Here is a 54,899-nt window from a genome sequence, read left to right on the forward strand (position 1 = left end):
CATAAAAAGTCGCGAGTCTGGCACGGCGTCTATAACCCCACTCTTTACCGATCAGTGCCGGCGCGAGCGTCTCAGCTTCAGCCTGTCCCAGTCTAGCCATAAGACTGACTAAGGCATCTTGTTTATGGCTACGTTGCTTATCGATTACCAGATGTTGTAGGTCACAGCCACCACACTGGTCATAATGGGCACATTTGGGCGTGACTCGATCTGGGGACGGTGTGACTATCTGTTGCAATGTGGCACGAGCGTGGCGCTTCTTCTGCTCGGTCAATTGCCCTCTCACGCTCTCTCCCGGTAACGCCCCCGGCACGAAGATAATTTTGCCATCCTGATGAGCAATACCCGCACCCAAATGATCGAGGTGAGTCACCTCTAAGCTTATTTTAGCTGATACTTGCTTAGATCTATTTGGTTTTGCTTTAAAAAACTGTGCCATTGAGGCCTCTAAATCGATAATAATACTGGCCAAGACCGCCTATTCTCTGGCAGTCTAGTGACACGTTTGTCAATAAACTGGTAGATTAGCTAACTTAATGAATAACGCCGATAACATGACGAAATACAGTCTCCGCTCTTGGGTACTTGTACTCGCGTTAGCGCCGACGATTCTAGTTGGTGTTCTACTGGGCAGCTATTTTACCATAAATCGTTTCTATGAACTCGAACAAACTCTCATAGAGCAAGGCAGTAACATTATTGAGCCACTGGCGATTGCTGCGGCCATTGGACTTGAGAACAATGACTTTGAAAGTACCAAAAAACTGATCACTGCCATCCAGCTAAATAAAGCCTCCTTAGTGCAGTTCATTGCCATTTTCGATACCAATAATCGTGTCATAGTCACCTCGCATCATTATAAAAATCATGAAATGATGCGCTACGATCTGCCTTTTAGCAGCCTGCTCAACACTCAGCTCGAGCAAGTCGGCGACAGCATAATACTGCGCACGCCTATTTTTTCATCCCATAATGAACTTCACCTTAATACCGATGAAAACAGCGATACTGAACGCCTGGTCGCGATTAAGCTCGGCTACATAGCGATATTAGTCAATAAAGAGAATGCACTACTCGAGCAACATAGGGCCGCCGTTGCCGCATTTATTATCGTGTTAATCGGTGTTCAGCTGAATTTACTCTTCACCTTCAGACTGGTTAAAAACGTCACTCAGCCCATCACCGAGATGGTACGAGTCGTGGCTAAGATCCGTGAAGGCAAGCTCGATACCCGGGTGGACGGTAACTTGATCGGCGAGCTGGATCTGCTCAAACGAGGCATTAACGCCATGGCAGGTTCCTTGTCCGAATATCACGATGAGATGCAGCAGAATATCGATCAGGCGACATCGGATTTAAGGGAAACCTTGGAGCAGATCGAGATCCAGAATGTCGAGCTGGATCTCGCCAAGAAACGCGCGTTAGAGGCCAGTCGAATAAAATCAGAATTTCTGGCTAACATGTCGCATGAATTAAGGACTCCGCTCAACGGCGTCATAGGCTTTGCCAAACAGCTACTCAAAACGCCTCTGCATTCGAGTCAACAGGACTATGTCAACACCATAGAAAAAAGCGCGACTAACCTGTTGGGGAGCATCAACGACATCTTGGATTTCTCGAAACTCGAAGCCGGGAAGATGGTATTAGAGAACATGCCATTCGCACTGAGAGAGACCTTAGACGATACCATCACCTTGTTATCTAACAGTGCCCGTGACAAGGATATTGAATTAGTGGTCGATATCGACCCATCGATACCGGAAGACCTCTCCGGCGATGCGATGCGGTTTAGCCAGATCATCACTAACCTGGTGGGAAATGCCATCAAATTCACCGAGAGTGGTAGTGTGCATTTAAAACTGCAACTGATAGAAGCGACCGATGACAAGGTCAAGCTAAGATGCGAAGTGATCGATACCGGGATTGGTATCGATGAGGATCAACAAGAACTGCTTTTTCAGGCATTTGGCCAGGCAGACTCATCCATTTCCCGTCGCTTTGGCGGCACGGGTCTTGGGCTTATCATCACTAAGCGACTGGTCAACCGTATGGGCGGCCAGATAGGCTGTCATTCGAAGCCTAATACGGGTTCAACCTTCTGGTTCACCCTCCCTCTCGGCACTAGCATATATCCAATAGGTCAGATCCAGTCAGTGGATAAACTGCTCAATAAGACTATCTTGTTGCTTGAATCCAGAGAGCGGTCTAACAACACCTTAGAACGTCAGGTAAGGCATTGGGGAATGCGGCTCACCAATATTCGATCCAGTGAGCAGCTGGCTCATCATTTCAGTCAGCACGATACTTTTTATGATTACGCCCTGATCAGCAACAAGGGCCTGGACAAAGACGGTGATATGGCCTCACAGCTGGAAAAGATAAAATCCAGGTGTCGCTATCTCATCTTTATCGGCGGAGATCTGGAGCATGAACTCCACAGCATCTTGCCCTTTGTCGATAAGCGGGTATCGGCGCCAATAGGTGAGAAGGTACTGGCTCAGATCTTGATTGATCCTCAACCTAACCCAGAAATCCAGCAACGACTCAAACAATACACGCCTCCCGAGCCTATTTCGAGAGAAGCCATGAGTGTACTGGCTGTGGATGATAATCCGGCAAACCTAAAGCTCATCGATACCTTGCTAAAGGAAGTCGTCAGTCAAGTCACGGTTGTCAATGGCGGTCAAGGCGCCATCAAGCAGGCTCAGGAGCGTAGTTTCGACCTTATATTCATGGATATACAGATGCCTGGCACAGATGGCTTCAGCGCCACTAAACAGATACGTCAGCACTCACTCAATCGTAACACTCCTATCATAGCGATGACGGCACATACCATTGCCGAAGAGAGAGACCGAATCGAACACTGTGGTATGGACGGTTACTTACCTAAACCCATAGATGAAACATCTCTTAGAAGTATCATAAGCCGCTGGAAGACCCGCCCCAGGTTCACTCACTTCGATCCGTTCACCTTAAATTGGGATCTGTGTTTGACCCAAGCAAACAATAAGACGGACTTAGCTCTGGATATGCTGCAAATGTTGGTGGACTCACTCCCTGAGACCAGAGCACAGCTGCAAGACTGTTTAGATAACTTCGATGAAAAACAGATGCTCACCACTGTACATAAACTACATGGCGCAAGTTGTTACTGCGGCGTACCCACGACACAGAAACTTTGCCATGAGATAGAATCGAGGTTAAAGCAAGGAATTGGTATCGCCAAGGTGGAACCTGAAATACTAGAGTTACTTGATGAACTAACTAAGGTAGAATCGGCGGTAAATCAAGTGTTATCACAGTTATCAACGGATGTATTAGATGACAAACAAGCTCGGCTTCTTTAAACGCATAAAAGCATTAGACTTGCAACAGAAGAAAGTATTCGCCATCGCATTGTGCCAACGTATGCTGCCTAACTATCAACTTTTTTCAGAGGTGTGTGAGTTTGGTGATCCACAAGTACTCGATACTGCACTTAGCTTATTATGGCAATCTATCTACGATAAAAAGTTAAAACTCAATATTGATATCTACCTGGAAAGATTAGAGTTAAACACTCCAAATCCTGCCGACTTCGATGCCTATGGGGTCTACCCCGCCATGGACGCGACCACGGCAATCATCGCCCTCTTGAGTGCCATACAGAGTAAAGTCGAAGAAGATATCGTCAACATCAGTAAACTCTCTTCGAGCACAGTCGCCAACTACATAGAAGCGATTTCCGATGTCGATCTTGACGAAGATGCGTTTGATGACTACATATTTAATCATGAGGTCATGGTTGAAGAGAAGGAGCTGCAAAGCACACTACTGCAACTGATCGAAGACAATCCTAAGTTGCATGCTGACTTTGTAAAATCGTTGCGAAAAGAGATCATTGCAGCGGGCGTATCAAACATAGGTATCGTACAGCCTGAGAGCTAACGCTATCACTCTCAATGAGAAAATTGATTTATGAAGGCTATATCCTGACTAAGAGGGCCTAACAGAGACTCCACCATGTAAAAGCCAAACAGCCTCTAAGACCTTAGCTTAATAGCATCCCAATGAAAAACTGTGTTACTTTGATTAAAAAGTCAAATTAGGGATGCTATTGATGTCACCTATCTTAACTCCATTGTTTGCCGTACTTGGGATCATGTTGCTAGGCTCGCTTATCCAGAAAAGCAGGATCCTGTCACCTGATACCGATCAAGTATTAAACCAGTATGTCTATTACATCGCTTTTCCGGCGATCATGCTGATTGCCTTGGCAGAAACGCCTATCGAAGGGATCTTACAGTGGGGATTTATTGCAGGTTATAGCTTAGCTATGATACTGACCTATACATTGGTGATGTTGGTATCCTATATCACCAACAAAGGCCGCACAGATATCGCATCACTCAGGGCGCTAAACACCACATTCGGTAATTGTGCTTTTATCGGCATGCCTCTACTCACCATACTGTTTCCGGATAATACTAATGCATTGACGGCTGCCGCCATCGCGACACTGCTATCGGTGATTATGTTTGCCCTGGTCTTGGTCACCATCGAGTTATATCAAGGGCAAAAGCAAGCATCCCCCCTCGTCGTTATCTTTCAGTCTCTGGTGCAGAACCCAATTGTGATTGGTAGCAGCATAGGCATGGTAATTTCGGCTCTCAGCATTCAAGTCAATGAATCGGTATCAATCATATTACACCAGATAGGCATGACTTCCAGCCCCTGTGCCCTTTTTGCTATAGGCATGGTGCTCGCCAAGGCGAGCGGAGGGCAAGGACTCTCTCTTGCCTCAACTCGGCCCGATGAGGCTCTTCAAGTGACCGCTAAACAAGGAAGACTGCAACATATCGCCGAATTAAGCTGGATTAATGTGTGCAAATTATTGATACAACCAGGCTTGGCCTATGTACTCTTAATGGCCTTTGGCGTCGAAGGAGACTGGCTGATCATGGGGGTCCTGCTAGCGTCGTTACCCACGGCAGCAAGTGTGTTTTTGTTGGCACAAAGGTATCGAGTGAAAGCCAGTATCAGTGCTCAGGCTATCATGTTAGGGACAGTGCTGAGTATCCTAACCCTGCCGACCATAGATTATCTACTTCGCAGTTAACCCGCTCAGTATCGAGTGGCTAAGTGCGACTCAATCTTACAAATCAGAATAATATTGAGCAGTATTCACTCAAGGCTTTACTGTATATAAAATCAGTATATACTGTTTAAAAACACAGTACATTAAAGGGATGTCATTATGCTTTGCCAACTCAGCATCAATAATTTCGCCATCGTTCGCTTTCTGGAGCTAGACTTCAAGCCTGGAATGACCAGTATTACCGGTGAAACCGGTGCGGGTAAATCGATTGCAATTGACGCCCTGGGACTGTGCCTGGGGAACCGAGCCGATGCCAGCACGGTAAGGCCTGGTGCGACTAAAGCCGAGGTGAGCGCCAGATTTTCCTTGAATGACATCCCAGTTGCCAAACGTTGGCTCGAAGATAACGATCTCGACCATGATAATGACTGCATACTCAGGCGAACTGTTGGCAGCGATGGACGTTCCAGGGCATACATCAATGGCAATCCGGTGCCCTTATCACAGGCTAAAAATCTCGGGCAACTGCTTATTGGTATTCATGGTCAACATGCACACCATGCCATGCTTAAGAGTGAACATCAGCTTACGCTATTAGACAGTTATGCCAATCATAAAATGCTACTCGACTCAGTCGCCGCAGGTTACCAGCGCTGTAAACTGATAGAAAAAGAGCTTAAGGCCTTAACTCAGTCACAACATGAACGTATTTCTCGCAAGCAGTTACTCCAGTATCAGGTCGAGGAGCTCGACGAATTTAGCCTTTCTCCCGGTGAATTTGAACAGATAGAGGCTGAGCACAAGAAGCTCGCCAATGGCACAGCCTTGGTTGAAGCCTGTAAAAATGAGCTGTTTATCTTACAGGAAAATGATCAGGGCAGCGTCGAGTCCTTGATCAACGCGGGTATCACTCAAGCCCAGGAGCTCGAGTCCTATGACCCTCTGCTGACAAATGTCGTTAATATGCTAAACGAAGCCCTTATTCAAGTTCAGGAGAGCTGCAGCGAGCTGGAGACTTACTTAGCAGGCTTAGAGCTGGACCCGCAACATTTTGCCTACTTAGAACAGAGATTATCCCAAGCCATACAGCTGGCGCGTAAGCATCACGTCAACCCGAACGAACTGGCCGCTCATCATCTGACACTTAAATCTGAGTTGAGCGGCCTAGATTCTGACGAGGAAGCCTTGGACGATCTAAAGCAACAAGTTGCCGCCAGTCGAGACAGCTATCTGCTACATGCCAAAAAACTCAGCCGGAGTCGTTGTCGTTCTGCCAAAGAGTTGGACAAGCAAGTCACTCAATCTATCCATGAATTGAACATGCCTAAAGGGAAGTTTTCTATCTCGGTCACATTCAATAAAGAGCTCAGTTCACCGAATGGCTGTGACAACATAGAATTTCTCGTCACCACCAATCCCGGACAGCCGCTGCTGCCACTGTCTAAGGTCGCATCCGGTGGTGAACTCTCCAGAATAGGACTAGGCATCCAAGTCATTACTGCCAAGAAAGTATCGACACCTACGCTCATTTTTGATGAAGTCGATGTGGGGATTTCGGGAGCGACTGCGGCAGTGGTTGGACGTATGCTGAGAAAATTAGGTGACTCTACTCAGGTATTATGTGTGACCCACCTCCCCCAAGTTGCCGGCAACGGACACCAACACATGTTTGTCGACAAGAAGAGCAAAGCGGGTAAAACAGAAACATCCATGACACCACTGAACAGAAATCAACGCATCGAGGAGCTGGCCCGTTTGCTGGGTGGCGATGAGATCACTAACAATACATTAGCGAACGCCAAGGAGTTGTTGCAAGCTTAGATTATCTAAGCGGGGAAATTGGATATAGCGCTTCCCTTGGTCTATATTTCCCTTAGAGTCATCAGGCAGATGGCAGTTTCCATAGGCATGCAAGCGTCACCACAGATCATAGAGCCTATGAAATCTCTTTACTCAGACAGATCAGGTCGTACAAGTACTCGCCGGATACGATGTTGTAATAGATTTTACCTAGGCACCTTCATATCGACATTCAATTTCATCGGTGAGCTGATAGGTCCGGTAACCGCTTGTATCACCTACTATGGTACAGACAATGCGGAACAAGATCTGTTTGGTCATATCGCCGACCCCAGCTTTTTCGCCAAAGCCACCTGGATATTCTAAGCGAAATAGTAAGCCAACACCTGCAGACAAATCAGCGAGAAAATGCCTGCCAGTACATCGTCAATCATGATACCGAAACCACCGTGTACCTTGGCATCCAGCCAACGAATGGGCCAAGGTTTAAGGATATCGAAAAAGCGAAATAAAGCGAAGCCTATGACTAACCAGAGCCAACCCGCTGGCGCGGCTATCATGGTGATGAGTAATCCGGCAATTTCATCCCACACAATAGCCCCATGATCGTGAACCCCCATGTCTTTAGCGGCCTTATCACAGATATAAAATCCAGCAAGCACACTCAACAAGGTGAGCGCCAGATACCAAGGCAAGCTAAGAGGGGCCATCAAGAGGAATAACGGAATAGCGGCCAAGGTACCGAAGGTCCCCGGCGCTTTTGCCGCGAGTCCCGAACCAAACCCAAGCGCTAAAAAGTGAATGGGATTCTTCAGGGAAAGATGAGTTAACGCTTTGTCTTTAGATAATATGTTCATTAGGAGAAATGTTCGAAACCTATGTTGGTCAGATTAAATGGCTCTCCGTTGCGTATCAATCTCAGTTGCTTGTCTGACGTCACCTGTCCCACCTGGGTAAATTCGACACAGGCATGAGCTAACGCCGTATCTAAGGCACCTTTCTGCGCCTCTGGAACGGTAAAGAGCAGCTCATAATCCTCACCTCCGGATAACGCATAGTTTAAGGCCTCTAGCTCAGATACTGAGTCTTTGACGGCCTGGGATAGCGGCAATAGATCCACATCAATAACCGCACCGACCTCAGAACGCTTCAGCACATGCAATATATCCGCTGCCAAACCATCGGATAGATCGATGGCACTCGAGGCTAGGTTTCGCAGTGCTTGCCCCGCCAACACTCTCGGTGTCGGGTAATAATGACGATTAATCAGATACTCGTTATATTCAACATCGACTCGCCTGTTACCGCGTATCACATCCAGGCCCAATGCCGAGTCACCTAAGGTGCCGGTGACATAGATCCAGTCACCATTTTTGGCACCGCTTCTTGTCAGCGCGGTTCCTGTTGGCACTAATCCGTTGATGGTGATGCTGATCGAACGCGGGCCACGAGTCGTATCTCCGCCTATGAGCGACACCCCGTAATACTCGGCGGCATCGAACAAACCGCTACTAAACTGCTCTAACCAGGTCTCATCCACATCTGGCAAGGTTAATGCCAGTGTCATCCATGCAGGCTCGGCGCCCATGGAAGCGAGATCGGATAGGTTAACGGCTAAGGATTTATAGCCCAAGGCTTGAGGCGGAATATCGGCATAAAAATGGACATTCTCGACTAAGGTGTCACAGGAGATGGCGATGGATTTATTTGCCGCGACCTGTACCAGAGCACAATCGTCACCTATGCCTAACTCGACATCGCGACGCGTTTGACCACGACGATTAAAGAAATGCTCGATTAATTGAAATTCTTTCAAGGATTGGTTTTCCCGTATCTGAGTAAGCTAAGTACATCTGATTTTAGGATAAATACTGGATTCGCGAGGCAAAAAAAATGGCATCCTGAGATGCCGTTTTTCGTATTACTTACGACCCACTATCTTGTCGAGAATACCGTTAACAAACTTATGGCCATCTTCTGCACCAAATGTTTTTGCCAGCTCGATAGCTTCGTTGATGGCAACCTTATAGGGCACATCCTTGCGGAATGTAAGCTCATAGGTCGCCATTCTCAGTATCGCTTTCTCGATAGGCGAAACTTCGGCAAATGGACGCTCAACATGAGGAATAATTAGTTCATCTATTTGAGCGGATTTCGTTGTCGTTCCGGTGAATAACTCACGGAAATAGGCGACATCGATACCATCGATTTTTTGCTCTGTAAGAAACTCATGCTCCACATCGGCAATATTATTTCCGCTTAACTGCCAAGAGTAAATGGCTTGTACGGCTAAACGGCGGGCCTTGCGGCGCTCAGAAGGTTTCATCTTTATTCCTAATCTTGCAAATGCTGTTCTAGTTCTTGCAGGACGTTAACCATCTCCAGCAGACCAAGTGCGGCTTCGCCACCCTTGTTACCCGCCTTAGTACCTGAGCGCTCAATTGCTTGCTCTATGGTATCGGTAGTCAACACACCGAATGAGACAGGAATGTCGAACTCAAGCGCAACTTGAGCCAGTCCCTTGTTACATTCGCCTGCAACAAATTCAAAATGTGGCGTTCCACCGCGGATCACTGCACCGAGCGCAATAATTCCATCAAACTTACCACTAGCAGCAACGCGACGTGCAGCTAAAGGCAGTTCTACGGCTCCGGGGACTCGTACGACTGTGATGTTATCATCAGCAACTTGACCGAAACGCTTTAGTGTATCAACCGCGCCCTTGAGTAAACTCTCAACAAGAAAACTGTTGAAGCGTGATACTACGATAGCAACCTTGGCGTTTTTCGACTCGATATTACCTTGAACTATGTTCATTTATCTTACCTAAATTAGCTGATTTAACCGGCTCGGACACGGAAGAGGCAGCATGATATCACAGCCCCTCACGTTGTTCTCCATGCAAACCACAAGAATTGATTTAATTTGAACAGATTTTATCTATTCACTTATGTACTCGGTCACTTCTAAGCCAAAACCTGAAAGTGAATGATAACGTTTAGGTGAGCTCAGTAAACGCATCTTAGTCACACCAATATTGGCTAATATCTGCGAGCCGACACCTACTTGACGTGAAGTCCCTTGCCACTTGGCTGGAGTGGGTGCTAGGCCATTGTCTTCGAGCTCGAATGCCTTTACTTTGGCAAGAATATCACTGCTGTGCTCCTGATTACCCAGCAGCACCAATACTCCGCCTTCATCGGCAATACGTTGCATCGCCTTCTCAAGGGGCCAGCTACGCTTCTGATCACGTTCCGAGTGCAACAGGTCATTGAAGGTATTTTGCAGATGCACACGCACCAGCACTTCTTCTTTAACTTCACCCTTAATCAATACATAGTGGAGCTGATTATCGATAGTGTCTCTGAAGGTCAGCATATCGAACTCGCCGAAGCGTGTGGGTAATTTACACTTAGCCTCACGTACCACGTTGCTCTCTTTGGTATTGCGATATTCGATAAGATCGGCGATGGTGCCCATCTTAAGACCATGTTTCTCGGCGAACACCTCAAGATCCGGACGACGAGCCATGGTGCCATCTTCATTCAATATTTCGACAATCACAGATGACGCTTCAAAGCCTGCCAGCCTGGCTAAATCACAACCTGCCTCGGTATGACCCGCACGAATAAGCACGCCACCCTCTTTCGCCATCAAGGGGAAAATATGACCCGGCTGCACTATGTCACTGGCCTTAGCGTCTTTTGCGACCGCGGCTAACACAGTTACTGCTCTGTCTTGGGCCGAAATACCGGTAGTCACGCCTTCGGCAGCCTCGATAGACATGGTGAAATTAGTCGAAAACTGGGCATTATTATTGACCACCATCAAAGGCAAGTTCAGCTGCTGACAACGTGATTGAGTCAATGTCTGACAGATCAGTCCGCGGCCGAAGGTCGCCATAAAGTTAATTGCTTGTGCCGTGACCATGTCTGCTGCCATGATCAGATCGCCTTCATTCTCACGATCTTCATCGTCCATCAAGATAACCATTTTACCGAGCCGAATATCTTCGATGATCTTTTCTATACTGTGTAACGACATTGTAAGGCCTTAAATTTTATAGTTTCGAGTATCTGGTTTAGGCAAAAACCTATGAACCGATATTTATTATCAATTTAATCTTCTATTCACAGGTATTCTAGTGTCTAACGCAAAAAACCTGAGCGAGCTAACAGATCCATAGTCACATTTGACTCAGGCTGCGGCACTTCTTTATTGGTGTATGTCATTAAACGCTCTAAATGACGAGCAATCAGGTCGACTTCGATATTCACCTTGTCACCCGCCTTGAGACTCTCGAGGGTCGTCTCTGTGGCGGTATGAGGCACAATAGTCAGTCTGAAACGATTGTCTTGCACCTCATTCACCGTCAAACTGACCCCATCTAGGGTGATCGAGCCTTTGTGAGCGATATAACGGGCCAACTCTGCCGGTGCGCTCAGCCAAAATTCGATGGCCTTGCCTCGGTATTGCCGGTCATCCACGGTCGCCACGCCATCGACATGGCCGCTGACCATGTGTCCACCTAATCGAGTAGTTGGCGTCACGGCTTTTTCGAGGTTAACTCGGGTACCGACCTGGTATTTGGCAAAGCCTGTCAGGCTAACGGTTTCAGCCGAAATGTCGGCGACATAACCATCACTGAGGCACTCGACGACGGTCAAACAGACCCCATTGGTCGCTATGCTATCCCCTAGACGCACATCGGACAGGTCGAGTTTATTACTCGCCACGTTGAGGCGAATATCATCTCCTAGTCGCTCTATCTTTCTTAAGGTTCCTACTGACTCTATGATCCCGGTAAACATAAATTATGACCTTATTTTTAACGTCAAACGGGTGTCATCACCCAATTTACGTTCATCGATTAATTCGACGGATGGAATATCTGCCATATCGGTATAGTCAGGCAGAGAGATTAAATTACGTCCGTTCGCGCCTAAAAGCTTCATCGCCTGATAGAGGATTAATTCATCGGCATGATTGTGACTAATGACACTGCCGGCCAGTGTTGCTCCCGCCTCGATTAACACCGAATTACAGGTTTTACCTAAGTGAGAAAACAGCGCGGTTAACTCGACTCTGCCGTCATTGTCAGAAGCGAGTGTCAGCCCGGAGACATGCTCCGGCCAAGTGTCCTGTTCAGCCTGAGGATAATCGACACAAGAAACCAATAATATAGGGCTAGTGATAGCAAATAGTTTCGCTGATGACGTGAGTCTGGCGCGGCTGTCGAGTATGACTCTAAGTGGCTGGAGCAATGAGTCTGCATCGACTTGCTGCGCTAACAAGCCTAGTTCACTGTGACGCACATTGAGGGACGGATCATCTAACAACACGGTTTCGATGCCAGTTACCAAGGCGCAGCTCCGCGCCCTTAAGCGCTGCACATCGCGGCGAGACTCTGGGCCGGTGATCCATTTGGATGCGCCGTTACTCAAGGCTGTCTTGCCGTCTAAGCTAGCGGCAAGTTTTACCGTCACCCAAGGAAGCGCGCTTTGCATGCGTTTCATAAAGCCAGGATTAATTTGCGCGGCCTCATCACCAAGCAGGCCAACATCGACCTTAATCCCCGCATCCTTGAGCATGTTAATGCCTCGACCCGACACCCGAGGATTGGGATCTTCTACGGCCACCACGACACGGGATATGCCGTGTTTAATCAGCGCCTCTGCGCAGGGAGGAGTGCGACCATAATGGCTACAAGGCTCCAGGGTCACATAAGCTGTTGCGCCCTTTAGATCGGCTAGGCCATCGGCGCGCTGCGTGGCCATGGCTAAGGCATGCACCTCGGCATGGGGGCCGCCGGCGCGAATATGGAAACCTTCACCGAGGATCTGATCATCTAAGGTGATGACACAACCGACACAGGGATTAGGGCGAGTGGTATATAAACCACGACGTGCAAGTTTGATTGCACGGCTCATAAATTCAGTATCTTCTATTGACCACATAAGTTCACAGACCAAAAAAGTTTAAAAAATCACCCATCGATGGGATTGAAACTCTGTTTACTTCTGCAGTTTGGCGATAGCATCACCAAACTCGGAAACATCTTCGAACGCCCGGTAGACCGAGGCGAAACGAATATAGGCGACCTTATCCAGGCCCACCAGCTGATCCATCATCAAATTGCCGATAAGCTCAGACTTGACCTCACGCTCGCCGGTTGCCCTCAGGGTCGACTTGATCTTAGTCAGTGCTTGCTCTATCTGATCGATAGAGACGGGGCGCTTCTCCACCGCCCTGAGCATACCGCCCCTAAGTTTCTCTTCGTCGAAGGGCTGGCGACTGCCGTCTTGCTTTATCACTCGGGGCATCACGAGTTCGGCGCCTTCAAAAGTAGTATATCTCTCGTGACACTCGACGCACTCACGGCGTCGTCTAACCTGATGTCCGCCGGCCACCAGACGAGAATCGATCACCTTAGTATCGGTTGCGCTACAGAAAGGACAATGCATCGAGCCTCCAAAATAAGTGAGAAAAAACCTAATAATATTTTTGCTCTAACGAAAAAACCAACAAAAATGGCCGCTAAGTCGCGGCCATTGAAGTTTACCTGAATTAACCTTAAAGGTTAACCGTAAACAGGGAACCTAGCACACAGTTCCAGAACCTGCTTCTTAACACCTTCTATAGTGCCTTCATTAGTGATGTCATCGAGCACATCACACATCCAGTGAGTCAGCTCAACTGCTTGCTCTTCTTTGAAGCCACGGCGAGTGATAGCAGGAGAACCGATACGCAGACCAGAAGTCACAAATGGAGAACGTGGATCGTTTGGTACCGAGTTCTTATTGACTGTGATGTTAGCACGGCCCAGCGCCGCATCGGCATCTTTACCCGTCATATCTTTGCTGATCAAGTCCAGTAAGAATAGATGATTATCGGTACCGCCAGAAACCACATCATAGCCACGCTCGATGAAGGTCTTTGCCATAGCCTTGGCATTAACGACGACTTGCTGCTGATATACAGCAAACTCTGGCTCTAGAGCTTCTTTAAATGCCACCGCTTTAGCAGCGATAACGTGCATCAAGGGACCACCTTGTCCACCAGGGAATACCGCAGAGTTTAGCTTCTTGTAGATAGCTTCATCATCGATAGCCGAAAGAATCAAACCACCACGCGGACCGGCTAAGGTCTTATGGGTTGTGGTCGTGACAACGTGCGCATGTGGCAGAGGGTTCGGGTAGATACCCGCAGCAATCAGGCCGGCAACGTGTGCCATATCGACGAACAGGTAAGCACCGACTTTATCGGCAATTTCACGGAACTTGCTCCAGTCGATGATACCTGAATAAGCACTGAAACCTGCGATGATCATCTTAGGCTTATGCTCGATAGCCAGGCGCTCAACTTCGGCGTAATCTATCTTACCCGTAATCTCATCGATACCGTATTGCACCGCATTATACAGTTTACCGGAGAAACTAACGTGTGAACCGTGAGTCAGATGACCACCATGAGCCAGACTCATGCCCAGTACAGTGTCGCCGCCTTGAAGTAGCGCCATAAATACTGCGGCATTTGCCTGTGAACCAGAGTGTGGCTGCACGTTGGCATAAGTTGCACCGAAAAGCTCTTTAGCGCGCGAGATAGCCAACTCTTCTGCGATATCTACATACTCACAACCGCCATAGTAACGCTTACCTGGGTAACCTTCGGCGTACTTGTTAGTGAGCTGAGAACCTTGTGCTTCAAGAACACGAGGACTCGCGTAGTTTTCTGAAGCGATAAGTTCGATATGCTCTTCCTGGCGGCGAGTCTCACCTTCAATCGCTTTAAACAGTTGTGGATCATAGTCCGCGATATTCATATCTTTTTTCAGCATTAGTCACTCCAGCTGTCATTTCTTATTAGGTAGGGTTGCGCGGTAGTCTACTCTGCTATCGATCACAATCCCAGTATTTACCGCATGAAATAACTTGCTTTTTACCATGAGAATAATTCATGTTTTTTGGCTCAAATTAACAGTGAAATTAGGAGTAGAGGCTATGAGTGTTTCTTTTTTAATGCCAAAACTTGATTGAGCTCATTAAAAAAAGTCGAATCAAACCCAATAAAAAAGTTATTTGTTCGCTATCTCACCACCAATCGATAGAATTCCAACGGTGAGATTTAATCGATGCACCAAACAAGATATCGACATAACGCGCTTCCATTGTCAACTTAACTGTGTGGCCCATTGCATAGCCATAGCCCCCCTCTCAAAGCACAGATTTACTGCCCCAATAGCTATGATATTGGTTGATATAATCTCGACTGGCGAAGGTTTATAACGGCATAAAAGTTTTCATCGGCTTCCTGCCCCATGCTGACATATTCGGCTCCCATGGACGGACCGATATAGAGGATTTCCCCCAGTGCGAGTACCAGAGTAATTTCTGTCATGGCCCTCAAGCAATCTTTCTCGGTATGAGACTCAAGCGATTCAGCAAAGAGAACACTATTTTTGTCTAACGAGATATCGCTCGCTTGAGGAACGGCAGAAATGGCACAAGAGAAGAGCATCAGGGTACTAGCCAGCCACTGAGATATTATTGTTCCGTTCAATATTCATCCTTTAATACAAAGTTAAATAACAAAATTTAATTTCCGTTCAAATGCCGTCTCAAGAAGCAGAACACTGAATCTAAATGTGCCATTTAAGTTCAGTACAGTTTCGCGTAGAATTGCGTCATTATTTAGTCACCCAGTGAATTCATCATGGCTCAGTTCGTATATAGCATGCTTAGAGTCGGCAAGATTGTGCCGCCGAAAAAGCAAATTCTTAAAGATATTTCTCTTAGCTTCTTTCCCGGCGCAAAAATCGGTGTTTTAGGCCTTAACGGCTCGGGTAAGTCCACCCTATTGCGCATCATGGCCGGTATCGACACCGACATCGAGGGTGAAGCGCGCCCGATGCCGGGTCTTAAAATTGGTTACCTGCCCCAGGAGCCTAAGCTCGATGAAAATCAAACCGTGCGCGAAGCCATCGAAGAAGCGGTTTCTGAGGCTAAGAATGCCCTGACTCGGTTAGATGAAGTTTATGCCCTGTACGCCGAGCCCGATGCCGATTTCGATGCATTGGCCAAAGAGCAAGGTCAGCTGGAAGCCATCATACAAGCTCAAGATGCCCACAATCTGGATAACATCTTAGAGCGCGCCGCTAACGCCCTACGTCTTCCCGACTGGGATCAAAAGATAGCAGTGCTATCCGGTGGTGAGCGCCGCCGCATCGCCATCTGTCGCCTGCTGCTGGAAAAACCAGACATGTTACTGCTCGATGAGCCAACCAACCACCTAGACGCCGAATCGGTCGCCTGGCTGGAACGTTTCCTCAAAGACTACACAGGCACTGTTGTGGCCATCACCCACGATAGATACTTCCTCGATAACGCCGCAGGTTGGATCTTAGAGCTGGATCGTGGTGAAGGTATTCCATGGGAAGGTAACTACTCCTCTTGGCTTGAACAGAAAGATGCCCGTCTCAAGCTGGAATCCGCCACTCAAAGCGCGCGCCAGAAGACCATCGCCAAGGAACTCGAGTGGATACGCCAAGGCGCCAAGGGCCGTCAGTCGAAAGGCAAGGCGCGTATGGCACGCTTCGAAGAACTTAATTCCAGCGATTACCAGAAACGTAACGAGACCAACGAGCTGTTCATTCCACCCGGACCACGTCTGGGCGACAAGGTCATCGAAGTGAAGAACCTGACTAAGTCCTATGGCGATAGGGTACTCATAGATAACTTGAGTTTCTCGGTACCCAAGGGCGCCATCGTCGGCATTATCGGTGCCAACGGCGCGGGTAAATCGACCCTGTTTAAGATGATCACCGGCGCAGAGCAGCCAGACAGTGGCACAATCGAAATTGGCGAGAGTGTAAAACTTGCCTCAGTAGACCAGTTCCGTGACTCCATGGATGATAAGAAAACCGTATGGCAGGAGATCTCCGGCGGCCAAGATATCATGCGCATCAACAACACTGAAATTCCAAGCCGCGCCTATGTGGGCCGCTTCAACTTCCGTGGCGGCGATCAGCAGAAGATCATCGGCAGCCTATCTGGCGGTGAACGTAACCGAGTACATTTGGCGAAACTTATCCAGTCAGGCGGCAACGTCTTGTTACTCGATGAGCCCACCAATGATCTCGACGTCGAGACCCTACGCGCACTGGAAGAGGCAATACTCGAGTTCCCGGGTTGCGCCATGATCATCTCTCACGATCGCTGGTTCCTCGATCGCGTCGCCACCCATATCTTAGATTACCGCGACGAAGGTCAGGTAAATTTCTACGAAGGAAACTACACCGAGTACACCACTTGGTTGAAAGATACCTTAGGCACAGATGCAATCGAACCTCATCGCCTCAAGTACAAGCGCATGAGTAAATAGACCAGTAAAATCGATAGAGTATTGGCTTATTTTGATGTGAAACATGTCGTCGTCGGCCACACCTCACAGACTGGAGTGTTAGGCTTATTTAACAATAAGGTTCTGGCGGTCGATTCGAGCATCAAGAATTGCCAATCCGGCGAGCTGCTGTTAATCGCGCCAAATGAAGGGCAAGACACATTAATCTGTGGCCTATACGATGGCAGTCGCGTGACGCTATAAGTGACCTAGATACTATGAGCCAATGAGCCAATGAGCTTGCAAGTTGCAGGCTCATGCTCTCCTAGCCAGAGTTAAAGATGAAGTAAAATAGAAGCCTGATCTTTCTTGGTCATCTTATACCATTCCGAGTAAGTATCTGATCATTCAGCGGGAGTTCAAAGCGCTGTAGGCAAGGTCTATATTTACTCCTCGGTAACTGCTCCTGCGTTACTCTACCTCCTATATCCCTATAGTCGTGCAATATAGACATTCACCACATCCATGTGGCTTGCGGATGTTTGAAGCTAATAGTTATTCTCGGCAACAAGCTCCTGCGTTGCTCTCGATAATTGCTCCTGCATTATTCTACCTTCACCCGTCCATGGGCTCGTACCTCCTGCATCTGACCTCCATGGTCTTAAGCGTTCCATACGCTTTCAAGACATTTCCCATATCCCTATGGGTCAGGGAAATGTCTTATTTTGTATGGAACAAAATAGACCATGCAGTCGTATATCGAGAACATTCAACGTAACATAAAGGGCTTTGCCCTTTGCTTTAAACATCAGCCGCACTGCGTGAGGCTCTCAGCGTTTCCACTTCGGTGTTGCATTGACTTAAAAGGGAATAACCATTTCCTCATCAATGCGCCTTGAATTGAAAAAACTGAGAGTCTCTGAACTGACCAGATACTTATATGGAATGGTATTACTCACCACCAGCTTAATGAATTATCTATCATGCGCTCAATCTCCACACGGGGAATTGAGCCATCTAAGATAAGTTTCAGGTTTATTTAGCAGGTATGTTTTTGCAGCATCAACATCCATGAGGCTCATTCTATCGAACTATAATCACTTTCAGCTTACGTTCATCTTCGCCTCTTTATAATTGATACACAATCAAAAATAGCTGTTTGGAGACGATATGAATATGCACACTCGACAAAATCGAACTCGGGGGATCATAGCCCTGTGTATGATTCTCACCCTTACGCTGTTTGCTACTCTGTCAAAAGCACAAGCCGAGTCTAACGAACCAGAGGCCAGCTTCAGTGAAGCCGAGCTGGCGCAGATGCTCGCGCCTATCGCCCTGTATCCGGATAGCCTACTGACTCATATTCTTATCGCATCGACCTACCCACTGGAAATCGTGCAGGCTAAACGCTTACAGAGCAAAAACAAACTACTGCCTACAGCACAGTTAATGGAGAAGGCCGAAGATGAGGACTGGGATCCCAGTGTCACCGCCCTACTGGCTTTTCCTACTGTGCTCGACAAACTCAGTGAAGATTTAGAGTGGACACAAGATTTAGGCGATGCTTTCTTGCAAGATGAAGAGAGGATGCTGGCTAGCATTCAGACATTAAGACATCAGGCCGATGAAGCAAACAGCTTAGCCGAGATGGAGAACATGTCGGTAAGCCGCGTCGATAATCAGATCATCATAGAGCCTATCCAAAAAGAGATAGTCTACGTGCCCTATTACGACCCAAGAGTCGTCTATGGTCATTGGGCCTGGTATAACTACCCACCGGTATATTGGGCACCCTATCCTTATTATGTACGTCCACCCTATGGTCATTTTTACTGGCACAGTGGCGTTCATATCTCTTTTAATTACTATTTTAGCGCCTTTCATTGGCACCAGCGACATGTAGTGGTCGTTCACCATAAAAATGCCCATCACTATCGTCACCATGGCCGTATCGTGACCAGTCATGGCGCACAGAGATGGCAGCATAAACCTGCACATCGCCGCGGCGTCGCTTATCGCACTCCAGCAGTGAAACATAGATACCAGAGCCATCGTCCGAGCACGCTATATAGCAAGCAGGTACGTCAGGCCGATCGTCACGCAATCAAACATTCGAGCACGAGTAATAAGCTTCACTCAAAATCTATCCATACTACACGCGCAACAAGGGTGAATAACCTAAGCCATTACAACAAACAGATAGCGAAACAGAGGGAGCAGAAGTTTGCCAACCAGATGCACCACAAGAGAAACATGCAGGTCAGCGACCGTGGGGTGAATAAGCACAAGGGAGGCAATAATCACGCTCAAACACAGCAAAGATTGCAACAGGTATCAAGCAAGCCATCACGTTACAACCGGGTTCAAACGAAGTCGAGTCATAAGCCAGCTCACAAGGCGCACAATAACTTAAACTCACAACAGAACAAGGCATCACATTACAACCGGGTCCAAACGAAGTCGAGTCAGAAGCCAACTCAGATGAGAAGCTCAGCTCCGTCTCACCCTAAGGTGCATAATCAAAAAAATGCTAATCACAAAAGTAATAGCCAAAGAAGTAATAGTCAAAAGAGTAATGGTCGTTCTCACACTAAACAGAGAGACTAGCTGATACTTGACTCATAGCAGTTAAACCCACTGACTTCATCTTCTGTCAGATATCGCCACTCACCAAGCTCTATATCTAAGCTCAGCTTCCCTACCTGCTGTCGATGTAAGCCGACCACACGGTTCCCCACGGTAAAGAACATACGTTTGACTTGGTGATAGCGTCCCTCGCTGAGGGTTAACAACACCTGATGGGGAGCAATAACCTCAAGTTTAGCGGCTAGCGTCAGGGATTTTTCGCCCTGCAGCTGCAGTCCCTGTTCGAATCTGGATACCAGCTCATCGATATCCTCCTCTTCGATAGGATCTCGCAGAGTCACCCGATAGGTTTTCTCACAGTGATACTTAGGGTTAATGATGTTAAACGACCAACGTCCATCATCGGTGAGCAGCAAGAGGCCTGTTGTATCGGCATCGAGTCTACCTGTGATATGCAGGTCCTCGGCTCTGTCCATGTGGATATAGTTCATCACCGATGGATAGTCGCCATCGACGTTGGAACAAAGTGTATTAATTGGCTTATGCAACATGATATAGCGCGAAGGCCTGGCAACCAGGCGCTGACCAGATAACATGATGCTGTTGTTTTCATGTACTTGCGTCTGGGGCGTGATAATAACAATCCCGTTAACCCGTACCTTCCCGGCCTCAATCAAGTCAATTGATTCGACACGGGTGAAATCTGTACTCTTGCAGAGGAATTTATCGAGACGCATTTATCGGTAATATATTGGAGGTAAAACGAGGTGCATCATTATCGCTATTCACCGGCAAGGGTCAAGCTTGTTCATTAATCGACCTGGGCATGAACATTTATCAAGCACATAGCAGATTAATAAGCATATTTATACTTTTAGGGGGTAGTAATCAAGCTAACGGAACAGTATTGGTACATCATATGGCAATTAAGTATGAGCTAATATCCTATCTGCGGTATGCTCTGCAATCACTGAACTACATATTACTGCTCGATGACAGAAACATGTCCAGCATGTTTGCGGCTCATCGCTTCGACGTCATGGTTGTACTCGACAAAGACTCCATCGAATCAGCCTTCAAACAGATAAACTTTACCGATTTTGCTTATGCCGACTATAGGCATAAGCAAAATATTGGTATTTTTTACGGCCTATCTAAGCTATCTGCCAATACTAAAGTTAATGCCGAACTCAGCCGGGTACTGCTTGATATGTCTCAATCGGGCAGGATTACTCAGATCTACCAGGACGATAAGCTAGAGGCTCCCCTCAGGCTATTTTAGGCTGGCAGCTCAACTTATTCATAATCAGCTCTATTTAAACAATAAAAGTTATTCCTAAGCACATAAGTAACCGGCTTACTTTCCCGGGGAAAATTAACTGAGTGTGATCTGATGCTTAATGCCCATTTAGTCGGCCATCACTAATTTAGAAGCCACTGACTAATCATCCCGTCTGAGACAATAATCGAGAGTTGCAACGCTTGTGACACATTTCACAATTCGAACAATAACAGTTATACAAGTTCCATCTTTACACTGCAACTCTTGATAGTGAGATTGATTAGCATTAACATCCGCGATAATTGATCTTACATTCACATAAACATCTCATTACTGCGCGTAGAACATGATACGGCCATCACTTTTTATCTATGATGCCTAGGGAAAGGCAGCGCACACTTTGAGTCATTTAGGTTTACTCTATGAAGACCCAAGTTAAATTAATCTCTGCCGTCATCGCTGGTATTCTTCACTCAACAGCATTCGCCGCCCCACAAGTCAATGAAGCTCCAGATGAGACCCTAGTGGCCAGCAATGTCCAAGCCAGTCAGGATATCGAGGTGATCACAGTGGTTGGTCGCCAGCTGCATTACAAAACTGATCAGGCTCACGCCGCCATGCGCTCGGACGTGTCTCTACTTGATACTCCTCAGTCGGTGACCGTGATCCCAGCTGAGATCATGGATGACCAGATGATCCTCACCTTGGGCGATGCACTGAGAAATGACGCCAGTGTATCTATCGGCCGTGTCACCACCGACAGAGAGAGATTTAGCCTGCGAGGCTTTAGCTTAGATGAGAGCACTAACCTGCTTAAAGATGGCCATCAGCACTTCTCTAAATACCGTTTACCTATGGCTCTAGTGGATAGTATCGAAGTCCTCAAAGGCCCATCCAGTCTGCTCTATGGTCAATCTACTCCCGGCGGTCTGGTTAACCTGGTTACCAAGAAACCAACCTATGATTCATTTTTAGAAATCGGTGTGAAAGGTGATGACAATGGCTCGCTGCGAGGCATGCTCGATGCAGGTGGCAGCTTAAATGAAGCACAAACCATACGTTACCGCGCCATTGTCGAGAAGCAAGACAATAACAACTGGCGCGAATACCAAGATGGCAGCGCACAGGAGAGTGACTTCTTCGTCGGCAGCCTGATGACAGACTTCGACATTGGTGACAATCTCACCCTGTCACTACACTATGACACCTCAGATGAAGTGGCGGGCCAAGACAGCGGCTCTCTTGTCGATGACCAAGGCAATGTCATCGGCGGCAGTGAAACCATCTGGGATATGCCCTGGACCAAGATCGATGCTCAGAGCGAGAACTATGGCGCCGATATTAGCTACCAGTTAACCGACGACTGGAATATAGATGCGGGCTACAACAAGCAACATAACGAGCGTGAGCGTTGGGAGAGCAAGCCCCAGACTGGCAGCTACGATCCTGATAGCGGAAGCTACAAGAACAAGCCCTATAACAAGCTGGAAGATTGGCTGCAGCAGTCATTCTATTTTGACTTAGTCGGCACAGTCGAAGTTGGCGGCATGCAACACGACATGCTGGTCGGTGGTAACTATCTCAAGCACGAGTACAGCTCACTAAAAGTCAAAGGTAAGATGGATTCTGGCAATATCGATGCCGGCATCATCATCCCTCAGCCCGATCTGGACTACGCCAACGGCAAGTCAAAAACAGAGAATTACAAATACTATGGTGTATTCGCCCAAGACCTGATCACCTTCAACGATCAGTGGCAGCTACTCCTTGGGGTACGTTACGACAAGCAAGAAAAAACCGATGCGGACAGTCAGTCGCTACTGCCTAAATTGGGGATCATCTACCACCCTACAGATTATGCCTCTATCTACGCCAACTACAGCGAGAGCTTCGAGCCACAGGGTCGAGTAATGGATGATACAGATGCCAACGAAGGCATGGAGCTGGATCCAATCAAGGGCGAGATGTATGAGCTGGGCACCAAGTGGGAGTTGCTGTCTGGTAAGCTGCGCCTCAGTGCCGCGCTGTTCGATATCAAGCGGGAGAACATAGTGCTCAATCTGGGTGTAGATAAGGACAACCCAATCACCACCCAAGGCGGCGTACAGCGTCATCGAGGATTCGAACTAGGAGCCATCGGACAGATAACCGATGATCTGTCACTCATCACCTCAATGATGTACCTGGATGCAGAATTTGAACAACACAACGACTTGGAAGTGAAAGGAAATCGTCCCGCAGATGTCCCCGAGTGGACAGCCTCTATTTGGGCCAAATACTCGATCACTGATCGCGCCGCCTTCAACTTAGGTGCCTTCTACGAAGGAGCCCGTTTCGGCGACGCCGATAACACTTTCGAAAAATCTGCCTACACCCGTATCGACACTGGCATCAGCTACATACTGCCCGTGGCCGGAAACGACCTGCAGCTAAGACTGAAAATAGAGAACCTGTTCGATACCGACTACTTAGGTGGCGGTGAAAACGGTGAAGTGAATGTGGGCAAGCCAAGAACGCTGAAGTTTGGCATTAGCTATAAGATCTAACTAAGGCTAGATATCGAATGAGTCCAACATATAAAGGCCGCTCTGTTCTAAGAGCGGCCTTTTAAGTTCTTATTGAGCGAATGAGTCACACTCATGCCTCCCGTTAAGCATTCCATATCCACAGCACTGAATTATTCTGGATAGGAATAATCAACTTTTTTGCACTCCATGCGGACTTTTGTCCTAATCCCCTTGTTTCAGACAGTCTTACTATCGAGGCATTAAAGACATTTAGCTGATTAATGATTTGGGCGTGAAGCGCATCATACGTGTGGGAAGCTTAGGCGCGACCCAGAAGTATGTGAAATTGCACGATGTCATTCTGGCCCAAGCTGCGGGCACCGACTCTCCAACCAATGCTAAACTTAGCAGCGGCTATCAGTGTGGTGATGATTGCCATGACCATTATCGGTCTGTGCGGCGGAGTTGGTTTATGTATTGCAGACACAATCGTGGTGTCGGTGTGGAAAGACAAAATCCAGAGCACCATGCTCGTTGTCCAAGACGCTATGTTCAAGAGTGCGACTATTCTGTTATGGATTTTCATCAGCCTTATTTTTCATGCTCTTCGCCTGAGGCCAAAACAGCAATATTCTTACTGCCATTTGTATCATTGCTTGTTTGTTCATATTTCTTCATATTTTGTCAAAACTCATTCATTCCATGCATCACTCCTGTTCATATTCCTGCTCTATATTGATGTCATCGCAGATAAGATCACTAGAGAGAGTCCGCTATGACACAGCAAACGTCATCAGAATCAGCCAAGCAAGTTAAAACCAAGGAGCTCAGAGCCCTAGGTTTTATCATCTTCCTGTTGTTTCCCATCGTCACCATCACAGGCATCAGTGCCTATGGCTTCATTATCTGGATGATCCAGGCATTTGGTGGAGTCGTCGGCCACTAATCGCGATTTAATAACACGTAAAACAAACTCAAACGACGAAACAAATTTTAAGATTTAAAGGATGCTGTTATGAAGTGGTTTATCAACATTTGGCGCACACTGACCCAACCTGCCAAGTACCTAACCTTAGGCACTGTCAGTTTCTCGGCCTTTCTCATGGGTATCATCTTCTGGGGCGGTTTTAACACGGCTCTTGAGATGACCAATACCGAAGAGTTCTGTATCAGCTGTCACAGCATGGAGAGCATGCCATACAAGGAACTACAGGAAACCGTGCACTGGTCGAATCATTCCGGCGTGCGGGCCACCTGCCCAGACTGCCATGTACCACACAACTGGAGCCGTAAGATTGCCCGTAAGATTGAGGCCTCTCACGACATGTGGGGCTGGATGCTACAGACGGTAAATACCCCGGAGAAGTTTGAAGATAAACGCCTCGAGATGGCCAGCCGAGAGTGGCAACGATTCGATCGAGATAACTCTCTCGCCTGTAAAAACTGTCATAACTACGACTCGATGAAGTGGCAAGACATGTCAAAACTGGCTCAGAAGCAGATGAAGCGAGCCGCTGCGATAGATCAAAGCTGTATCGATTGTCACAAGGGGATCGCACATAAGCTACCCGATATGGGCACCGCACGTGCCCCTGAGCTCATCGCTCAAGTTGGCTCGGGTGAAAGGTCACTGCAGACCGAGAAGTTCTACTTCACCGCCTTGACTAAGCCACTATTCTACAACGATCACACAGACGTTGAAGCGGGAACACTGAACATAGCCACTAAGGTCAAGGTACTGGAGATCAAAGGCAACCGCGTCAAGGTAGGCATAGACGGCTGGCGTAAGAAGGTCGGCGTCGGTCGCGTCATCTACTACGATTTCGGCCTCAACATACTGTCGGCGCAATTGAGCAAAGATGCGGCCCTCGAAGAGGGCGTGATGCAGGTCTTCGAAGAGAAGGAAGATCCTATGACAGGTCTGACTTGGCAACGTGTCGAGGCTAAAATATGGACAGAAAAAGACTATCTGGTCTCAGATCTTCAACCTCTGTGGGACTATGCCCGTGAGACATATTCCACCAGCTGTAGCGTGTGCCACACCCAGCCTGACGAGAAACACTTCGATGCCAACAGCTGGCCGGGAATGTTCCAGGGCATGATAGCCTTCGTCAACATGGACCAAGATACCCAAGCCTTAGTGCAGAAGTACCTGCAAACCCATTCATCGACTTTCGACAAGTCAGCGCATTAACTAGGATTAAGGACTGGAACTATGAACAGAAGACACTTTTTACAAGGACTTGTATCGACATCTTATGTGGTCCTAAGCGGCGCATCGGTACTGGCACCACTCAATGCCCTGGCCGCTTCAGGCCCTAAGTCGAAAGATGGCTGGTTAACCACGGGCACTCACTTTGGCGCGTTTAAGATAAAACGTAAGAACGGCGTCATCGATCAGGTTAAGCCATTCGACTTAGACAAGTATCCTACGGATATGATCAACGGCATCAAGGGGCTGGTCTATAATCCATCTCGGGTGCGCTACCCTATGGTGCGTCTCGATTTTCTACTAAACAGACATAAGAGTGACACCACACAACGCGGCGACTTTCGCTTCGTGCGTGTCACCTGGGACAAGGCACTGAACCTGCTGAAAGATTCCCTCGATGAGGTGCAGACTAAGTACGGTCCATCTGGCCTGCATGCGGGGCAAACCGGCTGGCGCGCCACCGGGCAACTGCATTCGAGCACCAGCCATATGCAACGCGCCATCGGTATGCACGGCAACTTCGTCAAGAAGATTGGCGACTATTCCACCGGTGCTGGCCAAACCATCATGCCTTACATCTTGGGCTCCACCGAAGTCTATGCCCAGGGCACCTCCTGGTCACTGATCCTCGAAGAATCTAAGACCATCATCTTGTGGTCAAACGATCCTTACAAGAACCTGCAGGTGGGCTGGAACGCCGAGACCCATGAGTCTTTCGCTTATCTTGCTCAGCTCAAAGAGAAGGTTAAGCAAGGTAAGATACGCGTGATCAGCATAGATCCTGTGGTCACTAAGACCCAGAAATACCTGGGTTGTGAGCAGCTCTACGTCAACCCGCAGACAGATGTGGCACTGATGTTAGGTATCGCCCATGAGATGGTTACCCAGGGTTTACACGATAAGACGTTTATCGATGGTTACAGCCTAGGTTTCGACAGATTCCTGCCATACCTGCTCGGTGAGAGCGACGGCGTGGCCAAGACGCCTGAATGGGCCAGTCAAATCTCAGGGGTAACCCCAGAGATCATCCGCGATCTGGCTAAGGTAATGACACAAGGCCGCACTCAGTTGATGATGGGCTGGTGTATTCAGCGCCAGCAACACGGCGAGCAGCCTTACTGGATGGCGGCGGTTCTGGCCACCATGATAGGCCAAATAGGCCTACCCGGCGGAGGCATCAGCTATGGCCACCACTACTCTGGTATTGGCGTGCCTTCATCGGGCGCCGCCGCACCCGGAGCATTTCCACGTAATCTGGATGAAGATCAGCAGCCGCTGTTCGATAGCAATGATTTCAAGGGCGCCAGCAGCACCATTCCGGTTGCCCGCTGGATCGACGCAATTATGCAACCCGGCAAGACTATCGATGCCAACGGATCTAAGGTCACCTTCCCGGATATCAAGATGATGGTGTTCTCGGGCAACAATCCCTGGAACCATCATCAAGACAGAAACAAGATGAAACTGGCGTTCCATAAGCTTGAGTGTGTGGTCACTATCGACATAAACTGGACCGCCACCTGCCGCTTCTCCGACATAGTCCTGCCAGCTTGTACCACACTCGAACGTAACGATATCGATGTGTACGGCAGCTATGCTAACCGTGGCATACTGGCGATGCATAAGATGGTCGAGCCCCTGTTCGAGAGTCTGTCTGACTTCGAAATTTTCACCCGTTTCGCTGCGATCATGGGTAAAGAGAAAGAATATACCCGCGACATGAACGAGCTGGACTGGTTGAAGAAGCTGTATAACGATTGTAAAAAGGCCAATGCCGGCAAGTTTGCTATGCCGGACTTCGATACCTTCTGGAAAGATGGTTATGTTCACTTCGGTGAAGGTAAACCCTGGACCCGTCACGCGGACTTCAGAGAAGATCCTGAAATCAATCCTCTGGGCACCCCATCGGGACTGATCGAGATTTTCAGCCGCAAGATAGCTCAATTTGGCTATGATGATTGTCCAGGCCATCCTACCTGGATGGAGAAGACAGAACGTAGCCATGGCGGTCCGGGTTCAAATAAATTCCCGGTTTGGATGCAGTCATGTCATCCGGATAAGCGATTACACTCACAGATGTGTGAATCGCAAGAGTACCGTGAAACCTATACGGTTCAAGGCCGTGAGCCGGTATACCTGAGCCCCGAAGATGCCAAGTCTCGTGGCATCAAGGATGGCGATATCGTGCGGGTGTTTAACGACCGTGGTCAACTACTTGCCGGCGCTGTGATATCGGACAGCTTCCCCAAAGGCATCATACGTATCCACGAAGGCGCCTGGTATGGCCCGGTTGGTAAAGATGGCAGCAAGGAAGGCGGAGCCGAAGTTGGCGCCCTGTGTAGCTATGGCGATCCAAACACGCTAACCCAAGATATCGGCACCTCTAAGCTCGCTCAAGCCTGCGCCGCTTATACTTGCCAGGTTGAGTTTGAGAAGTTCCGTGGCAAGCTTCCTCAGGTCAGTTCATTCGATGGCCCGGTTGAGACCTTGGTATAACCAGCACAGGATAACGATAATATGGAAAACAGCATGACTAAACCGGCAATATCAGAAGAACAGATGAATAACACCGACATGAATAAAGCACGAGCCATGGTCTATCGCCTGCTCTCCTCCTTGTTTGCTAAGGAGATCGATCATCAACTGCTCCATGAGCTGACCAGTGAGCCTGCCAAGGCATTCTGGGCTCAGCTCGCCAGTGAGCCAAGCTTTAAGCGAGATGTCGATGCCATGGTTAGCGTGCTGGAAAGCTTAACCTCAGATAAGGCTCTGATGGAGCTTGCCGCCGATTATTGCGGCCTGTTTCTGGTGGGCACCAAACACAGTGCCTCACCCTATGCCAGCCTCTATCTCCAAGATATAAGCAAGAGCGCTAAGGCTGGCGATCAGCCCTTGCTATTTGGTGAGCAGCATCAGCTGATGCTGCAGTTTCTTAAACAGAGCCAGCTGCAGGTACAAACCAGCTTCCCAGAGCCTGCGGATCACTTAGCGGTGATCTTGGCCTATGTTGAGCATCTATGCTTATCGGCTAGCGACGAGGAACAGCTCAGCTTTATCGAGTCATACCTCAACAGCTGGCTAGGCAAGTTTGCCGCAAAAGTGACTCAGTGTGACAGTGGTGACTTTTACTGCGCATTAGCCCGTTTAACACAATCTTGGGTCAACTCAGACTTAACCGGATTAACAGAAGAACGTTAAATCTGCTACAAAGATCCTAGGATCTAGGTTCTTGATGCATTAAATCATTTTCAACTTGCCCTTGGCGGCCGCTATGCTTGAATACTGCTTAGCCGCCATTATGCTATCGAGCTCCTTAGCTATCCTATCGAAGCACTCGATCCCTTCCTTCTCGAAACAAGTCGCAACTTGTACCGCCGACGCGCCAGCCAGCAGATATTCGAAAGCATCTGTGCCGGTTTTGATACCGCCGACTCCGATGATATCTATGCTAGAAGGCAGAAGCTGACTAAAAGCCCTAACATTGGCAAGACCGATAGGCTTGATGTAATCACCGCACAAGCCGCCGAAGCCGCCCTTTGGCTTGATGATGGCACTCTCGGTTTCCGGGTCAATCACTAAGGTGTTACCCACGGAGTTGATGCAGGTGATAAAGCGTACCGGAAACTTCTTGATGATATTAGCCATGGTGATGAAATGGGAAAAATCGAAATAAGGTGGCAATTTTAAGCCTATAGGCTTACTGCCTAGCTGGCATAATTGCTCCAATGCCCGTTCAGTCTGCTCAAAATCGTATCCGACCTGAGGCTTGCCTTCGATATTGGGGCAAGAAAAATTAACTTCGATAAGGTCGGCGCAGCTGGCTTGAAACGCTTTAACCATGGTCAGGTTATCGGCGAGGCTAAAGCCAGAGACACTCACCACTATCGGCTTGTTGGTTTGGGGAGAGATAGCTTGCTTTAACCTAGGCAGCATCTCCAGATATGCCTGATAACCTAAGTTAGGTAATCCCATAGACTGTATCGAGCCCAGAGGCAAAGCTTGGTATCTCGGCTCGGCATTGCCCTGCCTAGGCTCTAAGGTGCAGGATTTGGTCATTATGGCCGCCGAGGCAGAGGCGCCAAGCAAGTTAAGTTCATCTTCTTCGGTACAACGTGGGCCCGATGCATTGAAGATGAAACTCGCTAATGGAACTTGTGCAATGCGGGTACTGATGCGCTTATTCACGCAACGATTAACAGCTTCAATCGATGAGGTATTATCATTATGGGTAGGGTTAGACATGTGAGGCTCCGTTTCTGTTCACAAACGGGAGATGAGACTAACAGCTTACTTAGATTGAAAAATTGATCCTCAGCCGGTTTTAAACAAGGAGCTCAGATACAGGTTTTATTTGGTGATCTGAATCTCTAAGTTCTAAGCTATAAGTTCTAAGTTCTAAGTTCTAAGTTCTAAGCTATAAGTTATGGCCAAACATGCACGATCTAGCAAGGCATACTCCCTGCGGGGGTCATTTCCCCCGACAGGCTATCAGTAATATGAAGCATCGACTCTAGTATTTACTAGGTATTAACGACCTCGCCTGCCGCCATTAGCTCGCTTCTTGGCGCGCTGCTTGTGGGCATTTCGCCCCCCTTTCCTGGGTGTATCTACACTCTTAGTCAGATCAGGCTCAAAGCCTGCTAACCATTGCTGAGGCAGTCGCTTATCGAGCACAACTTCGACTTCTTCGAGCAGATGCTCATCTTCACGACAGAGTAATGTGATGGCAACGCCCTTATTACCAGCGCGGCCCGTGCGGCCGATACGATGAACATAATCCTCGGCCTTATAGGGCAATTCATAGTTGACCACATAGTTAAGGTCGATAATATCGATCCCCCTTGCAGCAACATCTGTGGCCACCAGCACGCGAACTTCACCATCCTTAAAACTTTGCAGCACCTTTTCCCGTGCGCCCTGGGAGAGATCACCATGAAAAGCCTGAGCCCCAATTCCCGCCTTGGTTAAGTTAGCGGCCAGCTTATCGGCGGCCACCTTCTTACGGCTGAAGATGAGTACCTGCTGTAACTTACCCGACTCGATAAGATGAGTGATTAAGGCAAGCTTTCTGTCACTGTCGACGGCATAAACCCGCTGCTCAATTTCCACAGCCGCGGCATTTCGCTCACCCACCTCGATACGTTTAGGATCGCGTAATAGTGATTGACTCAAGCCATAGAGTGATTCGTCGAAGGTGGCAGAAAACAACAAGGTTTGGCGGGTCTTTGGCAACTGTTTGACGATGGCATCTATCTCGTCTTTAAAGCCCATATCTAACATGCGGTCGGCTTCATCGAATACCAAAAACTCAAGTTCACTAAGGCTCATAGAGCCACGCCTTAAGTGATCCAGCAGACGTCCTGGGGTTGCAACCAAGATATCGACTCCGGCCGCTAAAATCTGAGCCTGAGCATCTATGCTGACGCCGCCATATACCAGAGCCGATTTTAGCTGAGTCAGCTTAGCGTATTTAACGAAACTCCCATGGACCTGCAAAGCCAGTTCTCGGGTTGGCGTCAACACTAGGGCTCGAATGGCTCGAATGGCCGGAACTTGAGAACAAGATGGTGCCTCAGACTCCTGTTGGTTCTTTTCATCTAGTCTGAGTAGCGGTTCAGTTAACTTATGCAGAATAGGCAGCGAAAATGCGGCGGTTTTCCCCGAGCCGGTTTGGGCTCCGGCCATGATGTCCTGCCCGGCTAAAATGGCCGGTATAGCCTGAGTCTGAATAGGTGTAGGCTGGCTGTAGCCTAATGCAGTCAAAACCTGCAGCAATTCTGGTCTTAGGGATAAGGATGAAAATCCATGATTAGCAGCAGAGTCGGCGTGTTCAGACATACGGGGAAATACCTAGATTAAAGCAACAAAGAAACTGCCGCAAATTGTACCACTGTTTAACTAAAATAAGGATTTAAACTAAACCAACCCCTAACCTGAATTACTTTTCAGCAAGTATTTTTTCTTTTCCGTTTCAAACTCTTGCTGTGTTAACAGCACCTTTATCTAAGAGATCTTTAATTTTAGTAAGGAGATCATATTTATCAGTAGTAGCTATGCTTGTTTGGGCACTTTTTCTATCAACACAAGCAAATATGATTTCTATGCGAGGAAAGTTCCCTAAAATATATGGTGGTGAAGCAGTATGTTCTGAAACCGTTAACATCATTTTATTAAGATCAATTTTTTGGCAAAAACTATTAGCTCTTTGCGTCGCACTTCTTCTTATTCCTGATGTGCCACTAAAGCCTGTTGATGCTTGATGAAATACTCGGTATCTCTCCCCTAATATTTCTTCTGAAATATAAAAATCCTTTCCTTCAAATACAGCATCTTTAAAATTTGACTCACTTTCACTTACTTTTTCTATCGGCGACATACTTGAACAAGCTGTTAGCAATAAGAATAGAGGAACCAAAAACTTAAACCTTAAACCTTAAACCTTAAACCTTGTCATAAATACCTTATTAGATAGAGCGAAGCCATTAAACAATTCATTACCAAGTATTCTATCTTATTTTTAATACCCTCAGAGATTGTAAACATAAAAAAACCAACATAAATACAACAAAAATAAAGATTTAACTGCATATAACTTCATCTTCAAGCATTAACTCACAGACTTAAAGTCTCCGCTCTGCAAACAACACTTCTTATGCTTCCAGATAAGCTCGAAGCGCTTCTACTGAGCGAGTTAAGCTGCTGACCACTTGTTCATGTTGGCAGGCTCGATACTGGATTTTTTCCAGTGACTGACACAGCTTAGACAGGGCTAGTAGTCCCATGCTCGCACTGCTGCCCTTGAGGGCATGGAGTAACCTTGGGCTGTCGGCGGTATAGAAGTGCAGCTCAGAGACCTGAGCCTGGCTCGAGTCAATAAACAGCGCCAGCATGTCTGTCACCGCCTCCTGTCCCAGATATTCGATATCTTGATCTATCTGAGTCAGATCCAATAGCTGAGATATCTCATCTGCTGCATTTGCTGCGGTTCGCGTCTCGGCTGCTGCAACATTTTCTGCGTCTTCGACATTTGCTTCACTCGCCAGGCCTATCCAGGCGGCCAAAGATTGCATGTTGAGCGGTTTGCCTAACACGATATCGAAGCCTGCCTGCTGATAATGAGAGAGATCATCGGCCTGAAGCTGAGCGGTAAATGCGGCTATCGGCACTCGGTGATCCACCTTATGCTCAACCGCTCTTAACTCACTGACTAGCTCAAACCCTGAGCCATCTCCCAACTGAATATCCAACATGATGGCATCAAATTCATCAGCAGTATTCTCACGGTATAATTTACGCGCTTGCTCACAGCTACTCGCTAGGACAGACTCATGACCTAAGTGGGCCAGGAACCCTTGGGCCACCATGGCATTGACCTTGTTATCCTCAACCACTAAGACACGTTTCTTCGCCACATTTTCCAGGTCCTGAGCGCCGCTATCATTCACTCGCTGACACTCTATCAGTGGCAAGCTAAAGCCAAAACTGCTGCCACGCCCCGACTGACTCTTAACCCAAAGGGAATCCGTCTGAGAATTGACTTGGCAAGCCCGCTCTTGTGTGTTTTCTTGTCGCGCCTCACTTGAAACTTCGAGTGAAGTCGGGGCCTGCTTCATCAAGTCCACCAGCTCTTTACTGATAGCCAGCCCCAGACCTGTTCCTCTGGAGCGCCCTTTATTGAGCTGAGCGCTATAGGCTTTAAACAGGTGTGGCATGGCATCATCACCTATACCTAAACCGGTATCTATCACCTCGAAATGCAATTGAGTTTCATCGAAGGAGACTCTCAGCCTCACCTCCCCCTCCGGGGTAAACTTAATGCCATTACCAATAAGATTAAACAGCACCTGGCGAAGTTTGGGGCCATCTAAGCTGACCCATGCGGGTAAGCGCGGGCTCTCAAGCACCAACTGCAAACCAGCGAGACCGGCCCCGGCAAGCATGATAGCCACCACCTCATCGATGAGTTCATTGATGGCCACAGGCCTGGTTTCATTAGTGAGCTTGCCCTGCTCTAACCGGGAGAAATCCAAAATATCGTTAAGCACGGTTTGCAGCAAGGTGCCGCTGTATTGGGACAGAGCCAACATCTGCTTCTGGGCTAAGGGCAAGTCTGAGTGGCCTAGTAAGGTTAAGGTACCCAACAGGCCATTGAGTGGCGTGCGGATCTCATGACTCATAGTGGCTAGAAACAGTGACTTGGCCTGACTCGCCTGCTCTGCCATCTTTCTGGCTTGAGCGTGACCTCTGGCCTCGGCATCCAGTTGTCTGTTGGCGATGGCTAATTCCTGAGTTCGCGCCTCGACGGTGCTCTCCAGCTCGGCCTTATGCTGGGTTAACTCGGCTGCGGTGTCGAGTAGCTGGGCCTGTAGCTTTTGATTGTGAGCCGTCTTCTGCTTAAATGCTTGAATCGCATTGGCCATGGCAGTTAACTCATCATCGCCATGAGAATTGAGGCTCACATCTGTATCTCCCAGACTCAACCTGGACAGAGCATGGGTCGCCTCATTAAGTCTGACAGCGATGCCTCTATAGATAACCCGGTACATGACAAACAAGATCACCAGCAACATCGAGACTCCCGTAGTCCAAAGGCCCGTTTTTGCCCAAAAGAGTTGCCGTAAGTAATCTCCCCGAGCCAGTTCGGCTTTGGCCTGTTGACTGGCCATGGCAGCGTCTAAAGTTCGGTTTAAGCCGCTTAACTTATCCGAGAGTAATCTCAGCTGCTTATCCTGCTCCCTCAATAAGTGAACATACTGTCTCTGAGCCGCCACCCCTTCGACTACCCGACGTAATACCACTAACTCTGCGGTCAACTCATGCTCCCTGACCGGGTCTCTTATCAAGCCCTTGAGTAACTCCAATGCCATCAGATCGATTTGAGGTCCGCCGTTATTCAGATCCGCAAAGTTAGCTTGGCCTTGAGAGGGACTCATTATCTGATAAGTTGCCGGCAAGCTGTCAGCCGGTTGCAGTGACATAGAACTGAGCAAGCTTGCCAGAGCCGTTTCATGCTCAGGCGATTGCAGCAACTGGCCCACCAAAGCAATATTATGTATCACCTTAAGCGCACGGTTGAGGCGTTCCTGAATGTCTAAATCCTGCTCAATCACGGCGTCCAGCAGGTATGCACTGTTAACCAGACCGGCGATCTGCGTATAAGCCAGACTCAACTTGGCCAAGATGGCCGAGTCAACCACGGCTAGCTCGGCTTCGAGCAGCTCAGTGCTGTGACTGGCAGACTCAACCAGAGCCTTGCCCACTTGGGACAACTGCCCCGCCACTTCCAAACGCTTACCTACTTGCTTACCTAAGCGGGCCAGTTGATGAATGATCTCTCCGGCAGATAACTCTAACCTATGATCCTTCTGCACCCCGAGTGATTTAAGGTTGGCAATGGCACCGAGTAAGTTACTGCTATTAATCGACAGCATTCGACCGATAAACTGTCTTTGCGCCTCCTCCTCGACAGTGCCAAGCGCCTGTACATTTTCAGCCAATGCATTGGAAGATTGCACTAAACTACGCGCAGCCTGTGATGCGGGTAGCGCCTTATCGTAGAGGAATTGATCCGCCTTTTTCACCCAGTAGAGGCTCAAGCTGCCCACGGATACGAGTAACATGAGCAAGAAGGCGAGCAAGCAGAAGGACAACATGAGACGTCCAACTAAACTCTTTCCCGATAGCGTGAAAGGCATCTTTTCCCTTAACCTGATACAATAAATTTAGACATTTTACTTTCAATGATGACATAGCAATGACGCTGAAACACGGTGCGATTCTTAAAGATACTCAAACCCAAGTAACCAGAACCACAGAGACAAAAGTATCAAGCACAAGAACCGACACGAGTAGATGTGCGACCACTCTAGCCGGATTAGTATTCTCGATCCTGCTCTTCAGCATGAGCGGTAATTTCGCCCATGCCAGCACAAACTCTTCGGCCTGGGCATTAGAGCAGCGCAGCCCCTTCAATGTCAAAGTCCAACAGGCTAAAACTCGAGCATACTATCCTCTCAAGCGCGCCAAACAAGCCTGGAAAATATGTGCACTGGTGCCACATCTTAAAGACGCCTACTGGATCGGCATAGATTATGGCTTGGTGCAGCACGCCCGAGCACTGAATATAACATTAGAGCTCTTCGAGGCTGGCAGCTATTACAAAAAAGTTAAGCAGCTCAGTCAACTTTCACACTGCATGGATGGCGATTATGATGCCATATTGCTTGGCACTGTGGATCCTAAACTTCTCGCCTCTTTTCACCAGCCCATCACTAAGCCAGTTATCGCTCTGGTTAACAGAATAGACAGCCACAAGGTGACGACCCGCATCGGTGTCAACTGGTACCAGATGGGTTGGTTTGCAGGCAACTTTATCAAACAAGATGTCGAACAGGGTAACGCTCAACAGGTAAACGTTGCCCTGCTGACTGGCCCTGAAAAACAGGGAGGCAGCGATTGGGTCGAGGAAGGGATCGTGGCGGCTCTGCAACCAGCATCTAAGACTAGTTCGAGTGACAGTGCTAAGAACAGTTCGAAAAGCAGCAAGATCACCATCTCTTCTATCCGTCATGCCGATAACAACCGTAACCTCTATCGAGATCAACTCTACCACCTGCTCAAAGACCAGACACCAGATTATATCTTAGGTAGTGCGGTCGCTATCGAGGCGGCTGTTGGAGAGTTGGCCATCAAACAGGCACGCCATGGCTCGACACTTATTTCCCGGCCAGAGCAGGAGCCTCAGCTAAGTGAAGTGGCTCAACTAAGGGGGAATTCTCAGCCTGCTCCCCAGATAAAGCTGGTCAGCAGTTACCTGTCCCCCGCCGTGCTCAGGGGCTTGTTCAGGAACAGAGTCGCGTTCAGCTCTGATGACTCTGTGGTACTACAAGGAAAACTGGCGATCGATGTCGTCGTTCGAGAGCTTGAAGGCGCTAAACCCTTCGGTGATATAGGCCCGCCGATCCAAGGCTTACAAGGTGATGTGTTGAAGAAACATAAGCTCGAAAATAGCCTGGCACCGGCAGATTTTTATCCGATATATAGGGTAAATCCCAGGAACTAGGGTCTAGATCCTAGTTCCTGGGATTTACTCTTCGACTTTTGCCGAGAACAGGTAACCTTCACCATGGATAGTGGTAAACAGCTCAGGGTTGAGTTTGTTTCTCAGCCTTCTGATGATCACATCTATGGTTCTGTCGTTGACATCTTGGTTTCTGTGACTGGTATTCTGCATCAGGCGTTCACGCGATAGCACTTGCTGGGGGTGCAATGTAAAAACCGTCAACAATTCGAATTCGGCCTTGGTGAGTTTGATTATCTCGTCACCATGCCTAAGCTTGCGACTGTTGAGTTCAAGAATATATCCCTCGAAAGCAATCACATCATCGTTCTCATCCAGCTGTTCTATCACGGCGAGTTCGGCCTTCTTGACTAAAGATATCCGCCAGAGTAAGTTTTTAACTCGGACTAACAACTCCCTCAGTTCGAATGGTTTAGTGACATAATCATCGGCGCCCATCTCTAAGCCAATAATCTTATCAATGGCCTCATCACGCCCGGTCACTAAGATAATGCCAACATCTGAGCGGCTACGTAACTCTCTTGCCAGACTTAAGCCATCGACCCCGGGAAGATTGATATCTAACATGACCAGGTCTACGTGTTGGCGACCGAACTGATACCACATCTGTTCACCATCTTCGGCCTCGAGCACGCGATAGCCCTCTTTCTCAAAGTATCCTTTAAGACGAGCTCTGATAACGACTTCGTCATCGACAACCAATACGGTATGCGGTGTAGGGTGTGCAATTGAATTAGCCATAGTGTCTAGAGCCGAAGGCTCACTCCTGATGAAAGTGGGTCTTGAAAAGCGAATAAACATCTCTCACCTTACATTATTCACATTTTTTCATAATTGCATATAAGCAAAAGTGAAAATAGCGACTTGGACAATATTTCCTTTGGTTTATCCTCTTTTAAGCTACTTATTTCCTAATAAAAATGCTGAGAATTTTTACACTCATTATAAGTTGGCAAATGCTTACACTAATGCCATGCTGTAGCTGAGCTAAAGCATTTATGATTAAAGATTAATAAAGGAAGAGTAATGGACGAGAAACGTAAATTTTCAAGGATCCTGTATGCCACAGGCGCACAGCTGACTCAGGCAGATAAGGTCTGGACGACCAAGATTCTCGATCTCAGTCTCAATGGTGCACTCGTTGAGGAACCAGACTCCTTTACAATAGATAATGCGCCCATCATTCTCAATTTCACTCTTCAGGGATCAGATATAGAGATGCAGATGGAGACCCGCCTTATCCATCAAAAATCCGGCCATCTGGGTCTCAGGTGTGAGCATATAGATGTGGATAGCATCAGTCACCTTCGCCGAATGATCGAACTCAATACTGGTGATTCATCCATGCTTAATCGTGAACTTGAGCTATTTATTGCAGATCACGAAAGTTCGTAACAGCTGATTTTGAGCCAAATTAAGTTAAGGTTTTTCCCGAGCCTGTCGATGCCGCATTGACCACTATTTGCAACAAAAGCGATAAACTCTACTGCTTACATTACATCAGTCACGATACAAAGGCCTGTAACCGCCTCTTCGCCATAAACTTGTACTGTAGCAAACAACTTGTGGTCAGCTAACGGATATTGGTTGTATGAAAGATAGGTAGGCGTTGCGCTAATGTCTTGACCATCAACCCCATCGATTCGATAAATGTTACCGAGTATAGCTGACTCGTACCCACCATCAATCTTAACTATCGACTCATTCGAACGCAGAATATTAATATTAGTCATAGTAATATCATCACCACCTTTGACCTTGCATGTTAGGTCACTAGCCTGCGCTACACCCGTCACTGCTGCGATGCTTAAGGTTGAGGCTAATAGTACTTTATTAAATATATTCATTGGGTGTTATCTCATTATATAGAATGGTTAGTGTGTGCTTGCACTGGTTAACGAGTTTGTACCATGGATTTAGCGTCATGCAATCATATTAGCTATGACCCAGTAGGTGCTAAACAGTGATACCTAAGAATGCGTTTAATATGGCATAAAACTATCGCACCATGTGTTAGATAGATCAATATTCTTTCAGGCCGCCTTGGCCAAACCCTATAATTTCGTCTTCTTTGAGAAGACGTGAGCCTTTTAGGAGCCTAGCTAACTGTACACCTGGGATTAATTCCACTTTGCTAGTCATGGCAGAGAACGACCCTGACACAGGGATTGGCCGTGTTATTGCGGGCTCCAGTATTGCAAGTATCCCCCCCTTAGCGAAGCGCTTTACCCATCGCGATGTACAGGATCGAGTGCATTGGCGTAGACGTAGACTGCTAACATTGCATAATTTTAGACTGGATATGTTGTTGATTAGCAATTTACTCCCTGAAATCGAAGCTCGCAGCCGCATCTACACTGAGGTTTTCACAAGCAGCCTATCTCTTAAATTTAGGCTTATTGCTAGGCTTCGTAACTCATCTCTGCCCGTGCGACGTGAAGTCGTATGAAGCGTTGTTCACCACGATAAGAGTGAACCATCTGTATCACCAGATGACCCTATGGCTCTGAATAAAGTAGCGAGCCAGACAATGTAACGAAGTCCATTGGACGGGAACAGAATCGTGAGAGGACGTTCCTCCTGATAACCACAAATCGGGTGAGTGCTAGTGAGTCAGTAAGATGAATGAAAGTGAATCCATATAATATGCGTAATTTCACAAGCAGCGGAAGTGGTTTACACGCTGTGGCCAAAAGGCAACGAGAGTAGGAAAGAAGTTTGCGTGTATTCTTTCGTGATCAACACGCTCTCCGCATTATAGTGGGCATCTACCCTGACATTGCGTGACATACGGAACACGGTAAGCCTGTATCGCTCCTAATGAGAAAGCTCTCTGCAAAGAGAGCCGATAGTGATGCAGGTAAAGGAGGCTGGAGAAAGCTAATGCTGCATTGTAATGATGCAGATACAGACTTATGTCTGGCACGAAAGTGGGCCCACTTCCAGCTGGTCTCCCGTTGCAAGATGATTTGAGGAACTTTATTTATGGAGAAACGCAAATGATAACTTCATCTGAAGTTAGTGCCTCTCCTTGCGGCACTCAGTGGCAATCCATCAACTGGAAAACCATTGAGCAGCAAGTATTAAAGCTTCAAATGCGCATTGCAAAAGCAACCAGAGAAGGTAGGCGAGGTAAAGTGAAAGCTTTGCAATGGTTACTGACTCACTCAAAAGCAGCAAAATTTCTTGCTGTTAAACGAGTATCACAAAACAAAGGCAGTAAAACGCCAGGAATTGACGGCATCATCTGGAACACCGATGCTCGTCGCATGACTGCGATTAATCAACTGAGCCGAAAAGGCTATCAAGCTAAACCGCTCAGGCGGCTCTATATCCCCAAGAAAAACGGCAAACTCAGGCCATTAGGCATTCCATGCATGATAGATAGAGCGCAACAGGCCTTGTATCTTCTTGCTTTGGAGCCAATATCTGAAACCGTTGCCGATGCAAACAGTTACGGGTTTCGACCTAACCGTAGTACCGCAGATGCGATAGCCCAATGCTTCATTTGTTTAAGTCGCAAAAGCTCAGCACAATGGGTTCTTGAGGGTGACATCAAAGGCGGTGTGTTTCAAGGTAGTTGACACTCTTTGCTTAAATTTTATGCTGCCTTTTCCGTCTCTTCATCAGGCACACTATCTGGGTTCAACATTACCGCGCCGATGGGTTCACAGTTTCTAATTCCGTTAGGCCAGCGCATCGGATTCCTCTCCTGCGCAGCTTCAAGTACGATTTTTCGATTGGACAAAATATCCTTATCTTGCATCGCATGTCTTTTGCCTGGTGACACAAAATTGAGCTTGCTATGTTTATGCTCATCGTTGTACCAAGTGATAAAATCATCCACCCATTCACGCGTCTCTGTCAGGCTATTAAAACCTTTGCTAGGCCATTGTGGTCGGTACTTGAGCGTCCTAAATAATGACTCAGAATAAGGATTGTCATTACTCACACTCGGTCTACTCAGTGAGGCTGTTACGCCCAACTCTTCAAGCTTAGCTTTTATGGTCAGACACTTCATTGGCGCACCATTATCTGAGCGCAACACCAGTGGCTGGTTAAAGCATTGTTCGCGTAGCATGTTTCGTTGCATGAGCTGGGCGGCAAGCTCACCACACTCCCGCTCATGGACTTCATATCCAACAATTTTACGGCTGTAAATATCTTCAAACATATACAGATAATAAAACTGACCTTTGATGACCGAGGCGCAATAAGTGATATCCCAAGACCAAATTTCATTTGGGCCTTTAGCCTGATAAGCCTCAGGCTTACTCCTTGCCGTGATGTGGCGACTACGGCCACGATGATTGACCTGTTCGTTGGCTTTGAGCACGCGATAGTATGTTGATTCAGAAGCAATATAAACGCCTTCATCCAGGAGTGTCGGCACTATCTGCGACGGAGGTAAACTCGCAAACCTCGATTCATTGCACACATCCAACACTTGCTGACGTTCGTGCTTTGTCAGCTTATTGGCAGGCTCAGGCCTAACGGCTGTGGCCCGTCGGCCTGCTTGTACTTTTCCAGCGCTATACCAACGACGATAAGTCCGCTTACTCACTGAGGCGACTTCACACGCTTTATCCAACCTTGCGCCACTATGGTGAGCCTCTCGGATTAACTCGACTAATTTAACGCGCTCTGCCAGCGGTGTTAGCTCTCCTCGTTGTCGTCTCCCCACAAGGCACTGAGCTTTTTTCTGAGCACCAATAACGCCGCGGTTTCAGCTAGCGCCTTATCTTTATATCGCAGCTCTCGTTTCAACGATTTTATCTCAGCTTTATCTGCTTTAGCCTGAATTTTTATCTCTTTAGCTTGAGATTTACTCGACTGAAAACCACCTAAACAATCTTGTTTCCACTCCAGTACATGCTCTCTATATAAACCCTTTTCTCAACAATACTGACTAATTTCAGCTTCTGACATCGGGGCTGTTTCGATAATGACTGCAAGCTTAGCTTCAGCAGACCATTCATCACTGGTTAATGTTTTACCTGGCACGGGTTGACCTTCTTTTCTGAGTTTATCGCGCCAATGATACAAGGTTTTGGATGAGACACCTTCACTCTGTGAGACCTCTGCGACAGTCATACTTTGGGAGGCAATAACTTTTTAAGGATCGCTTCTTTACGTTCTTGTGAATATCTGGCCATCTCGCTCTCTGTTTACCGCCCCTTATGTTGAATTAATGGATGATTTTAAGGGGTGACAACTATCCTGACACATGGGGCACATCCCTCGCCGGACAGGCGTTAGATAACAAGAAAGTTATGGTATCCAGTAAATTAACCTAATACCTAATACCTAATACCAAACCTGCCAAATGAACCCACAAACAAAATGAGTAGAGTTAATTTATTAACTCAAGAAAATCATGGATAGTCTTCACCGGATAAATCTTAGCCCCTAACCCTTCCATCGACTTGTGATAGTTGCGGTGTGGAATATAGATCTCGGTAAAGCCATGCTGCACCGCTTCTTTCACCCGTGGTACGCCGCTATCTATGGGACGCACATCACCATTCAAGCTTAGCTCTCCCATGATGCAGGTGGTTCTGGGCACCACAAAATCATTCAAGCTACTGAGTAATGCGGTGACTAATGCCAAGTCAATACAGGTTTCTGACTCATCAATCTTCAAACCACCGACTAAGTTGAAGTAGGTATCATGAAAAATCTTAGTGCGGGTATGCTTACGCAATATGCCAGTCAGCATCTTAATACGGTTCATACTGAGTCCGACGCAGACTCGCTGTGGAAACTCACCTTCAGTTTCCGTGGTTAAACACTGGATCTCGAGCAACAAATTACGATTACCCTTACGAATACAGGTGATCGCCGCACCAGGAGATTCAGTCGTCGAACCCGAGAGGAAAATTTCACTGGGGTTATCGACACTGAGCATGCCCCGTTCAGTCATCTTGAAGATACCGACAGTATCGACATCACCGAAGCGGTTCTTATTGGCTCTTAGGGTACGAATTTGACCGTCGTTGCACTCGAGGTGAATGAGACAGTCGACGATATGGATCAGTGTCTGCGGGCCGGCAGTTTCATTATTTTTATTCACGTGGGCCGCCAGGAACATGGTGACGTTATTTTGCTTACAGTATTGAGTCAATGCCTGAGCGCTGCTCTTCACTTGAGAGGGAGAGCCTGGGCTACCATTGGCGAGGTCTGTGACCACCGCTTGAATCGAGTCGATGACGGCAAATTTAATCTGCTTGGCATCGAGCTCGGCTATGATTGCTTCGACGCTAGTTTCCGCCATCAGGTACAAATTGTCTTCATTACAGCTTAACTTGAGACGGGTCACTCGATTCTTAAACTGTGACAAGGACTCTTCAGCGGTACAGTATAGCGATGGCATCAACTGGGACATGCGCGATATGAGGTCTGATAACAGGGTAGTCTTGCCCGCTCCGGGATCACCTGAAATAATATTCACGGAACCTGTGGTTAAACCACCGCACAGCACCCGGTCAAGCTCACCAATGCCAGTGAGCACCTTCTCGGCTTCGACTTCTCTAATCTCGTTGAGTTTCTTAGAGCCACCGCCCACCGCACCCGCATAACCAGACACAGAAGAACCCGCCGACTTGATTGCCCCTAAGCGTACCTCTGTGATGGTATTCCACTCGGTACAAGCGCTACACTGCCCCTGCCAGCGATGAAAATCCTGCCCACACTCATTACATACAAATGCTGTTTTATTTTTTGCCATAACTCTTTATTACATCAGTTAAAAAATAGAGTTAACCTAACAATTAACCCATAAGTTCAAGAAGAATAACGTACAACGGAAGCCAATAATGACTTAAGATAAAAGTAATAATAACGACTTAAATATGCTAACTAGCCTTATTAAGTATTAAGTAATATCAGCTGTTGCCGACATGATACTATTAACGGCCTTAGTTTTCAGCCCACAAGACCAGTAGATACGATTACCCAAGCCCTCTTAGAAGAAGCGAGTAAATGAGTTTAGACGAACATAGTGCCCTAATTGAACAGCTCAAGCCCCTGCTAATGGAACCCGATTTCCATGAGCTATTTGATAGTCTGACCACAGGCGAGTCGCATTCAACTCGCTTCTTACTCAAGATGGAGCTCAATCGCATCTCGTCGCCCTGCACTCGCATCATAGATCTAAGAGACAAATCTGAATTGCCCTGTGAAGCGCTTGTCCATGGTAAACAGCAACACTTCTTAGATGACCCAGCCAAAGTGAGTTTTCTCGAATCGGTGGCACTCTATCGTAATCAGTACACCTTAGGTGTTTATGAGAATGTCATCGAAGCCCACAAACTCAGAAAGCTAAAACAGAGAGACGCTGAAAAACCCCAAGATGAGATTCCAGCCACTCCTTACTTAGCCCAAGGGGTTGTCTTAGGCAGTTATTTCAATCGTAGTGAAGAGAGAATGAACTACAGCATACGTATCTCGGTGCTTCAGCCTAACCGCGCAGAGATTCAGGGGATCACGGTAGACTTGTCTGTCGGCGGAGCCAGAATCCGACTCCCCGTAAAACATCATTTCGAACTTGATAAACCTATCAAAGTTAAGCTAATCGAACTAGCTGAGGAATATTACTATGAAGATCTGCAACAAGGAGTCGACTACGAAATAGTCGATACACAAACCAGCAATGAATATTGTTGGATGCGGCTAAAACGTGTCGGTGGCTCCGATGCCCTATCGGAAATGCTATCTAACCTGATCAGGAGCTATAAATTCAGATATAAAGTCGATATCAACGATGTACTCGTGGCCGCTACTGGCTTAGGGTTCGAGCGCCACTACCTGCCTCACCTGCCTCATTTGCCTCTGTACCTAGAATCCATTGAGGGCCAATATCAAATTACCCATAAATTACTCAGTCGGGATAACCAACAACTGCAGTATTATTTTCAAGACGAACAAGATGTTAGCCAACTATCGGCGATGCTCTCCGATAGTCGTTTGAAAAACCTACTTATTGAGCCAGAAAATAAAGACCACCAACTATTTTTCTGCTTTACCTTCCAGACTCAAGGGCACATCTACTTCTATTCGGCAACATTAGCCGAGCTTAAACAAAAAAAATTACAGGCACTCTTCTTTAGTTTCGGTGCCAGTAAGCCTTCCTGGAGAGTCTTTAAGCTGGCGCACCATAAGATAGATCACGCAAAATCCTACAAGGCCTCCATGCTCCCCGGCGACGACCCAAATTACAGCGCCCTAACCGAAGTCCAGCTGAAACGCTTTACCCATGTACTACAGCTTATGGATCTCACCACCGCTGAGTCCCAGCAAGATTACCTGTCTTGGGGCAACGTATGTAAAAGCAAAGCCAATGAATTAAAAGTTTTCGGCCAACAGAAAGTAAAAAGCAATCCGATAAAACTGCTTTCGCTGCAGTTCAGTGAGCGCCGAAATGAGGCGCGCTACTCCTTCAAGACTCAGGTGAAGTTAAGCCAAGGTAAGCTATCAATCACGGGCTCGACCCATGATATATCGAGCAAGGGATTACAATTAACCTTAGATGATGCCACTCAATTTGATAAAGCGGCACCGATACACCTTGGATTTCCAAAGCTACAGCAGATATCGGGTAAGGTTCAACTCAGTCATCTTCCCTATCGACTGATCAACACCCGTAAAAAAGGCGGCACGGTTCATCTGACAGCGGTAATGGGACATACTCCCCATATCGGCGTCGAGTTTATCAATAAACTCATCATTCATAACAAAGATAAGTTAGAGAAGATCACCGAGGCCAACAGCGAGAAGAAAGAGCTCGCCGATGGTTTAAAGAACTTATTGATGCGTCACCTGGACTCGGTACCCTATTTTGTAGAAAAAACACAAAAATCAGCCAAACTCTCGCTGATAGGAATCGGCACTAATAAGAATGTCATCACAGATATATTTGCCGCCTCGGCGAGCCAATCACTGCAATATAACCTAGAATCATTGCTGAAAGACGGTCGTTTGAAGAGAGATTTTATTGACCCGATCCGCGCGCTGAAACCCCAGGATGGCCTAGAGTATTTTGAGACCTACCTGCAGGTTTCCAGACAATCTCAGGGAGAAGTTAGAGTAAAGTGTATTTCGCCCGATGAGATAGGCGATCTCGATGCCAGACTGCACTTTATCCAGCAGAGCAATAATTTAGGTCGGTTTATGGCCCTCAGGATCTACCGAGGTGCGGCAGGAAAACCCGATCTCAACTATATTCGACGTGAAATGGAATATATCGGCATCCACGCTCATCACAAATCCAGGAAGCTCGAAGAGCTAATGTGGCGGATCATCGGCGTCGGCGAACTGCTGGACATCACCGAAGAAGTATTACTAAGATACCCGCAGCTGCATGAGACACAATCTAGCATCACGGCAGATGCTGGTTAAATTAGTTATCTAGAATATGAGTTCCTAGGATCTAGGAACTCGCCCCTTCAATCTGTTCATACCACATTTTTACCTGTTCGAAGTGATCAGCCCTTGCATCTTTGTGAGTCAACATATCGGCATGACCGTAATCATGACGGTAGCCTTCTGCCTTAGACAACAAGGTGTAGCGCACGTCCGAGAACTGACATTCCTGAATCATTCTTAGCACATCTTCTGGGTGCCCCAACACCTTATCTCCTAGGCCGGCGATAAACCAGGCTTTTGGCCACTTGCCTTGCTTAGCCGTGTTGATGGCGGCTTTGCCATAATCGAAACCATCATCGTGATCGATCCAATCACCGCGCACCCAATCGATACTCTGAGCCAGAGAGGAGCGACTCTCATTATCCATACCCATACGCCAACGATCGGCGGCCAGATAACCATGAGACCAAGCGATTAGCGGCGCCATCTTGTTCCAGCCGATATCGACCATCATCCATTTTTTAAGGGACTTAATCTTGATGCTACGTTTTGTGCCAAAGGTGAGCAGAGAAGCTATGCTCTCCTGGAATAGCGGGAATCTGGAGATGGCGCTGGCCATCAGCACGCCGCCCCACGAATGGCCACACCAGTGAATGGGTGGATTATTCGGATGCAGGGAAACGATATAGTGATGTATTAAGGGTAACTGATCTCGAATGACCTGACCTTGACCGAGTGTCGATCCCCGCCGTAGTTTAGGCGCACTCAGCCCACGACCATATGTGTCGAGCACATATACCACAAAGCCCGACTCAGCCAGAAAACAGGCCAAGCCCTTACCCGAGTCACTGTAAAATACCCGACCGTTAGACATGGCACCATGGAGCATGAATATTGGCGATTTGCTCATGTCTGCATTCATAGGTTTTATCCGTCTGAGGTGCAATTTCCCATCCAGATAGGGAATAAACATCGAGGTTTGTTCAATAGCCACAGCGTATATCTTATTTTTAATAAAGATTAATTTAGCTCATAAATTACTGAGTCAACAGACAAAAAACAAGCATAATTACTCAATCAGATTCAAATCAAACAAGCGACGAAGAAAAACCTAAGTGGTCAGAGGTTATAGAGGACAGTTTTAAACGAAATTTTAAATACACCAGGGTGGACCACCCCTCACATCACCTGGCAAACTTCACCCACTAACGAAGCTGCAACAAGTAGGGCAGAGCCTTGAGATTAAGCTTGCTGATAGCGACATCGGCGGCCTGCTCGAGTTTAGGTTTCGCATGGTAAGCGATACCATAATCGGCAATCTCGATCATGGGAATATCGTTGGCACCATCGCCGATGGCGAGTCTTTGGCCCACGGGAATTTGCCACATCTCGGCGCAGCGGATCACAGTGTCAGCCTTAAATTGTGCGTCGACCACCTGGCCGGTTATGGTTCCGGCAAGTTTACCTTGCTCGATAACCAAGTCGTTTGCATAGGCGGCATCTAAACCCAGAAGCTGTTTCAAGTGACCAACGAAAGGAGTGAAACCGCCTGAGGCCACCACGATTTTCCAGCCATAATGCTGTAACTCTTCGACTGACTCGACTAGCCCCGGCATCAAGGGCAGCCGATCGCACAAGTCTTGAATGATCTGCTCATCGGCACCTTCGAGCTGGGCCACGCGAGCACGCAGGCTCTCTTCAAAATCCAACTCGCCTTGCATGGCACGCTCAGTCACTGCCGCAACCGCAGCACCGACTCCGGCCATCACGGCCAGCTCATCGATACACTCGATCTCAATCGCCGTAGAGTCCATGTCCATCACTAACAGGCCCGGCTGATTTAACTGCGCCTGCTTAGCTGAAATAGGAAATGTTTCAACCCCTTGGATAGAAGATATCAGTTGCATCTGTGGCAGATTTAGTGGTTCATCGGCACAGATTTCGATGCAATTGAGTCCAGTTTTACGCTCGATAATCGCTAAACTCAAATTTTGCTGTAACTGACCAATGGCCGTGACGAGTGCAGCTCCATCTGATTTATTATCAAAGACACAACGAATTCTCATCTCACAGAGCGGAGCTTTGATCTCCGTATGCTTGGACAAAATCTGACTCTGATATTGAAAACGGTTATTTTCTCCACTCGATAACCAAGAAAACAGCAAGGTATGACTCAGACTTTCCATTAGTAATGCTTCTCCAACTACCGGGCAAGGCAATAATCAATTATGATTAGCTAAACCCTTCAAAAATACAGGTATATAGTGTTTTTTCTTCAAGGTCTGAAAAAGAGCCAGAGAATTAGCAGGCTAATACAGATGGCAATTGCTATCACCTTAGCCGTGGGTCTTATCCAGTTGTGGCAAACTAGCCTACTACAAGGGCAGCAGCTTCTAAAGTCCCAAACACAAAAGATGGCCAGATTACTGGTTCAACAAACGGCTTATGGCGCAGCTCCGGCGCTGCAACTGCAAAATGATGAACAGTTACAGTGGTTAGCCAGCACACTGGTTTTAGACCCAAAGGTGATGTCAGCCAGTATTTTCAGTGAAGATGGACAGAGGCTGGCATTTGCCCAGAGCGTTAGCCATGAGGAGCTGGAACCAGGATCGGAAGAGTTGAGCCTGCTATTGGAACGTTACCCACCCTATGTCGAAGCGGTAATCCAAGAGGGTAATAACTTAGGCTTTATCGAGGTGAGGCTGCAACCCAGACTCTTTTTCAATGAGATTAAAGAAGCCCACCAGATCCATATGGAACAACAGCAGATAATGCTCATCATAGCAGGCCTGATTGGTATGCTATTGTCCCGCTCACTGTCATTCAAACGTGCCGATTTCGATAGACGTAAGACTCGTGCGAAACTAAGAAAGAAGCCGAAGATGTTAAAGAAGAATAAAGTAAAAAAGGAAGAAGGGACGAGTTCCTAGAACCTAGAACCTAGAACCTAGATTCTCGATTCTCGGGGCTAAAGCCCCTCCTACACAGGCACAAAAAAGGGCTCTAATGAGCCCTTGATTATGAACAACTAAAAGTGAAATTACAGAGTAATAGCCGCTTCTAGTGTTATTTCGATCATTTCGTTGAAAGTAGACTGACGCTCATCGGCAGACGTCTTCTCACCGGTACGGATATGATCAGATACAGTACAAACACAAAGAGCCTTAGCACCGAACTCTTTCGCTACGCCGTATAGACCAGCGGCCTCCATCTCGACACCTAGAATGTCCATCTTTTCCATCACGTCGAACATCTCTGGATCCGGTGTGTAGAAAAGATCTGCTGAGAACAAGTTACCCACGCGGTACTTAATACCTTTAGCATCGGCAGCCTTAACAACAGCGCTAAGCAGACCGTAATCAGCGATAGCGGCGAAATCTTGACCCTTGAAACGTAGACGGTTAGCTTGTGAATCAGTACATGCACCCATGCCGATCAATACGTCACGTACTTTAACGTCAGCGCTAATAGCGCCACAAGTTCCCACACGGATCAGGTTCTTAACACCGTAATCTCTGATAAGTTCTGTCGCATAGATAGAGCAAGAAGGAATGCCCATGCCTGAACCCATAACTGAGATACGCACGCCTTTATAAGTACCGGTAAAACCTAACATGTTACGCACGTCAGTCACTTGCTCAACATTCTCTAGAAACGTCTCAGCGATGTATTTAGCGCGAAGTGGATCGCCTGGAAAAAGCACAGTATCCGCGAATGCACCGTCAACAGCATTAATATGTGGTGTAGCCATCTATATAACCCCTTATATATTTGTAACTTAAACTAGTACTAAATTAGTATTAAGTCTTATTGATGGCGGTCATCATCTAAACCGCCAAACTTAAAAGCAGTACTAAGCTAATCGATATCAGCTTAGTACTAAAATGTATTACTTGACGAAAGACTCGCCATATTCCATCGGCTCTAACTTGAAATAAGTTGCGATAGATTGACCAATATCGGCGAAACTCTTACGACGTCCCAGAGACCCAGCTTCGAGTCCGGCGCCCAATGCCAATACAGGCACACGTTCACGAGTATGATCTGTGCCCTTCCAGCTTGGATCACAGCCGTGATCGGCGGTTAATATCAGCAGGTCATCTTCGTTGAGCAGTTCAAGCATCTCAGGCATACGGGAATCGAAATATTCCAGCGCCTTGGCATAACCCGCGATATCGCGGCGATGACCGTAATGAGAGTCGAAATCAACAAAGTTAGTGAAAACTATGGTTCTGTCACCCGCTTGTTTAACTTGCTCAAGCGTTGCATCGAACAAGGCTTCGAGGCCGGTTGCCTTCACCTTCTTAGTAATGCCGCAGTGGGCGTAGATATCGGCAATTTTGCCGACACTGACCACTTCGCCGCCAGCGGCAACAAGTTTGTCGAGTACCGTCTTGGCAGGTGGCTCTACCGCATAATCACGACGATTACCGGTGCGCTCAAAATCGCTAGCACAAGTACCGACGAAGGCACGCGCAATCACACGGCCAATATTATATGGCTCAAGCTCTTCTCGCGCAATTTGACATAGAGTGTAAAGATTCTCTAGGCCGAATGACTCTTCATGACAGGCGATCTGGAAAACTGAATCAGCCGAAGTATAGAAGATAGGCTGGCCGTTGCGCATATGCTCTTCGCCCAGCTCTTCTAATATCGCCGTACCCGACGCATGGCAGTTACCCATGTAGCCGTCGAGTCCAGCACGGGCAAGAATCTTATCGGTCAGCTCTTTCGGAAAAGAATTAGTCAGATCGGAGAAGTATCCCCACTCGTATAAAACTGGCACACCCGCCATTTCCCAATGACCACTAGGCGTGTCTTTACCTGTGCTCAGCTCATCGGCATGCCCATAGGCGCCGATCACTTCGACATTGTCACTAAAACCCGCGGCAAATTCACCGGTACTCTCTTTACCTGCCATGGCGAGACCAAGACGACAAAGGTTAGGTAATTTAAGTGAGCCTTGACGGCCGATATCGGCTTTACCTTCGGCACAAGCTTTAGCTATGCTACCGAAAGTATCGGACCCTATATCGCCGAAAGATGCTGCATCACTTGCAGCACCTATACCGAATGAGTCCATCATCATGATGATTGTTCTTTTCATAAAAACCTCTTACGCAGCCTATTTACAGATCTTCGGCGCGTATATAACGATAAATTTCAGGCGTCTTCTCGGGACGAGTATCGGCAACCTGAATAGCATTTCTCACTGCCGCAGACGCTGCTTCGAAAGCGCCCTCTGACTGAGCGTGGATCATGGCAATCGGCTTGTCCTTGATGATCTCATCACCTAAGGCGCAAACCTGAGTCAGACCGACACTGTAGTCCAGTGCATCACCAGGTTTGCGACGCCCACCACCTAAGGTGACCACAGCCATACCTAGCTCTCGAGTATCCATGGCTGAGGCGAAACCTGTTTGCTCGGCATAAACCGGGCGCACAATTTTAGACTCAGGCAGATACAGACCTGGATTTTCGATAAAATCTGTCGGACCACCGAGTCCTGATATCATGCGGCCAAAAATTTCAGCAGCCTTACCATTGTCGAGTACTTTATTCAGTTTAGCTCGCGCTTCGGCTTCATTCGCGGCTATGCCACCGAGTTGCAGCATTTCGGCACATAGACCCATGGTGACTTCGTATAGACGTGGGTTGCGGTATTTCCCGGTAAGGAAATCCACCGCCTCTTTCACTTCGACGGCATTACCGGCACAAGAAGCCAACACCTGATTCATATCGGTAAGCAGTGCTGTTGTCTTAGTCCCGGCACCGTTCGCGACGGCGGCAATACTACGAGCCAGCTCTTCAGAGGCTTCATAGGTTGGCATAAATGCGCCACTGCCGACTTTAACGTCCATGACCAGAGCATCGAGACCCGCTGCCAATTTCTTAGAAAGAATTGAAGCAGTAATAAGGGAAATTGATTCGACTGTGGCGGTATTGTCACGGATAGAATAGAAACGTTTATCCGCAGGAACCAGATCGCCGGTTTGACCTATGATGGCCACACCCGCCTCTTTAACCACTTTTCTGAACAGGGCACTGTCTGGTTCGGTTTGATAACCTGGGATAGCATCAAACTTGTCTAAGGTGCCACCGGTATGACCTAGGCCACGACCCGATATCATAGGCACATAACCACCACAAGCGGCAGCCATAGGGCCAAGCATCAAGCTGATCACGTCACCGACGCCACCAGTGCTGTGCTTATCTATGATAGGACCGTCTAGATCCAGACTCTGCCAGTTAAGTACTGTGCCTGAATCACGCATGCATGTGGTCAGCGCGATGCGCTCATCCATGTTCATGTCGTTGAAGTAGACTGCCATACCAAAGGCCGCAATTTGACCTTCTGAAACACTATTGTCGGTGATGCCTTTAACGAAGAACTGGATCTCTTCTTTAGACAAGGCTTCTGCGTTGCGCTTCTTACGAATTATCTCTTGTGCTAGAAACATGGTACTACCTCCAAGTCTGTAACTAAAATTCAGTTTTAAGCCACAAACTCTTTTGTAAAACACTAAAACTGTAACTTTGCTACATTTGATACTAGCCGAGTTCCAGTGCCTTCAATTAGATTTAGATCACACTTAACTAAAAAGATTAGCCTTATTGTTCACATTAAAAGAATAAAGCTATCTAACTTAGCCCTTGTAACTAGTAGCCCTGCTTACCTTTAGCCGCTTCACCCAGCTCCAACGTGTGCAGCAGGTTAACTAACAAGCTAGAAGCACCGAAACGGAAGGTGCGTGGAGTAGCCCAATCATCACCAAGAAGACGAGCGGCTACGCCTAAAAATTCTTTAGCTGCAGCGGCATCACGAACGCCACCTGCAGGCTTGAAACCCACTTTAGTGTTCTTCTCACTGATCACTGTCATCATGATCTCAGCCGCTTCTAGCGTGGCATTGACCGCGACTTTACCGGTTGAAGTCTTGATGAAATCGGCACCAGCATCGATACAAAGCTCAGAGGCTTTACGGATAAGTGCTGGATCTTGCAGTACACCTGATTCTATGATGACTTTGAGCAGAACATCATCACCACAGGCTTCTTTACAGGCTTTGACTAACTCGAAACCTACAGTTTCATCGCCTGCCATCAGGGCGCGGTATGGGAAGACGACATCGACTTCGTCTGCACCATAAGCAACGGCAGCACGAGTCTCTAATACCGCGATAGCTATGTCATCGTTGCCATGTGGGAAGTTAGTCACAGTCGCGATACGTACGCTGTCAGCGCCCATTTCGTTCAGTGTCTTACGGGCAATCGGGACGAAACGTGGGTAGATACAGATAGCGGCGGTGTTGCCTGCCGCAGTTTGCGCCTTATGACAAAGCTCGATCACTTTCTGTTCGGTATCGTCGTCATTAAGGGTTGTTAAATCCATTAGTTCAATGGCTTTTTGTGCAGCTTGTTTTAAATCGCTCATAATAGTTCTCCGAAACTAATTCCAATGTGTAAAAGTTCAAATAGTAAATTGAAATAGAAATCTAATTATGACAGTGCCAGTAGGGGGCGTGTTGATTATTGTTATGGCCGGGCCTTCGGGCAATGCCTAAGATACCACCATAGGCGATATCGGTTAATTCAGGTATTCAGCGTCGTTTGCGATTTTTTAGTCATCATCGCTAACAACAATCCTGACACTAGGTCACGACTTGAATCCTTGAAGACCGGGAAGGGGAACTGAGTCATTACAACTATAAGTGCTAGGTTCCTGCCTTGCCGCGAAAAATCCATTTTAGCGCGTAAAACGTTCATTTATCTTTATATTTTATAGATTAACTTTTAATTAAACAGGCTAATAAAATACAGCTCTTGCTTAAGTAACAATTAAATATAGAGCCGTGCAGCGCACGGCTCCAGATGCTTACTTATTACTAATAAAAAATCTATGACTAATCGTCAAGATTAGCTCTTAGAACTTGTAAGTCGCTGAGAAATAATGTGCGAAGCCTGTAGACTGAAAGCCATCAGTATCTTTAATCAGGTAAACATCACTGAATGCCTTAATGCCATAACCAACTGCGTAGTTGTCAGAATGCCAATAGATACCGTTAAACATTACGCCACCAGAAGAAGCTTGAGTTTTATTTTGTTCGGCAGCATAGTCATCGTCACTTGCAAACTGATAATCTAAATAACCTTGATAAGAGATAAAGCTACCGTTATCGAAGTTAATGAAAGGCTTGAACCAGTTCATAGAAAACTGATAACCGTTCCAATCTTTAGCTTGAATTTCGTAGTACTTATATAGGTTCATGCTTACTTTACCGAACCAAGGTACCATAACATCGGCACCGATACCGATTGAAGCATTGTTTACATCACCAGCACCAGGTGCATAAAGGTTTATGTCTCCGCCACCCCAGTTAAATAGTGTTGTTAGATAAACTTCTTGAATTGGACCAACCGATAGGTCCATACCTGTGATGGCATCGATAGAGAAGCGCGGTGCGAACTTCATAAACATCTTTGGAGAACCAGATTTGTCGCTATCTGTACGCTCACTTGGGTTAAACACATCTACATAACCATACAAATCAACAACACCAGCACGGCCGCCGAATTCCATTTCCATATAGTCATGGTTGCTTCCACCAGGAAGTTCATCCACAGCATACATGTAGTTGAACTGCATCCAGC

The 54,899-nt window shown here is 47.4% G+C and carries 44 protein-coding genes and 4 pseudogenes (1 of these 48 only partly in view); 21 read left to right on the plus strand and 27 right to left on the minus strand.

All coding sequences use genetic code 11. From position 1 onward, the window contains the following. A protein-coding gene (rlmD, locus tag KT99_RS07340) for a 23S rRNA (uracil(1939)-C(5))-methyltransferase RlmD (RefSeq protein WP_040571716.1) crosses the window boundary here: on the minus strand, window positions 1-439 show its 5' portion. Its footprint begins 917 nt before the window's first position; the window shows 439 of its 1,356 coding nt (coding positions 1-439); its start codon is at window positions 437-439; its stop codon lies beyond the left edge, outside the window. A 97-nt stretch (window positions 440-536) separates the two neighbouring features. Here rlmD and barA point away from each other — a divergent pair, with 97 nt between their 5' ends. From barA to KT99_RS07365, 5 genes are all read left to right on the plus strand, one after another. Further along, a complete protein-coding gene (gene barA / locus KT99_RS07345) occupies window positions 537-3,350 on the plus strand; it encodes a two-component sensor histidine kinase BarA (RefSeq protein ID WP_005498506.1) in 2,814 nt (937 codons plus the stop codon). Beyond that, window positions 3,325-3,930, plus strand: a complete 606-nt coding sequence (locus tag KT99_RS07350) for a YjaG family protein (RefSeq protein WP_005498508.1) — start codon at window positions 3,325-3,327, stop codon at window positions 3,928-3,930. Before barA ends, KT99_RS07350 begins: the two co-directional genes overlap by 26 nt. 172 nt (window positions 3,931-4,102) lie before the next feature. Beyond that, the gene (locus KT99_RS07355) at window positions 4,103-5,101 is read left to right on the plus strand and encodes an AEC family transporter (RefSeq protein WP_005498510.1); all 999 of its coding nucleotides are present in this window, start codon (window positions 4,103-4,105) and stop codon (window positions 5,099-5,101) included. 138 nt (window positions 5,102-5,239) lie between these two features. Further along, the gene (gene recN / locus KT99_RS07360) at window positions 5,240-6,901 is read left to right on the plus strand and encodes a DNA repair protein RecN (RefSeq protein ID WP_005498512.1); all 1,662 of its coding nucleotides are present in this window, start codon (window positions 5,240-5,242) and stop codon (window positions 6,899-6,901) included. A gap of 18 nt (window positions 6,902-6,919) precedes the next feature. Then, complete coding sequence (locus tag KT99_RS07365) at window positions 6,920-7,246, plus strand: hypothetical protein (protein ID WP_197713512.1); 327 nt, start codon at window positions 6,920-6,922, stop codon at window positions 7,244-7,246. On the opposite strand, the gene KT99_RS07370 is transcribed toward KT99_RS07365, so the two are convergent. From KT99_RS07370 to KT99_RS07415, 10 genes are all read right to left on the minus strand, one after another. Next, on the minus strand, window positions 7,243-7,737 hold the full coding sequence (locus KT99_RS07370) for a phosphatidylglycerophosphatase A family protein (RefSeq protein ID WP_005498517.1): 495 nt from the start codon (window positions 7,735-7,737) through the stop codon (window positions 7,243-7,245). The two genes, KT99_RS07365 and KT99_RS07370, sit on opposite strands and share 4 nt — an antisense overlap. Further along, a complete protein-coding gene (gene thiL / locus KT99_RS07375; protein WP_005498518.1) occupies window positions 7,737-8,696 on the minus strand; it encodes a thiamine-phosphate kinase in 960 nt (319 codons plus the stop codon). The genes KT99_RS07370 and thiL overlap by 1 nt, the downstream gene beginning before the upstream one ends. Before the next feature lie 105 nt (window positions 8,697-8,801). Further along, a complete protein-coding gene (gene nusB, locus KT99_RS07380; protein WP_005498520.1) occupies window positions 8,802-9,206 on the minus strand; it encodes a transcription antitermination factor NusB in 405 nt (134 codons plus the stop codon). Window positions 9,207-9,214: 8 nt separating this feature from the next. Continuing rightward, the gene (gene ribH, locus KT99_RS07385; protein WP_005498523.1) at window positions 9,215-9,697 is read right to left on the minus strand and encodes a 6,7-dimethyl-8-ribityllumazine synthase; all 483 of its coding nucleotides are present in this window, start codon (window positions 9,695-9,697) and stop codon (window positions 9,215-9,217) included. 123 nt (window positions 9,698-9,820) lie between these two features. Then, on the minus strand, window positions 9,821-10,924 hold the full coding sequence (gene ribBA, locus KT99_RS07390; protein WP_005498526.1) for a bifunctional 3,4-dihydroxy-2-butanone-4-phosphate synthase/GTP cyclohydrolase II: 1,104 nt from the start codon (window positions 10,922-10,924) through the stop codon (window positions 9,821-9,823). Between the two features lie 104 nt (window positions 10,925-11,028). Next, window positions 11,029-11,691 carry a riboflavin synthase gene (locus KT99_RS07395; RefSeq protein WP_005498528.1) on the minus strand — a complete coding sequence of 221 codons (663 nt, stop codon included), beginning with the start codon at window positions 11,689-11,691 and terminating at the stop codon, window positions 11,029-11,031. Between the two features lie 3 nt (window positions 11,692-11,694). Further along, a complete protein-coding gene (ribD, locus tag KT99_RS07400; protein WP_005498531.1) occupies window positions 11,695-12,837 on the minus strand; it encodes a bifunctional diaminohydroxyphosphoribosylaminopyrimidine deaminase/5-amino-6-(5-phosphoribosylamino)uracil reductase RibD in 1,143 nt (380 codons plus the stop codon). A gap of 57 nt (window positions 12,838-12,894) precedes the next feature. Next, window positions 12,895-13,344 carry a transcriptional regulator NrdR gene (gene nrdR / locus KT99_RS07405; protein ID WP_005498533.1) on the minus strand — a complete coding sequence of 150 codons (450 nt, stop codon included), beginning with the start codon at window positions 13,342-13,344 and terminating at the stop codon, window positions 12,895-12,897. Window positions 13,345-13,460: 116 nt separating this feature from the next. Beyond that, entirely contained in the window at window positions 13,461-14,717 is a 1,257-nt protein-coding gene (gene glyA / locus KT99_RS07410; RefSeq protein WP_005498534.1) for a serine hydroxymethyltransferase, read from the minus strand. 404 nt (window positions 14,718-15,121) lie between these two features. Beyond that, complete coding sequence (locus KT99_RS07415; RefSeq protein WP_040571709.1) at window positions 15,122-15,439, minus strand: hypothetical protein; 318 nt, start codon at window positions 15,437-15,439, stop codon at window positions 15,122-15,124. Between the two features lie 153 nt (window positions 15,440-15,592). Between KT99_RS07415 and ettA the strand changes: the two genes are divergently transcribed. The 3 genes and pseudogenes from ettA to KT99_RS07430 all read left to right on the plus strand — a co-directional run bounded on the left by ettA (window position 15,593) and on the right by KT99_RS07430 (window position 19,825). After that, window positions 15,593-17,260: an energy-dependent translational throttle protein EttA gene (gene ettA / locus KT99_RS07420; RefSeq protein ID WP_005498538.1), complete on the plus strand. Its 1,668-nt coding sequence runs from the start codon at window positions 15,593-15,595 to the stop codon at window positions 17,258-17,260. 3 nt (window positions 17,261-17,263) lie between these two features. Beyond that, window positions 17,264-17,482, plus strand: a pseudogene (locus KT99_RS07425) (metallophosphoesterase); the annotation flags it as partial. A 906-nt stretch (window positions 17,483-18,388) separates the two neighbouring features. Further along, window positions 18,389-19,825 carry a DUF3300 domain-containing protein gene (locus tag KT99_RS07430; RefSeq protein ID WP_100067629.1) on the plus strand — a complete coding sequence of 479 codons (1,437 nt, stop codon included), beginning with the start codon at window positions 18,389-18,391 and terminating at the stop codon, window positions 19,823-19,825. On the opposite strand, the gene KT99_RS07435 is transcribed toward KT99_RS07430, so the two are convergent. Further along, on the minus strand, window positions 19,822-20,541 hold the full coding sequence (locus KT99_RS07435; protein ID WP_005498543.1) for a pseudouridine synthase: 720 nt from the start codon (window positions 20,539-20,541) through the stop codon (window positions 19,822-19,824). The two genes, KT99_RS07430 and KT99_RS07435, sit on opposite strands and share 4 nt — an antisense overlap. 182 nt (window positions 20,542-20,723) lie before the next feature. On the opposite strand from KT99_RS07435, the gene KT99_RS07440 reads away from it, so the two are divergent. From KT99_RS07440 to torD, 8 genes and pseudogenes are all read left to right on the plus strand, one after another. Then, entirely contained in the window at window positions 20,724-21,086 is a 363-nt protein-coding gene (locus tag KT99_RS07440; protein WP_157752190.1) for a hypothetical protein, read from the plus strand. Window positions 21,087-21,508: 422 nt separating this feature from the next. Further along, window positions 21,509-23,632, plus strand: a complete 2,124-nt coding sequence (locus tag KT99_RS07445; protein ID WP_005498547.1) for a TonB-dependent siderophore receptor — start codon at window positions 21,509-21,511, stop codon at window positions 23,630-23,632. 235 nt (window positions 23,633-23,867) lie between these two features. Further along, a pseudogene (deoD, locus tag KT99_RS23385) lies at window positions 23,868-24,014 on the plus strand (purine-nucleoside phosphorylase); the annotation flags it as partial. Next, complete coding sequence (locus KT99_RS23535; RefSeq protein ID WP_005498549.1) at window positions 23,947-24,372, plus strand: hypothetical protein; 426 nt, start codon at window positions 23,947-23,949, stop codon at window positions 24,370-24,372. The pseudogene deoD (KT99_RS23385) and the gene KT99_RS23535, both read left to right, overlap by 68 nt. Beyond that, window positions 24,369-24,539, plus strand: a complete 171-nt coding sequence (gene torE, locus KT99_RS07455; protein WP_005498551.1) for a trimethylamine N-oxide reductase system protein TorE — start codon at window positions 24,369-24,371, stop codon at window positions 24,537-24,539. The genes KT99_RS23535 and torE overlap by 4 nt, the downstream gene beginning before the upstream one ends. Window positions 24,540-24,608: 69 nt before the next feature. Continuing rightward, complete coding sequence (gene torC, locus KT99_RS07460) at window positions 24,609-25,787, plus strand: pentaheme c-type cytochrome TorC (protein ID WP_005498552.1); 1,179 nt, start codon at window positions 24,609-24,611, stop codon at window positions 25,785-25,787. A gap of 21 nt (window positions 25,788-25,808) precedes the next feature. Next, window positions 25,809-28,301 carry a trimethylamine-N-oxide reductase TorA gene (gene torA, locus KT99_RS07465; RefSeq protein WP_005498554.1) on the plus strand — a complete coding sequence of 831 codons (2,493 nt, stop codon included), beginning with the start codon at window positions 25,809-25,811 and terminating at the stop codon, window positions 28,299-28,301. 63 nt (window positions 28,302-28,364) lie between these two features. Then, entirely contained in the window at window positions 28,365-29,003 is a 639-nt protein-coding gene (torD, locus tag KT99_RS07470) for a molecular chaperone TorD (RefSeq protein WP_040571718.1), read from the plus strand. Window positions 29,004-29,042: 39 nt separating this feature from the next. Here torD and KT99_RS07475 read toward each other — a convergent pair whose 3' ends face one another. The 4 genes from KT99_RS07475 to torS all read right to left on the minus strand — a co-directional run bounded on the left by KT99_RS07475 (window position 29,043) and on the right by torS (window position 35,500). Beyond that, entirely contained in the window at window positions 29,043-30,047 is a 1,005-nt protein-coding gene (locus KT99_RS07475; protein WP_005498559.1) for a dihydroorotate oxidase, read from the minus strand. Between the two features lie 285 nt (window positions 30,048-30,332). Then, window positions 30,333-31,643, minus strand: coding sequence for a DEAD/DEAH box helicase (locus KT99_RS07480; RefSeq protein WP_005498561.1), 1,311 nt, complete (start codon window positions 31,641-31,643; stop codon window positions 30,333-30,335). Window positions 31,644-31,776: 133 nt separating this feature from the next. Next, window positions 31,777-32,181, minus strand: a complete 405-nt coding sequence (locus KT99_RS20075; protein WP_005498565.1) for a hypothetical protein — start codon at window positions 32,179-32,181, stop codon at window positions 31,777-31,779. A gap of 274 nt (window positions 32,182-32,455) precedes the next feature. Then, window positions 32,456-35,500 carry a TMAO reductase system sensor histidine kinase/response regulator TorS gene (gene torS, locus KT99_RS07490; RefSeq protein ID WP_005498566.1) on the minus strand — a complete coding sequence of 1,015 codons (3,045 nt, stop codon included), beginning with the start codon at window positions 35,498-35,500 and terminating at the stop codon, window positions 32,456-32,458. 59 nt (window positions 35,501-35,559) lie between these two features. On the opposite strand from torS, the gene torT reads away from it, so the two are divergent. Next, complete coding sequence (torT, locus tag KT99_RS07495) at window positions 35,560-36,867, plus strand: TMAO reductase system periplasmic protein TorT (RefSeq protein WP_005498568.1); 1,308 nt, start codon at window positions 35,560-35,562, stop codon at window positions 36,865-36,867. Window positions 36,868-36,891: 24 nt separating this feature from the next. On the opposite strand, the gene torR is transcribed toward torT, so the two are convergent. Then, window positions 36,892-37,626 carry a two-component system response regulator TorR gene (torR, locus tag KT99_RS07500; protein ID WP_005498570.1) on the minus strand — a complete coding sequence of 245 codons (735 nt, stop codon included), beginning with the start codon at window positions 37,624-37,626 and terminating at the stop codon, window positions 36,892-36,894. 285 nt (window positions 37,627-37,911) lie between these two features. Here torR and KT99_RS07505 point away from each other — a divergent pair, with 285 nt between their 5' ends. Then, on the plus strand, window positions 37,912-38,280 hold the full coding sequence (locus tag KT99_RS07505; protein ID WP_005498572.1) for a PilZ domain-containing protein: 369 nt from the start codon (window positions 37,912-37,914) through the stop codon (window positions 38,278-38,280). 95 nt (window positions 38,281-38,375) lie between these two features. On the opposite strand, the gene KT99_RS07510 is transcribed toward KT99_RS07505, so the two are convergent. Beyond that, the gene (locus KT99_RS07510) at window positions 38,376-38,732 is read right to left on the minus strand and encodes a hypothetical protein (RefSeq protein WP_005498574.1); all 357 of its coding nucleotides are present in this window, start codon (window positions 38,730-38,732) and stop codon (window positions 38,376-38,378) included. A 1,152-nt stretch (window positions 38,733-39,884) separates the two neighbouring features. Here KT99_RS07510 and KT99_RS07515 point away from each other — a divergent pair. Then, a pseudogene (locus KT99_RS07515) lies at window positions 39,885-40,445 on the plus strand (reverse transcriptase N-terminal domain-containing protein); the annotation flags it as partial. Window positions 40,446-40,486: 41 nt separating this feature from the next. On the opposite strand, the pseudogene KT99_RS07520 reads toward KT99_RS07515, so the two are convergent. Both KT99_RS07520 and radA read right to left on the minus strand, forming a co-directional pair. Continuing rightward, window positions 40,487-42,041, minus strand: a pseudogene (locus KT99_RS07520) (IS3 family transposase). 197 nt (window positions 42,042-42,238) lie between these two features. Continuing rightward, complete coding sequence (radA, locus tag KT99_RS07530) at window positions 42,239-43,612, minus strand: DNA repair protein RadA (RefSeq protein ID WP_005498582.1); 1,374 nt, start codon at window positions 43,610-43,612, stop codon at window positions 42,239-42,241. A gap of 254 nt (window positions 43,613-43,866) precedes the next feature. Between radA and KT99_RS07535 the strand changes: the two genes are divergently transcribed. Beyond that, a complete protein-coding gene (locus KT99_RS07535; RefSeq protein ID WP_005498585.1) occupies window positions 43,867-46,281 on the plus strand; it encodes a PilZ domain-containing protein in 2,415 nt (804 codons plus the stop codon). Window positions 46,282-46,312: 31 nt separating this feature from the next. Here KT99_RS07535 and KT99_RS07540 read toward each other — a convergent pair whose 3' ends face one another. Further along, the gene (locus KT99_RS07540; protein WP_050774324.1) at window positions 46,313-47,242 is read right to left on the minus strand and encodes an alpha/beta fold hydrolase; all 930 of its coding nucleotides are present in this window, start codon (window positions 47,240-47,242) and stop codon (window positions 46,313-46,315) included. 211 nt (window positions 47,243-47,453) lie between these two features. Next, the gene (serB, locus tag KT99_RS07545; RefSeq protein ID WP_005498588.1) at window positions 47,454-48,434 is read right to left on the minus strand and encodes a phosphoserine phosphatase SerB; all 981 of its coding nucleotides are present in this window, start codon (window positions 48,432-48,434) and stop codon (window positions 47,454-47,456) included. A 78-nt stretch (window positions 48,435-48,512) separates the two neighbouring features. Between serB and KT99_RS07550 the strand changes: the two genes are divergently transcribed. After that, on the plus strand, window positions 48,513-49,178 hold the full coding sequence (locus tag KT99_RS07550) for an AhpA/YtjB family protein (protein ID WP_040571711.1): 666 nt from the start codon (window positions 48,513-48,515) through the stop codon (window positions 49,176-49,178). 110 nt (window positions 49,179-49,288) lie between these two features. Here KT99_RS07550 and deoD (KT99_RS07555) read toward each other — a convergent pair whose 3' ends face one another. From deoD (KT99_RS07555) to KT99_RS07575, 5 genes are all read right to left on the minus strand, one after another. Beyond that, window positions 49,289-49,999: a purine-nucleoside phosphorylase gene (gene deoD / locus KT99_RS07555; protein WP_005498592.1), complete on the minus strand. Its 711-nt coding sequence runs from the start codon at window positions 49,997-49,999 to the stop codon at window positions 49,289-49,291. Between the two features lie 138 nt (window positions 50,000-50,137). Continuing rightward, window positions 50,138-51,355, minus strand: a complete 1,218-nt coding sequence (locus KT99_RS07560) for a phosphopentomutase (protein ID WP_005498594.1) — start codon at window positions 51,353-51,355, stop codon at window positions 50,138-50,140. Between the two features lie 22 nt (window positions 51,356-51,377). Further along, entirely contained in the window at window positions 51,378-52,709 is a 1,332-nt protein-coding gene (gene deoA / locus KT99_RS07565; protein WP_005498596.1) for a thymidine phosphorylase, read from the minus strand. A gap of 199 nt (window positions 52,710-52,908) precedes the next feature. After that, on the minus strand, window positions 52,909-53,682 hold the full coding sequence (deoC, locus tag KT99_RS07570; RefSeq protein ID WP_005498597.1) for a deoxyribose-phosphate aldolase: 774 nt from the start codon (window positions 53,680-53,682) through the stop codon (window positions 52,909-52,911). Window positions 53,683-54,171: 489 nt separating this feature from the next. Continuing rightward, the coding region (locus KT99_RS07575) for a nucleoside-specific channel-forming Tsx family protein (RefSeq protein ID WP_005498599.1) at window positions 54,172-54,899 on the minus strand (728 nt) is incomplete at its 5' end.

Source organism: Shewanella benthica KT99, from assembly GCF_000172075.1.
In the GTDB taxonomy this organism is placed as follows: Bacteria; Pseudomonadota; Gammaproteobacteria; order Enterobacterales; family Shewanellaceae; genus Shewanella; species Shewanella benthica_A.

Coding starts and splice junctions, on each gene's coding strand:
- KT99_RS07535 (WP_005498585.1), top strand. CDS start 43,867: ATGAGTTTAGACGAACATAGTGCCCTAATTGAACAGCTCAAGCCCCTG.
- recN (WP_005498512.1), top strand. CDS start 5,240: ATGCTTTGCCAACTCAGCATCAATAATTTCGCCATCGTTCGCTTTCTG.
- KT99_RS07505 (WP_005498572.1), top strand. CDS start 37,912: ATGGACGAGAAACGTAAATTTTCAAGGATCCTGTATGCCACAGGCGCA.
- nrdR (WP_005498533.1), bottom strand. CDS start 13,344: ATGCATTGTCCTTTCTGTAGCGCAACCGATACTAAGGTGATCGATTCT.
- KT99_RS20075 (WP_005498565.1), bottom strand. CDS start 32,181: ATGTCGCCGATAGAAAAAGTAAGTGAAAGTGAGTCAAATTTTAAAGAT.
- KT99_RS07475 (WP_005498559.1), bottom strand. CDS start 30,047: ATGTCTAACCCTACCCATAATGATAATACCTCATCGATTGAAGCTGTT.
- ribBA (WP_005498526.1), bottom strand. CDS start 10,924: ATGTCGTTACACAGTATAGAAAAGATCATCGAAGATATTCGGCTCGGT.
- torT (WP_005498568.1), top strand. CDS start 35,560: ATGACGCTGAAACACGGTGCGATTCTTAAAGATACTCAAACCCAAGTA.
- deoA (WP_005498596.1), bottom strand. CDS start 52,709: ATGTTTCTAGCACAAGAGATAATTCGTAAGAAGCGCAACGCAGAAGCC.
- torE (WP_005498551.1), top strand. CDS start 24,369: ATGACACAGCAAACGTCATCAGAATCAGCCAAGCAAGTTAAAACCAAG.
- torC (WP_005498552.1), top strand. CDS start 24,609: ATGAAGTGGTTTATCAACATTTGGCGCACACTGACCCAACCTGCCAAG.
- torS (WP_005498566.1), bottom strand. CDS start 35,500: ATGCCTTTCACGCTATCGGGAAAGAGTTTAGTTGGACGTCTCATGTTG.
- KT99_RS07350 (WP_005498508.1), top strand. CDS start 3,325: ATGACAAACAAGCTCGGCTTCTTTAAACGCATAAAAGCATTAGACTTG.
- torA (WP_005498554.1), top strand. CDS start 25,809: ATGAACAGAAGACACTTTTTACAAGGACTTGTATCGACATCTTATGTG.
- deoD (WP_005498592.1), bottom strand. CDS start 49,999: ATGGCTACACCACATATTAATGCTGTTGACGGTGCATTCGCGGATACT.
- KT99_RS07480 (WP_005498561.1), bottom strand. CDS start 31,643: ATGTCTGAACACGCCGACTCTGCTGCTAATCATGGATTTTCATCCTTA.
- radA (WP_005498582.1), bottom strand. CDS start 43,612: ATGGCAAAAAATAAAACAGCATTTGTATGTAATGAGTGTGGGCAGGAT.
- KT99_RS23535 (WP_005498549.1), top strand. CDS start 23,947: ATGTCATTCTGGCCCAAGCTGCGGGCACCGACTCTCCAACCAATGCTA.
- KT99_RS07445 (WP_005498547.1), top strand. CDS start 21,509: ATGAAGACCCAAGTTAAATTAATCTCTGCCGTCATCGCTGGTATTCTT.
- nusB (WP_005498520.1), bottom strand. CDS start 9,206: ATGAAACCTTCTGAGCGCCGCAAGGCCCGCCGTTTAGCCGTACAAGCC.
- barA (WP_005498506.1), top strand. CDS start 537: ATGAATAACGCCGATAACATGACGAAATACAGTCTCCGCTCTTGGGTA.
- ettA (WP_005498538.1), top strand. CDS start 15,593: ATGGCTCAGTTCGTATATAGCATGCTTAGAGTCGGCAAGATTGTGCCG.
- glyA (WP_005498534.1), bottom strand. CDS start 14,717: ATGCTGAAAAAAGATATGAATATCGCGGACTATGATCCACAACTGTTT.
- torR (WP_005498570.1), bottom strand. CDS start 37,626: ATGGCTAATTCAATTGCACACCCTACACCGCATACCGTATTGGTTGTC.
- KT99_RS07355 (WP_005498510.1), top strand. CDS start 4,103: ATGTCACCTATCTTAACTCCATTGTTTGCCGTACTTGGGATCATGTTG.
- KT99_RS07430 (WP_100067629.1), top strand. CDS start 18,389: ATGAATATGCACACTCGACAAAATCGAACTCGGGGGATCATAGCCCTG.
- KT99_RS07370 (WP_005498517.1), bottom strand. CDS start 7,737: ATGAACATATTATCTAAAGACAAAGCGTTAACTCATCTTTCCCTGAAG.
- KT99_RS07560 (WP_005498594.1), bottom strand. CDS start 51,355: ATGAAAAGAACAATCATCATGATGATGGACTCATTCGGTATAGGTGCT.
- KT99_RS07435 (WP_005498543.1), bottom strand. CDS start 20,541: ATGCGTCTCGATAAATTCCTCTGCAAGAGTACAGATTTCACCCGTGTC.
- KT99_RS07510 (WP_005498574.1), bottom strand. CDS start 38,732: ATGAATATATTTAATAAAGTACTATTAGCCTCAACCTTAAGCATCGCA.
- ribH (WP_005498523.1), bottom strand. CDS start 9,697: ATGAACATAGTTCAAGGTAATATCGAGTCGAAAAACGCCAAGGTTGCT.
- torD (WP_040571718.1), top strand. CDS start 28,365: ATGAATAACACCGACATGAATAAAGCACGAGCCATGGTCTATCGCCTG.
- serB (WP_005498588.1), bottom strand. CDS start 48,434: ATGGAAAGTCTGAGTCATACCTTGCTGTTTTCTTGGTTATCGAGTGGA.
- deoC (WP_005498597.1), bottom strand. CDS start 53,682: ATGAGCGATTTAAAACAAGCTGCACAAAAAGCCATTGAACTAATGGAT.
- ribD (WP_005498531.1), bottom strand. CDS start 12,837: ATGTGGTCAATAGAAGATACTGAATTTATGAGCCGTGCAATCAAACTT.
- KT99_RS07440 (WP_157752190.1), top strand. CDS start 20,724: ATGGCAATTAAGTATGAGCTAATATCCTATCTGCGGTATGCTCTGCAA.
- KT99_RS07395 (WP_005498528.1), bottom strand. CDS start 11,691: ATGTTTACCGGGATCATAGAGTCAGTAGGAACCTTAAGAAAGATAGAG.